We start from the raw sequence: 57671 nt of genomic DNA, 5'->3' as shown, positions 1-57671 counted from the left end.
CGGCCCCGGCGGCCACGGACGCGTCGAGATGGGTGCTGTCGGTGCCGGCGCCCATGGCGACCACATCCACGCGGGGGAGAGGGCCCGGTGTCACGTCCGCATAGGTACCGCCCCGCAGCGGTCGGGCGAGTGCCACGACCTGCTCGCCGTCGATGAGGGCGATGGCTCCGCCGGCACCGCCGGAGAAGGCGTGCGGTGCTGACGTGTGCACCTTGCGCGCCTCGACGGCGGCGATGGCGATGCCGTCCATCACCACGCAGACCGGGATCCGCGCCCTGACCGCGGCGAGCGCATCGCGCAGATTCGCCGGGGCGTCGGACTGCGGGTCGTCCGCAGGTCGCTGGGAGCCGGTCAGGACGACGGGCGCGTCCAGCGGCAGGAGGTGGGCGGCGATGAACGCCATCTCCTCCATCGAGTCGGTGCCGTGGGTGATGATCACGCCCGCGCACCCGTCCTCGATCAGCGAGCGTGCCCGCAGCGCGACGGCGACCATGTCGTCGAGGTGCGTGGCGAAGCTCGGCACCGGCGGCAGGTCGACGTGCTCGAGCTGGATCTGCGGGTCGACCGGGACCGTCGCGAAGAGCTCGGCGGCGCCGTCGACCGGCACCAGATCGCCTCTCGCGTCGCGGCGGGACGCGATCGTCCCACCTGTCGCCACTACCGCCACCCGCACGTGTGCACCTCCTGCGCAATCGTTCGCTCTGTCCGTGAAGTGAACTGCGCGAACGTTTGTTCAGTCAAGGGTTTCCGCCAGATTTCACCTACTGGAAACAGCTCGGCGTTCCGTTCACGCTCATTTCAGTTCCTTTGAGCGGCACGGCGTTACGCTGCCGTCGTGGTAGCCGAGAGCAGAGATCCGGCGGCGAAGGTGCTCGCCGTGCTGACCTTCATGGCCGAGAGCGACCGAGACTGGGGCGTGCGTGAGCTCGCACGCGAACTCGCGCTGAGCCCGAGCACGTGTCTGCGCGCGCTCACGGCGCTGTGCGAGAGCGGCCTGGTCGAGCAGGACGAGGCCACCAAGCGATTCGACCTGTCCGGCGCCTCGTTGCGGCTCGCGCACCACATCACCCGGCGGCACAACATCGCGGACCTGGTGCGGCCCGTCCTGGAGCGCATCACCGAGCGGTCCGGGGAGGCCGCCGTGCTGTCCATCGTCGACTGGCGCACGAGCGCGATGATGTTCGTGGCGGGTACCGAGGCCGACCACCCGCTGCGCTACGTCGTCCCGCTCTACGAGTGGGGTCCGATGTCGACCGGAGCCAGTGGTCTCGCGGCCCTCGCCTACGGTCCGACCGAGCAGGTCGACGACGTCCTCGCCGCACTGACACGCCCACGACGCCGCGAGGTCGAAGAGCAGTTGGAGCACGTGCGTGAGCACGGCTACGTCTGCACGCACGGACAGCGCATCGCCGGGGCCGTCGGCATCGCGGGCCCCGTCCTCGGACCCGATGGGCACGCCCGGGGGACGATCACCATCACCGTTCCCGAGTTCCGCTACGACGAGGATCGCCTGCCGGCGCTGGTACGTGTGTTGGGCAGCGGCGTCGACGAGGCGTCGAGACTTGCCGGAGCCCGGGTCTAGAGGACCAAGGCCCCGGCTCGCGTGTGCGGACCGGGGCCTTGCTCTCGTGTGGGGTGAGTAACGGGACTCGAACCCGCGACATCCGCGACCACAACGCGGCGCTCTACCAGCTGAGCTATACCCACCATGACCCGTCACACGGGCCGGATGAAGTGTAGACGGATCAGTCGCCGGGCGCTGAATCGGTATCGCCGGCAGCGGCGGCGCCGGCCTCGGACAGTCCGGTGAGGGCTCCGCCGTGCCGGGCGGCGTGCGCCCGTGCGGTGTCGGAGTCCGGGCCGGGAGCGGGCACGAAGACGGCGTCGCGGTAGTAGCGCAGCTCCTCGATGCTCTCCTGGATGTCGGCCAGGGCGCGGTGGTTGCCGCGCTTGGCGGGAGCCGCGAAGTAGGCCTTGGGGTACCAGCGCTTCGCCAACTCCTTGATGGAGGAGACGTCGATGATCCGGTAGTGCAGGAACGCGTCGAGGTCGTGCATGTCGCGCGCGAGGAAGTTGCGGTCGGTGCCGACGGTGTTGCCGGCCAGCGGCGGACGGCTGTCGGGCGGGCAGTGGGCTCTGATGTAGTCCAGTACCTGCCGCTCGGCCTCGGCGAGGCTGACGCCGTGCTCGAGCTCCTCGAGCAGCCCCGAGGAGGCGTGCATCGACCGCACGAAATCGATCATCTGGTCGAGCGCTGCGGCGGGAGGCTTGATGATCACGTCGACGCCGTCGCCGAGCACGTTGAGCTCGGAGTCGGTCACCAGGGCCGCGACCTCGATCAGCGCGTCCGCGCCGAGGTCGAGGCCGGTCATCTCGCAGTCGATCCACACCAGACGGTCGCTCACGCCGAGCCACCCTACGGCGTGCGGCGCCGGCCGACGACGCTCAGGTTCGACTCAGGGGACCGATCTAGGTTCGGATCCGTGAAGCAGTGGCTGGCCCTGGTGGCCCGACTCGTGGTCGGTGGGGTGTGGCTCTACGCGGGTCTGGTGAAGCTGCCCGACCCGGCCGCGAGCATCGAGTCGGTGCGAGCCTACGAGCTGCTGCCGGGGGCGTGGGTCGAGCCGGTCGGCTACCTGTTGCCCCCACTCGAGGTCGTGCTCGGGCTCGCACTCGTGCTGGGTGTGATGACGCGCGGGGCAGCGGTCCTCTCCGCGCTGCTGTTGGGCGCCTTCGTGTTCGGCATCTCCTGGGCCTGGTCGCAGGGCCTGGAGATCGACTGCGGGTGCTTCGGCGACGGCGGCCCCAACCCGGACGCAGCCGCGGAGTACCCGTGGGAGATCGCGCGCGACGTAGGCCTGATCGCCATGAGCGTGTTCGTGGTCGCGGTCGGGAGCTCACGTCTCGCGCTGGACGGCGTCCTCTTCCGACACCGCGCGCTTGAGCCGACCGACATCGACGGCAGCGAGCACCTCCCAGAACTCACCCCAGACCAGGACGACCAGCAGGAGATCGAGCGATGAGCGTGAGCAGGTCCAAGGCACAGGAGCGAGCGGAGAGGCATGCTGCCGCGCAGGCGGCAGCCCGACGGCGTGAGCGGCGTCGCAACCTGCTCACCGGTCTCGCGGTGGTGGCGGTGATCGCCGCCCTCGTCGGAGGCGGGTTCCTGATCAACCGCGCCAACGACAGCGCTGGCGCCATCGAGGACGCCGCGGCGAGCGGCACCGCGTCGAGCGACCACAGCCTGGCCGTCGGCTCCGCCGACGCACCGCACAGCATCGTGATCTACGAGGACTTCCTCTGCCCGCTCTGCGGCATCGTCGAGCAGACGGCGGGCGAGCGCCTCACCGCTCTGGCCGAGGCGGGCAAGGTCCGCCTGGAGTACCGGCCGATGGTGGTGCTCGATCGCCTCGGGCCCTACTCGGCGGACGCGCTCAACGCGTTCTTCGTGGTGCAGGACGCCGCAGGCGACGAGGTCGCCAAGGCCTTCCACGACCTCCTCTTCGCCGACCAGCCGTCGGAGAGCCAGACGACCTTCCCTGACGCGGACTGGCTGGTGCAGAAGGCCGTCGAGGCCGGCGCCGACGAGGACGAGGTGCGCGCAGGCATCGAGGACGACGCGCGGGCCGACGACGTCGCTGCCGCGACGAAGGCGGCGGGCGCCGCCGGCGTCACGGGGACTCCCACGATCCTGCTCGACGGCCAGGTCTTCCGCGACGGACGCACCTACGAGGAGGTCGCCGACAACCTGGTCGCCGCCGTCCAGTGACCTGGGTGAGACTGGCAGGGTGACCGTCGTGACTGCTCCGGACCCGCACCCGCTCGCCGCGTTCATCGCCACGATGCCCAAGGCCGAGCTGCATGTGCACCACGTCGGGTCGGCGTCGATGCGGATGGTCGGCGAGCTGGCCGCCCGTCACCCCGGGACGGTGCCGGCCGACCCGGAGGGTCTGCGGTCCTTCTACGAGTTCCGCGACTTCGCGCACTTCATCGAGGTCTACCTGGCCGTGGTGGCGCTGATCCGTACGCCCGACGACGTCCGCTACCTCACCTACGAGATCGCGCGCGACCTCGGCACCGAGCAGCGGGTCCGGTACGCCGAGCTGACCTGCACGCCGTACACCTCGGTGCTGGCCGGTGTGCCGATCGAGGCCTACACCGAGGCGATCGAGGACGCACGTGTCGCGGCTGAGCGGGACTTCGGCGTGGTGCTGCGCTGGATCTACGACATCCCCGGTGAGTCGGGGATCCCCGCCGCCGACGCCACGCTCGGCTACGCCCTGGATCACCGCACGGACGCGCTGATCGGATTCGGACTCGGCGGTCCTGAGATCGGCGTCCCGCGCCCGCAGTTCGCGCCGCACTTCGAGCGCGCCCGGGCAGCCGGGCTCCGCTCGGTGCCCCACGCCGGCGAGACCACCGGCCCCGAGACCATCTGGGACTCCCTCCGCCTGCTCGGCGCCGAGAGGATCGGGCACGGCATCTCCGCGGCATCCGACCCCGCGCTGATGGCCCACCTCGCCGAGCACGACATCCCGCTCGAGGTGTGCCCCTCGTCCAACGTCGCCACCCGCGCGGTGCCGGGCCTGGCCGAGCACCCGCTCGAGACCCTCGTGGCCGCCGGAGTGCCGGTGACGATCAACTCCGACGACCCGCCGATGTTCGGCACCACGTTGAACCGCGAGTACGAGATCGCCGCCGACCTGCTGCGCCTCGACGCCGACGGCGTCAGCGACCTCGCCCGCTCCGCCGTCCGCTACTCCTTCGCGCCCGACGACGTCCGCGCCCGTCTGTCGGCCGAGATCGACGCGCACGCCGAGGCCCGCGCCGGCGGCCCGAACGACGCTCCCGGGGCGCCGAGCCTCTAATCTCTCCGCGTGACCGAGATTCAGATCGGACAGGCCAAGCGCGCGAGGCGCGCCTACTCCTTCGACGACATCGCGATCGTGCCCTCGCGGCGCACGCGCGACCCCGAGGAGGTCAGCACGGCCTGGCAGATCGACGCCTACCGCTTCGAGCTGCCCATCATGGCGGCGCCGATGGACTCGGTGATGTCGCCCGCGACCGCGATCGCGCTCGGCCGCCACGGCGGACTCGGCGTTCTCAATCTCGAGGGCCTCTGGACCCGGTACGCCGACCCGACCGACCTGCTCGCCGAGGTCGCCGAACTGCAGGGCGTCGACGCCACGGCGCGGATGCAGGAGATCTACGCCGAGCCGATCAAGGCCGAGCTGATCGCCGAGCGGCTGCGCGAGATGCGCGAAGCCGGGGTCACCGTCGCCGGTTCGCTCTCGCCCCAGCGCACCAAGGAGTTCGCCAAGGCCGTGGTCGACGCCGGCGTCGACATGTTCGTCATCCGCGGCACCACCGTCTCGGCCGAGCACGTCTCCAGTCAGGCCGAGCCCCTGAACCTCAAGGAGTTCATCTACGAGCTCGACGTGCCCGTCATCGTCGGCGGTTGCGCGACCCACCAGGCCGCCCTGCACCTGATGCGCACCGGCGCGGCCGGTGTCCTCGTCGGCTTCGGTGGCGGCGCCGCCCACACCACCCGCACGGTCCTCGGCGTCGCCGTGCCGATGGCCTCCGCGGTGGCCGACGTCGCCGCCGCGCGCCGCGACTACCTCGACGAGTCCGGCGGCCGCTACGTCCACGTGATCGCCGACGGTTCGATCGGCAAGTCGGGCGACATCTCCAAGGCCATCGCCTGCGGTGCGGACGCCGTCATGGTCGGTTCGCCGTTCGCGCGGGCGACCGACGCCCCGGGCCGCGGCTTCCACTGGGGTGCCGAGGCGCACCATGCCGAGCTGCCCCGTGGCCAGCGGGTGCGGTTCGAGCAGGTCGGCACCCTCGAGGAGGTGCTCTTCGGCCCCTCGCGCGTCGCCGACGGCACCATGAACCTGGTCGGCGCGCTGCGCCGCTCGATGGCCACGACGGGCTACACCGAGGTCAAGGAGTTCCAGCGCGTGGAGGTCGTGCTCCAGGCCTGACCCACCGGCTCAGCCCTCGCGGAGACCGGGAGCTCGGCCGAGACCGTCGACCGCGTCGCGGATCGCGGCGCGCGCGGCCAGCAGACGCGCCCGCATCGCGGCGTCCGGCCAGCCGGCGCGGAGCGCCCGGTTGATGCGCACGATCCGGATCGGGTTCGCACTTCCGCCGTACAGGTTCCACGTCGTCGGGATGTAGGCGGCCCGGGTCACCGCGAAGCCGCCGCCTCGTGAAGGGTCTCGCTCGGTGAACTCGAAGCGCACGCTGATGCCCTGGTAGGTCGCCGGCCGGGAGGGCTCCTGCTGGGCGACCATGTTGCCCATGCCGTAGACCACCCAGGTGCCGTTGACCCGCGTGACGGGTTGGACGACGTGCGCGTGGTCGCCGAGCACGAGATCGACATCGGGCGACCGGGTGAGCCGGCGCACCAGGGAGACCTGGTCGGCGTTCGGCAGGTGCTGGTACTCGTCGCCTCCGTGCAGGTGGACCACGACGATGTCGGCTCCCGCGGCGCGGGCTGCCCGGGCCTGGGTGAGCAGGTTGTCGGCGTCCCACAACGAGACGGCCCAGGGTCGCCCCTCGGGCATCAGGAAGCCGTTGAGGCTGTAGGTGCCGGCGACCACACCGACGCGGACGTCGTCGTCGGTGGCGAGGATGACCGGACGGCGGCGCTCGGCGGCGCTGCGGAAGGTGCCGATCGGCATCACGCCGTGCCGGCGGAGCAGGGTCGCGGTGTAGCGGAGCCCTTCCCAGCCCTGGTCGACCGCGTGGTTGGACGCGGTCGTGCAGGCGTCGAAGCCGAAGTCGGCGAGCCACGGTGCGACCTGTCGGGGTGCGGCGAACACCGGATAGCTCTGCAGCGCCTGCCCCGGGCGCGCGAAGGGCACCTCCTCATGGCACAGCGCGACGTCGGCCCGCGCGACCAGGGACCGCAGCCCCGCGAACATCGGGTCGAAGTCGAACCCCTCGTACCCACGTCCGGTGCGGGTCGCGTCGACCTGCGCCGACTGCCACACGGTGTTGTGCCACAGCAGGTCGCCGCCCATCACCAGCGACATCCGGCGGGGGGCCCTGTCTGCCCCGCCTATCTCGGCACGGCCCGCGGCGGTGCCGTCGGCAGAGTCCGCGCCTGCGTCCCCCGTGGCGGTCGGGGCCGCGATCTCGTCGACCAGCACGGCGACGTCGTGCACGACCTGGTCGGCGGGTCCGCCGACGGTGGCGGCGGCCACCAACGCCGCAGCGACCAGGCCGAGTCCGAGGGGTCCGCGGTTTCTCACGCAGAGGAGACGCGCGAGGGGGCCATGCGGTTGCGAGCGATCTCGAGCGCCTGCGTACAGCCCGCCCACATCTCCCCGATCACCTCGGCGACGGGGCGCACCGAGTCGATCCGGGCCGAGACCTGGCCGGTGTTGGCGACGCTCGCCTCCATGTCGCCACCGAAGTACAGGTCGTGGATCCGGCCGAGCAACGGCTCGCCGCCGACATCTGCGGCGGGGGTCGCGCCGCGGTCGAGTGCACCGGTCGCGAGACCGTTGCGCAGCACGCGCATCGTGGGATTGCCGGGCACCTGCAGGAGCACGGTGCCGTCGTCGCCGGCTTCCACGATGGCGCCCTTGAAGTGCTCGTGCACGCCGGCCTCGGCGGTCGCGAGCATCCGGGTCCCCATCTGCACCCCCTCGGCGCCGAGCACGAACGCGGCCGCCATCGACGTCGCGTCGCAGATGCCGCCCGCGGCGACGAGCGGGAGGTCGACGCGGCTCGCGACCAGAGGGAGCAGCACCATCGTCGAGGCGCCGAGCGCGCTCTTGAAGCCGCCACCCTCGACGCCCTCCACCACCAGGCCGTCCACACCGGCGTCGGCCGCCTTCAACGCGGCCTTGAGCGAGCCGACGACGTGGACCACGGTGATGCCGGCGTCGTGCAACCGCTCGGTGAAGAGGCCGGGGTCGCCTGCGGAGGAGAAGACCACGCGCACGTCGGCCTCGACGTAGGTGTCGACGATCGAGGGATCGTGCTTCCAGCCCTGGATCATCAGGTTCGCCGCGACCGGCCTGGCCGTCATCTCGCGCACTCGGAGCAGGTCGTCGCGGCCCTCGGGGGAGAGGGTCTCGATGACGCCGAGCCCGCCGGCCTCGGCGACCGCCGCGGCCAGCTCGGCACGGGCGATGAAGGTCATCGGCGCCTGCACGATCGGGATCTCGACACCGAGAAGCTGCTGTACGCGGTTCACGGGTCTCACTGTCGCATGCCTCCGATACGCAACCCGGGTGTCACCTGCCCCTGCTTGGATGGGTCGATGGTCGGCACCCCAGGTCATCGCGGTCACCTGCCCAGTCCCAGCGCGCTGGGTCCGGATGCGCGCGAGACCGCGCTCGCCTCGATGACCGGCGCGAGCGGTGAGGCCGAGCTCGACGTCCTGGTGGTCGGCGGCGGGGTCGTCGGGGCGGGCGTCGCGCTGGATGCCGTCACCCGCGGGCTGAACACCGGTCTGCTGGAGCAGCGCGACCTCGGCAGCGGCACCAGCAGTCGCAGCAGCAAGCTGATCCACGGTGGTCTGCGGTACCTGGAGATGCTCGACTTCGCCCTGGTGCGCGAGGCCTTGCAGGAGCGGGGTCTGCTGCTCACCCGGCTGGCTCCGCACCTCGTGCGACCGGTGCCCTTCCTCTACCCGTTGACGCGGCGCGGGTGGGAGCGGCCCTACGTCGGCGCCGGCCTCGCGCTCTACGACGCGATGGCGATGGCGAGCCGCTACGACATGGGCGTGCCCCGGCACCGGCACCTGAGCCGCCGTTCGGTGGCGCGGATCGCTCCGGACTTCAAGGCCGACAAGCTCGCCGGGGCCATCCGCTACTACGACTGCCAGGTCGACGACGCCCGTCTGGTGCTCACCATCGCCCGGACGGCGGCCGCCCACGGCGCGCAGGTCGCGACCCGGGTTCGCGTCACCGGGTTCCTCCGCGAGGGCGAGCGTGTGGTCGGGGTGACCGCGCGCGACCTCGAGCACGATCGTGAGCTCGAGGTGCGGGCACGCGTGGTGATCAACGCCGCCGGGGTCTGGACCGATGACATCCAGGAGATGGTCGGCGGGCGGGGGGCCCTCCACGTGCAGGCGTCCAAGGGCGTGCACCTGGTCGTTCCGCGCGACCGCATCCGCTCCGAGGCCGGCTTCATCGTGCGCACCGAGACCTCGGTGCTGTTCGTGATCCCGTGGGGACGGCACTGGATCATCGGCACCACCGACACCCCGTGGGACCTCGACAAGGCGCATCCGGCGGCCAGCCGACGCGACATCGACTACGTGCTCGACCACGTCAACGCGATTCTGCGCGAGCCGCTGGACCACGCCGACGTCGAGGGCGTCTACGCGGGCCTGCGGCCGTTGCTCTCGGGCGAGTCCGAGCCGACGTCGCGGATCTCTCGCGAGCACACCGTCGTGACGCCGGTGCCGGGGCTGGTGATGATCGCCGGCGGCAAACTCACCACCTATCGCGTCATGGCGGCGGACGCCGTCGACGCGGCGGCGCACTCGCTCAAGACCTCGACCAACCTGACGATCCGGGACTCGATCACCGACCGGGTGCCGTTGCTCGGTGCCGACGGCTACGAGACCCGCTCCAACCAGCGGGTGCTGCTGGCCCGACGCTCGGGCCTTCACGTGGCCCGGATCGACCACCTGCTGAGCCGGTACGGCGGGGCGATCGACGACGTCCTCGCGCTGATCGGCGAGCGTCGCGTGCTCGGTGCCCCGATCGAGGGCGCCGAGGACTACCTCGCGGCGGAGGTCGTCTACGCGGTCACGCACGAGAGCGCGCGGCACCTGGACGACGTCCTGACGCGACGTACCCGCATCTCCATCGAGAGCTTCGACCGCGGTGTCGCGGCCGCGCCCCAGGTGGCGCGTCTGATGGCTGCGGAACTCGGCTGGGACGCAGCCCGTATCGCCGAGGAGGTCGACCACTACCTGCGTCGCGTCGAGGCCGAACGTCAGAGCCAGCTCAAGCTCACCGACCAGGAGGCCGACGAGGCGCGGGTGCAGGTGCCTGACATCGTCTGACCCGCCAGCCTGATCCACCGGTCAACCCGACGGCCCCGCGGCCCCCGCGAGCCTCGCGCTCGCTACGGTCGCGTCCGTGGACGATCGCACGCAGCCAGAACCCGCAGCAGGCCCCACGACGGTTCACGGGGGCGCGGCGGACGAGATCGTGAGCGGTACCGATCCGGGGCCGTTCTCGTCGCTGCTCGGCTTCGAGGTCGTCGGCATCGACGACGCCGGCGTGCGGATGCGGGCCGTGCCCGGGCCCGAGCACTGCAACGGCGGGGGGATCCTGCACGGCGGGTACCTCAGCTCGCTGCTCGACTCGGCCACCGGCTGGGCCGTGCACGCGCGCACGCCCGACGGAGTGCCGGCGCCGCACGTGCAGCTGACGGTGCAGTACGTCCGGGCTGCCCAGCCCGGACGCCCACTGGTCGTCACGGCCCGCTGCGTCAGTGCGGGCCGTCGGATCGCCTCCGCCGACGCCGAGATCCATCAGGACGGCCGCCTGATCGCGCGTGCCGTCTCGAGCCATGCGGTGCTTCCGACCGGATTGTGATTGACACTAGAACACGTTCTAGTGAGACTTCGGGGGTGACCCAGGACACACCCACCGCCCCGCCGTCCGACCTGAAGATGCAGCGCAGCAGCCGGGACGCGAGCACGGTGCCCGGCCTGCTGGAGGCCTGGCTCGCGGAGGTGCTCCCGGCCGGAGCCGAGCCGCAGGTGGTGCTGCACTCGGGCATCGACGCCAATGGGATGAGCTCGGAGACCCTCGTGCTCGATGCCACGTGGACCGAGGACGGCGAGCGCACCACCCGTCCGTTCGTCGCGCGGGTCGCGCCGTCGGAAGCCGACTTCCCGGTGTTCCCGCGCTACGACCTGCAGGCCCAGTACGACGCGATGCGGCTCGTCGGCGAGCTCAGCGACGTGCCCGTTCCGCGGGTCAGTCTGATGGAGCCGACCGGCGACGTTCTCGGCACGCCCTTCTTCCTGATGGACCGCATCGACGGCGTGATCCCGCCCGACGTCCTGCCCTACAACTTCGGCGACAGCTGGCTCTTCGACGCCGCACCCGAGCAGCAGCGCCGACTCCAGGACTCCACGGTCGCCGCCATCGTCGGCCTCCATGCCATCGATGACGCCGCCGCACGGTTCCCGTTCCTCGACCCCGCCGCGCACGGGCTCACCGGCGGCGACCTGCTCCAGCGCAACATCGCCCGCGTGCGCGAGTGGTACGAGTTCGCCGCGGCCGACATCGGCCGGTCGCCGCTCGTGGAGCGCGCCTTCGCCTGGCTCGAGGCGAACGTGCCGACCGCCCACGACGAGGACGCCGTCCTGTGCTGGGGCGACTCCCGGATCGGCAACGTCATCTACCGCGACTTCGAGCCGGTCGCCGTCCTGGACTGGGAGGTGGCGCTGCTCGGCCCCCGAGAACTCGACCTGTCGTGGATGCTGTTCGCCCACCAGGTGTTCGAGACCATCGCCGGAGTGATGGGCCTCCCGGGCATGCCCGACTTCCTGCGCGAGGAGGACGTCGTCGCGACGTACCGCGAGCTCAGCGGCGTCGAACTCGGCGACCTGACCTGGTACCACGTCTTCAACGGCCTGCAGTGGTGCATCGTCTTCATGCGCACGGGCGCTCGCCAGATCCACTTCGGAGAGATCGAGCGTCCCGACGACGTCGAGTCCCTCTTCCACTGCAAGCCGCTCGTCGAGCGGATCCTCGAGCAGGCGGGAGCCTGAGATGACCCACGGTGCCGGCGGCCTCTCCGCCCTCGACGAGTACCCGATCCATCAGACGGCGCAGCCCGTCGCGTGGCCCGCGAGCAGCGACCGCAACTTCTACGACCGGTGCTATCTCAACGCACACGATCGCAGCGGCGAGATCTTCGTCATCACCGGGATGGGCTACTACCCGAACCTCGGCACCAAGGACGCCTTCTTCTTCGTCGCGCGCCCGGGCAAGGACGGCGCGCCCGGCACGCACACCGCCCTGCACCTCTCCGATCTCGCCGACACCGACCGTCTCAACCAGCACGTCGGCCCGTACCGCATCGAGATCATCGAGCCCCTGCAGAAACTGCGGGTGGTGCTGGAGGAGACCGAGGGCATCTCGGCCGACCTGACGTGGGAGGGCTCGTTCCCGGTGCTGCAGGAGATGCCGCACGTGCTCCGCACCGGCGCGCGGGTCACCCTCGACGCGCAGCGCTTCGCCCAGGTGGGCACCTGGAGCGGCCACGTCGTCGTCGACGGCGAGCGCATCGAGGTGACGCCGGACCGCTGGGTCGGCACGCGCGACCGGTCATGGGGCATCCGACCCGTGGGCGAGGCCGAGCCTGCCGGCGCGCCCGCCAACCCGCCGTTCGACGGCATGTGGTGGCTCTACGTGCCGATGCGGTTCGACGACTTCGCCGTCGTGGTGATCATGCAGGAGGATCCCGACGGCTACCGGTCGCTCAACGACTGCCACCGGATCTGGCCCGACGGCCGCATCGAGCAGCTGGGCTGGCCGCAGGTCGCCATCCACTACGAGTCGGGCACACGGATGCCGTCGGGTGCCACTCTGCGGACCACGACGGCCGACGGGCGGACATTGGAGATGGAGGTCTCCTCGCTCCTGGCCGCGCCGCTGAACGTGGGTGCGGGCTACGGCGGCGACCCTGACTGGAGCCACGGTCTCTGGAAGAGCGAGAAGTTCGCCGAGCGGGTGACCTACGACCTCGCCGATCCCGCTGTCGCCGGTCGGGTGATGTTCGCCTGCGTCGACCACGTCGGTCGCGCGGTGCTCACCGAGGACGGCGCGACGCACGAGGGCTGGGGACTCTTCGAGCACTTCTGCCTGGGCCGCCATGACGCGAGCGGCTTCGGCGACTGGTTCGCCACCGCCCCGTGAGCCCCGCTCGGTGGTGACGAGCCGCGAGGAGCGAGCGGCGTCACGACACCACCCCATGCACACCGACCACAGCGATCCACGAGCAAGGAACAGGTACCCATGACCCTCGACCGCGACAGCTTCTATCTCGACGGCGGGTGGGCCGCGCCCGCGTCCGCCCAGATGCTGGAGGTGATCTCGCCCCACACCGAGGAGGTCATCGCGCGCGTGCCCGAGGGCACGCCGGCCGACATCGACGCCGCCGTCGCGGCGGCGCGGCAGGCCTTCGACCAGGGCCCGTGGCCGCGGATGTCGCCGGCGGAGCGGATCGACGTCGTGGCGGCGTTCTCCGGCCTCTATGCGGCGCGGATGGGTGAGATGGCCGACCTCATCTCGGCGGAGATGGGCTCGCCCACCTCGTTCGCGAACCTCGCCCAGGTGCCGGCGCCGTGGATGCAGATCGAGTCGTTCCTCGCGATCGCCCGCGAGTTCCCGTGGGAGGCCGAGCGTCCGGGTGCGCTGGGAGCGCCGGTGCTGGTGCGACACGAGCCCGTCGGCGTGGTCGCCGCGATCCCGCCGTGGAACGTGCCGCAGTTCACGATCATGTCCAAGGTTGTCCCGGCGCTGCTCGCTGGCTGCACGGTCGTGGTCAAGCCTGCCCCGGAGACGCCACTGGACGCCTACCTGATGGCCGAGCTGCTCGACGAGGCCGGTGTTCCGGCAGGCGTGGTGAACTTCGTCGCGGGTGGCCGCGAGACGGGCGAGCACCTGGTCGCGCACCCCGGCATCGACAAGGTCGCCTTCACCGGCTCGACCGCCGCGGGCCGCAAGATCGGCGCCGTGTGCGGCGAGCAGCTCAAGCGCTGCAGCCTGGAGCTGGGCGGGAAGTCCGCCGCGATCGTGCTGGACGACGCCGATCTCGCCGTCACCGCCGAGGGCGTGAAGTTCCTCGGCGTGATGAACTCCGGTCAGGCCTGTGTCGCCCAGACCCGGATCCTCGCCCCGCGCTCGCGCTACGAGGAGGTCGTGGAGGCCATCGGCTCGGCGATCGGCTCGATGGTCGTGGGCGACCCGATGGACCCGGCGAGCGAGATCGGCCCGATGGTCGCGCGACGTCAGCAGGAGCGTGTGCAGGGCTACATCGAGATCGGCCAGGCGGAGGGCGCCCGCGTCGTCACCGGCGGCACCGGCATGCCCGCGGGGCTCGACCGTGGGTGGTACGTCAAGCCGACGGTCTTCGCCGACGTCGACAACCGCATGCGGATCGCGCAGGAGGAGATCTTCGGTCCCGTGCTCTCGATCATCGGCTACGACGGGGTCGAGGACGCCGTCCGGATCGCCAACGACTCCGAGTACGGGCTCGCCGGCACCGTGTGGACCCAGGACAAGGAGGCCGGCCTTGCCGTGGCCCGCCAGATCCGTACCGGCACCTACGGCATCAACACCTACACGATGGACTTCGCCGCTCCCTTCGGCGGCTTCAAGGCATCGGGGCTGGGACGTGAGTTCGGGCCCGAGGGCCTGGCCCAGTACACGGAGGCCAAGTCGATCTACCTGGAGTCGCCCCCGATGTGACCCGTCACCTCCAGTGATCCCGCCCGATCGCTGGAGGAATAGGTGGTCGGGGGTCGCGACGTTGAGACTGACGTCGCCCCTCGACCTGAAAGCTGCACGTGACCGCCACCGCCGCCACTGACTCGTCCTCGGACTCGACCTCCGACGGCTCCGCCCCGACTCGCTCGCAGGCGGCTCGCCCCGCGGGCCACTACCGGCTGGCCGTCCTCGCGCTCGCGATGGGTGGCTTCACGATCGGCACGACCGAGTTCGTCACGATGGGGCTGATCCGCGAGATCGCCGCCGGCGTGGATGCCTCGATCCCCAGCGCCGGGCACCTGATCTCCGCGTACGCACTCGGCGTCGTCGTCGGCGCGCCGGTGCTCGCGTTCTTCGGCGCCAGGTGGCCCCGGCGGGCGCTCCTGGTGGCGCTGATGCTCGCCTACGGGCTCTTCAACGCCCTCAGCGCGGTCGCAGCCGGCTTCGAGATGCTCTTCGTCGCGCGTTTCCTCGACGGTCTGCCGCACGGTGCCTACTTCGGGGTCGCCTCGCTCGTGGCCACCCAGCTCGCGCCGGCCGGTCGGGCAGGACGTGCCGTGGCGAGCGTGATGCTGGGCCTCTCGGTGGCCAACGTGATCGGCGTACCCGCCGCCACCTGGATGGGTCAGCACCTCGGCTGGCGCTCGGCGTACTGGTCGGTCAGCCTGCTCGCCCTGCTCACCGTCGCCCTCGTGCTCGCCGTCGTCCCCTCGGTGCCGGCGCTCGCCGGGGCCAGTGGACGGCGTGAGCTGGCGGCCTTCGGCAAGGCCCAGGTGTGGTTGACGCTGCTGGCGGGGGCGATCGGGTTCGGTGGGCTCTTCGCCGTGTTCTCCTACATCGCGCCGACCGTGACCCGGGTCGGCGACCTCGGCGACGGCGCCGTACCGGTGTTCCTGCTCGTGCTGGGTCTCGGCATGGTCGCGGGCACCTGGCTCGCGGGACCGCTCGCCGACTGGTCGGTCATGCACTCGCTGTTCGTCGGCAGCGTCGGTCTCGGCCTCGCGCTCGTCGCCTTCTGGCTCCTCGCGCCGACCGGATGGGGCGCGCTGCCCGCGGCGTTCGCGATCACCTCGCTCGGCTCGGTCCTGGTGGTCAACCTGCAGCTGCGGCTGATGGACGTCGCCGGGGAGGCGCAGACGCTGGGAGCCGCGATGAACCACGCCTCGCTCAACGTCGCGAACGCGCTCGGCGCCTGGATCGGCGGCATCGTGATCGCGGCGGGCCACGGCTACCGGGCACCGGCGTTGGCCGGCGTCGCACTCTCGATCGCCGGAGTGCTCGTGCTCGTCTGGTCGGCGCTGCTCCAGCGTCGCCAGGACGCGCTCAGCAGGCTGGTTCAGCCGGGCGGACGGACCGCCGAGAACCGATAGGTGTCGGCGACACCGAGGGGCTCGACCTCGACGGACTCGAATCCGAGGGCGACGAGCTCGCGCGCCAGCTCCTCGGGCGCGACCATCCGCACGCGCGATCGGGTCACCCGGTGTACCAGTCGCGCTCGCGGCGAGTCGGGCAGGTCGTAGCCGACCAGTCGTCCGCCCGGTCGAAGCACGCGTGCCGCGTCGGCCACGACGTCCTCCCAGGTGATGGTGTGGTGCAGCATCAGCCAGCTGCAGACGGTGTCGAAGGAGCCGTCGCCGTAGGGCAGACGCGCTCCGTCCACCTCGGCCGCCTCGGCGCGCCCGGCCTGCGACGCCAGCTCGCGTCGCGCCAGCCGCACCATGGCCGGATCGACGTCGGTGGCTACGTAGCGGTCGATCCCCGGTCGCTGAGCGAGGACCTCGGCGGCCATCGCGCCGCTCCCGCACCCGATCTCGAGGACCTGCGGCCCGACCTCGCCGCCGTCCAGCACGCGCGGCACGACGAAGCGTCGGGCGACCGACCGCCACAGCCGGGTGCGGCAGAAGAGCGACTCGAACTCCGACATCTGGACCATGGGCCGAGTCTCGCAGCGCGGCGCCGTCACCGTGGCGGTCGGGCTGACTCCCACTCAGTCCGCAGGACGTCGTAGATCGCGACGTCGGCGGGGCCGGTGCGCAGCACCGTGCCGAGCCGCTCGCCGCCCGTGCTCGTCATCCCGACGCGCTCGAGCACGGCCCGCGAGGCGCCGTTCTCGACGGCGGCGACGCCGCGGACGCGCTCGACCCCCAGTTCCTCGAACGCCCACCCGACGGCGGCCCGCGCCGCGGCGCTGACGACGCCGCGTCCGCGCGCACGGGGGTGGGCCCAGTAGCCGATCTCGCAGTCCCGATCGGTGATGTCGAACAGGTTGACCGCCGCGAGCAGGTCGTCGCCGGCCGGATCGACGACCGCCCAGGTGACCTTGGTGCCAGCGGCCTGCCCCTCGCTGTTCGCCTCGAACCACGCGTAGGCGTTCTCCGCCGTGTACGGCGTCGGCATCGTGCCCAACCAGTGCTGGGTCCGCTCGTCGGAGCATGCCTCGACCACGCGGACGACGTCTGGCTCGCGCAGTGGCCGCAGGCGGACGCCGTCGGTCTCCAGGACCGGTGCGCGGAGCCATCTCTGGCGGGGCTCACGCGTCTCGTGTGACTGCAACGTGCCGATCCAGCCGTCGACGAGCTCGCCGCGGTGAGGGTGGGTGCCGCGCAGAACGCCGTCGAAGGAGAACCCGACACGCCAGGCGAGGTGGCGCGAGGCCCAGTTGCCCGCCGCCGCCTTCCAGGTCACGACGGTGAGGCCCTGGTCGGCGAACCCCCACTCCAGGAGCAGCCGGAGGGCGCGCTCGGCGGCGCCGGTTCCCCGGATCGCCGGATGGGTGCCGTAGCCGATCTCGGCCCGGCCCTGGCCGCGATCGCGCAGGGCGAGGCTGCCGCCGAACAGGCCGTCCACCTCGATGGCGAAGATCCACTCCTCCCCGCTGACCCACATCTGCGGGGCGACGTCGCGGGTGAAGACGATCGCGTCCTCGGGTGCGTACGGCGAGGGCACCTGCGTCCAGCGCACCGAGTCCGGGTCGACGCACTGCTCGTGCACGCGCGGAGCGTCGGTCTCGCGGATCGCTCGCAGCGTCACGACGCCGTCGGTGAGGGTGGGGACCGTCGGGGATGGACTCACCCCTCCACCGTGCCACGCCTGCCGGGCTGACGTCCTCCCGGTTTCGGGCGGCCTCATCGCTGGTCGTTTCCGGGAGGGCGGTGCGCCAGTGAGGGTTGCGCGGGCCGCAGCCGGAGAGCGGTGACCTACTGAGGTTTGCGGGCGGCCGCGGCCGGCGAGCGGTGACCTACTGAGGATTCGCCGACCGGGAAGCCTCAGTAGGTCACCGCCGCCCGGGCCGCAACTCTCAGTAGGTCACCGCCGCCCGGGCTGGACGTCGGCGGACGCCCGCCGACCTGGTCGATGCCGACCCGAGCGAGCGCGGACGGGCGCGCGATCAGTGCACGGCGGAGTCGTGCCAGAGCGGCCAGATGTCGGAGGTCAGCTCGTCGCTGCGGTGCCACAACGCCAGGTAGAGCTGCGACGCCGTGCCGGTGAGGACGGCGTCCGCGGCGGCCGCCTCGTCGGGCGAGACCCGGGTGGTGACCGGCGCCTGCGCGGTGATGTGCACCGTCCAGCCGTGGTCGACGTCGGTCGCGACCATCCCGAGGGTCACCGGCGATGTGGCCCGCAGGCGCGACTTCTCTCGTGGGACGAACCCGCACAGCAGTTCGTCGACGCCGTCGAGTGCGAGGTCGGAACCGATCCAGGTCTCCTCGGCTCGGGGAGGGCGCCCGAGGGTCGCAGCCAGCGCGTCGACGGCGTGGATGGTGGTCTCGTGGCATTGCCGCCGCGTCCAGAATTGCTTGGCAGGAGGCGCCTCGAGCAGGAACACCGGCGCCTCGACGTCGTCCGCTGCCGCGACGAGCGTCGTCACCAGGTCGATCGCGCCGTCGCGCAGCCACTCGATCGGGTCGGCGCTGCTGCGGCCCTGCTTCTCCAGGGGTGCCCACTCCAGGTCCGTGCCGAGCAGCGCGCCGTGGGCCCACCGGTGCACCGCACCCTGGTGGCCGATCAGGCGCCGCACGGTCCACTCCGGGCAGGTCGGCACCTCGACGTCGAGACCCGCGCGCGCCGCGTCACGCGCGAAGTGGGTCATGGCCTCGTGCAGGCCGGTGAGATGCCGGGCGGGCGGCAGCGGGGTAACCACGTCGAGATCATCCCAGCCGGTGCGGAAGAATGCCGACCATGCCTGCCACCACCGAGCCCGAGGTCGTGGTCCCGCCCGCCTCGACGGGTGCCCGCCCCCGGGTCCTCTCCGGCATCCAGCCGACCGCCGACAGCTTCCACTTCGGCAACTACCTCGGTGCACTGCGGCAGTGGGTGGACCTCCAGCGCGACTACCAGCCGTTCTTCTTCATCGCCGACCAGCACGCGATCACCGTCGAGCACGACCCGAAGGTGCTGCGGGAGCGCACCCTGCGCGCCGCGGCGCAGCTGATCGCGATGGGCATCGATCCGGCGCGCTCGGCGATCTTCGTGCAGAGTCACGTGCCCGAGCACAGCCAGCTCTCCTGGGTCCTGCAGTGCCTGACCGGGTTCGGTGAGGCGCGTCGGATGACCCAGTTCAAGGACAAGTCCGCCAAGCAGGGCGAGGGCGCCGCGTCGGTCGGCCTCTTCACCTATCCGATCCTCCAGGCGGCCGACATCCTGCTCTACCGCCCGCACTACGTGCCGGTCGGCGAGGACCAGCGTCAGCACCTGGAGCTGACGCGCGACCTCGCCCAGCGGTTCAACCACCGGTTCAAGAAGACGTTCCGGCTGCCCGAGCCCTACATCCTCAAGGCCACGGGCCGGATCGCTGACCTGCAGGACCCGACGTCGAAGATGTCGAAGTCGAACTCCTCGCCCGGCGGCATCATCGAGATGCTGGACGATCCGAAGGTCTCGGCGAAGAAGGTCCGCTCGGCCGTCACCGACTCCGAGTCCGACATCCGCTTCGACCCCGACGCCAAGCCGGGCGTCTCCAACCTGCTCACGATCTACTCCGCGCTGACAGGCGTCGCACCGACGACGATCGCCGACGACTATGCGGGCAAGGGTTACGGCGACCTCAAGAAGGATCTCGCCGACGTCGTGGTCGACTTCGTGACGCCGTTCCGCGACCGCACCCTGGAGCTCCTCGACGATCAGGAGCAGCTGCTCTCCGTACTGGCCGACGGCGCCGCCCAGGCCCGCGAGGTCGCCACGGCGACGCTGCGCGACGTCTACCAGCGCGTCGGGTTCGTCGCGCCGCCGGCGCTCTGACCTCGGCCGGCTCCGTCACGGCCCCCGGCCCCTGATGATTTCCCGCCTGCACCACTAGGCTCGGCCGCATGCTCACCATCGGGGTCGCCGTCGCCATCCCCGAACCCTGGGCCACCCAGCTGCAGGACTACCGCACCGCGTTGGGCGACGCGACCGCGACGATGATCCCCACCCACATCACGCTGGTGCCGCCCACCGAGGTGCGTGACGACCTCGCCGAGATCGAGGCGCACCTGGCCGCCGCCGCCGCGATGCACCCGCCGTTCTCGGTGCACCTGCGCGGCACCGGTACGTTCCGCCCAGTCTCGCCGGTGGTGTTCGTCGGCCTGGCTCGAGGTATCAGCGAGTGCGAGCAGCTGGCCGACGTCGTGCGCACCGGCCCGCTCGCCGTCGAGCTGGACTTCCCCTACCACCCGCACGTGACGATCGCCCACCACCTGGACGACGACGCGCTCGACCGGGCCTTCGGCGAGCTGGCCGGGTTCGAGTGCGCCTTCGACGTGAACACCTTCCATCTCTACGTCCACGACGAGCACAAGGGATGGCGTCCCACCCGAGAGTTCGGTTTGGGGCCGACCGCCGGGGGCAACTGAGGCGCCATGGCAGGTCTTCGCTCTCGACTCCAGTCCCTGCGCGAGCGCCACCCCGCGCTCGACCATGTATTCAGCATGAACGAGCGCTTCGGCACGGCGCAGGGCAGTCAGCAGGCCGGTGCGGTCACCTACTTCGCCTTCTTGTCGTTCTTCCCGATCCTGGCGCTGGCGTTCTTCGTCGTCGGCTACATCTCGACGATCTGGCCCGACGCGAACGACTCCCTGGTCTCGGCGATCGACTCCGTGCTGCCGGGTGTGGTGGGGGAGCGGGAGACCCAGCTCTCCCTCGACGACGTCCGCTCGTTCTCCGGATTCGCGGGCCTGATCGGTCTGATCGGCGTCCTCTACTCCGGCCTGGGGTGGGTCTCGGCGCTTCGTGAGGCGCTCACGGTGATGTTCGACCTGCCGCCGACCGAGCAGCCGTCGTGGATCGTCGGCAAGCTCCGCGATCTCGCCGCCCTCGCCCTGATCGGCGTAGTCCTCCTGGTCACGGTGGCCGTGGCCGGGTTCGTCGGAGGATTCTCCGCAGACATCGTCGACTGGCTCGGCTTCGGCTCCGAGCTGGGCTGGGTCGTGAAGGTGCTGGTGCTGCTGGTCGGGCTCGCCGCGAACGTCGTGCTCTTCTTCGCGGTCTTCAAGCTGCTCACCGAGCCGGATCTACCGCGTCGGTCGCTGTGGCAGGGCGCCGTCCTCGGTGCGATCGGGTTCGAGGTCCTCAAGCAGTTCTCGGGTCTGCTGCTCTCCTCGACCAAGGGACAGCCCGCCTTCCAGGCTTTCGGGATCGCGCTGATCCTGCTGGTCTGGATCAACTACTTCTCCCGCCTCGTGCTCTATGCCGCCGCCTGGGCCTACACCACGCCGGAGGCGCGGGCCCATCGCCAGGAGCATCCCCGCGAGCCCGTGCACGGGCCGTCGCTCCCACCGGCGGGGAACGGGGCGGGGCCGACGGCGCCGATCGAGGACGCGCTCGACCAGCCCGGCGCCGGGCCGCGATGGATCCGACCGTTCGCGGCCGGCGCGGGCGCGATGCTCGCGCTGGTCGGCGTCGTGCGCCGGGTCCCTCGGCGTCGGTGACCCCGCGGAGCCATCGAGCCGCGACCCACCGGCGACAATGACCGCGTGAGGTTCGAGAGGAAGCACGCCGTCCTGTTGTTGGCCGTCGCCGTGTGGAACGTGGTGTCGTTCGGCAACTTCGCCGCGAATCTGTTCAGCGCCTACGAGGCCGGCGAGGACCGCGCCACCGGGTACTGGGTCGCGCACGCGGTCCTGATCGTGGTCAACATGGCGATCGCAGCGGCACTGGGCTCCGTGGGTTGGAAGGCGCTTCGCGCCTCCCGCGCTGGGGAGCCCGCACAGGACTGACACGCGCCGCGGCTGTGCCGATCCCGGCGTGGGGAGGGTGCTGGACGTCGGTGCGGCGAGGCAGGATGGTCCGGTGACCAACCACGACTCCTCCGAGTCCCCCGGGGGCGAGCGGCCCGAGCCGAGCCTCCACCCGCGTCCTGGTGACGGCACCGCAGAGGGTCACGTGGAGGTCGACGTCTCCGAGCCCGAGCGTCGACGACGGCTCCTCGACCGGCTCCGCGAGGAACGGCACCGTGAGGAGCGCGAGCGCGAGGAGCGTCTGACGGCGCGTGTCGCGGCGCAGTGGGCCCTGCTGCGCGAGGAGCGCGAGCGGCGCGGAGAGGTCCGACCGGTCGAGGGCGGGCGCTCGAACTTCAGCCGCGCCCAGGTGCCGTGGGGGCTCGACCTCGCCGCGGCCTGGGCATGGCGGTTCATCGTGATCGCCGTCGCCGGCCTCGCGATCTTCTGGGTCGTGGGCTACCTCTCGGTCATCACCTTCCCGATCGCGATCGCGCTGCTGCTCGCCGCCTTGGCCAGCCCGCTGGTGCGGCTCCTCGGTGTGGTCGGCATCCCGCGCGGCCTCGGGGCGATCGTCGTCGTGCTGGGCATGCTGGGCAGCGTCGGGCTCCTGCTCACGTTCGCCGGCCAGCAGGTGGCCAGCGGCGCCGACGACCTGGCCGATTCCACCGTCCAGGGCCTGGGGCAGATCCGCCAATGGCTCAAGGACGGGCCGCTCAACGCCAGCGACTCCCAGATCCAGGGCTACATCGAGGACGCCCAGCAGGCCATCCGCGACCGCACCAGCGACACCGACTGGTTCACCCAGGCCACCGCCCTCGGCGGCACGCTCGGTCACGTCTTCGCCGGCTTCTTCATCGTGCTCTTCTCGCTCTACTTCTTCCTCGCCGACGGCGAGCGCATCTGGGCGTGGCTGGTGCGCCTGGCCCCACGGGCGGCACGCGAACGGGTCGACAGCTCGGGTCGGGTGGCCTGGATCAGCCTGACCCAGTTCGTCCGGGCGACGGTGATCGTCGCCGCGGTCGACGCGATCGGGATCATGATCGGCGCCGCGATCCTCCAGGTCCCGTTCGTCCTGGCGATCGGCGTGCTCGTCTTCCTCGGCGCGTTCGTGCCGATGGTCGGTGCCACCGTGGCCGGCGCCGTCGCCGTGCTGGTGGCGCTCGTGGATCAGGGTCCGGTCACAGCCCTGATCATGTTCGCGGTGGTGATCGGTGTGCAGCAGTTGGAGGGCCACGTGCTCCAGCCCTTCCTGATGGGGCGCTGGGTCTCGGTTCACCCGCTCGGCGTGATCCTGGCGATCGCGGGCGGCATCCTGGTCGGCGGCATCGCTGGCGCTCTCGTCGCCGTGCCGCTCGCCGCCGCCGCCAACGCCGTGGTCCAGCACCTGGCCTCCTTCACCGACGTCGGCGACGATCCGGTCGACGAGTTGGACGAGGACTATCGCGAGACCGGGGCGGTTCCTCCGTCGTCGGACTCGCTCCGCGAGTCGGAGGCGGGCACCCAGCCCGAGCTCTGAGCCCATGGCCGACCCGCAGTTCGACGCACCAGGCTCCGCCTCCACCGAGGAGGTCACGGCGCACGAGATCGCCTCCGCCCGGGAGCTGCTGCGCGGACTCGCCGTCGTGACGCCGATGGAGGAGTCGCGGTGGCTCTCCACGGTCGTCGGCGCCCCGGTCCACCTCAAGTGCGAGAACCTGCAACGCACAGGCTCGTTCAAGGCGCGCGGCGCCTTCGTGCGGATGTCTCGACTCAGTGGTGAGGAGCGCGACTGGGGAGTCGTGGCCGCCTCGGCAGGCAACCACGCCCAGGGGGTCGCGCTGGCAGCCCAGCAACTCGGCGTCCGGGCCACCGTCTTCATGCCGGAAGGTGCTCCGATCCCGAAGGAGAAGGCGACGCGCGGCTACGGCGCCGACGTCGTGTTCGCCGGCACCACCCTGGAGGGAGCGCTGGGGGCCGCACGTGCCTTCGCCGAGGAGACGGGAGCGGTCTTCATCCACCCCTTCGACCACGTCGACATCGTCGCGGGGCAGGGCACGCTCGGGCTCGAGGTGCTCGACGAGGTGCCCGACGTCGCGACGGTCGTCGTGCCGACCGGGGGAGGCGGCCTGCTCGCCGGCGTCGCGATCGCGGTGAAGGCGCTACGCCCCGACGTCCGCGTGGTGGGGGTGCAGGCCGCCGGTGCCGCAGCGTTCCCCGACTCCCTCGCGCAAGGTCGACCGGTGCCGCTGCAGACCATGCGCACGATGGCCGACGGCATCGCCGTCGGTCTGCCCGGGGACCTGACCTTCGCCGCCGTCCGCGACCACGTCGACGACGTCCTCACGGTCTCGGAGGAGTCGCTCTCTCGTGCGCTCCTCGCCCTGCTGGAACGCGCGAAGGTCGTCGTGGAGCCGGCCGGTGCGGCCGCCGTCGCCGCGCTGCTCGACGCCCCCGGCGACTTCACCGGTCCGGTCGTGGCGGTGCTCTCGGGCGGCAACATCGACCCGGTGCTGCTCGGCAAGGTCATCCAGCACGGCATGGCCGCGGCCGGCCGGTTCCTCGACGTCCGGGTGACCATCCCCGACCTGCCGGGTGGGTTGGCGCGCCTGCTCGGGGAGGTCGGCGAGTGCGGTGCGAACGTGCTCGAGGTGACCCACGAACGCATCTCCCCGACGCTCAACCTCGCGGAGGTCGACGTGCATCTGCAGCTGGAGACCCGAGGCGAGGACCACGCCGCCTCGGTGATCGCCCGGCTGCACCGGGCGGGCTATCGGGTCGAGTCGCGGTAGCGAGCCGTGGCCGCCCACCCGGGGTCGGCGGTCGAGGAGGTCGCTCTGCGACCGTCACGAGACCCGGTGGGTCGAGCGCCTTCCTCAGCCGGTGAAGGGCTTGGCGTCGAGGATGACCACGCGGAGGGTCTTGCCGTTGGGCGCCTCGTAGCTCACAGTCTCCCCGCGCGGCTTGCCGTTGATCGCGGAGCCGAGCGGAGACTGGGGGGAGAAGACCTGGAGCCCCTCGGGCTCGATCTCGCGCGCGCCGAGCAGGAAGGTCTCGGCCTCGTCATCGTCGTCGCCCTCGAACTTGTACGTGACGACCATGCCCGGCTCGACGACACCGTCGTCCGGCGGCGTCTCGCCGACCTCGGCACGCTCCAGCATGTCCTCCAGTTGGCGGATCTTGCCCTCGAGCTTGCCTTGCTCCTCGCGCGCCGCGTGGTAGCCGCCGTTCTCCTTCAGGTCACCCTCGTCGCGCGCCGCGCTGATCCGGGCGATGATCTCCTGACGGACCGGACCCTTGAGCTCCTCGAGCTCGCTGCGGAGCTTGTCGTGGGCCTCCTGGGTCAGCCAGACGGTGCCCTGCTCGGTCGACTGCGACATGGCGGTCTCCTGATCTTTCTCGCTGCTGGTTCTCGATGTCACGGTGTCGCGGATGCGACGGGGTGGGGGTGTGCGTACGGCGATCCCGGCGTGGACGGGTGGTCCAGCGTCGTGCTCGACGTCGGCCGCGCGGTTCCGCACCTCATCGGCTGAGGTTCGGCACCCGGCTGGGCCCGGTAGGGGCGCAGACGCGGGTGGAGCCTGAAGATCTGCGGTCGGCCGAATGCACCACCTTAGCAACCGACCGCACGGTGCCGCAGTTCCTCGGCTGGCACGCGGCGGTGACCGGGTCAGCGGGGCCGCTGCTGCCCCTCGGTCGTGCACCCGATCAGGTCGACGGCGGTCGCGCGTTGCACGGTGGTGACCGACTGGGTGACCTGGTTGCGGGCGTCGGGCTGGGGCGCGAACACGAGCCGGCCCACCAGTGACTTGTCGACGGCCTGGGCGCGCAGCTCGCAGGTGGTGTCGGCCGGGTCGACGCCGTCGGCGAGGTCGACGGTGAAGGTCGCGACGATCTCGCGGTCGCTGACGATCTCGAAGCGCAGCTCGCCCGAGGCGATCTGGGGCCGCGCCTGCTCCCAGATGGTCCAGCCCAGCCACCCGCCGAACGCGACGACCACCGTGACTGCGGCGGTCAGGAGCGCGACGCGGCGCCATCGGGATGGGACGCCGTAGCGATCGGCCAGATCCGTGGGCGCGCCGGCGCCCGACGGCTCGTGCGGGGCGGTCGGGTCGGGGGGAGGCACCACGCAATTCTAGGATCGTCGTATGTCCGTTGAGTCTCCGGCTCCGTCGGCCTCCGCCACGACCGCAGCTTCCCGTGTCGGCCTCCGGCTGATGCACGTCCATGCCCACCCCGACGACGAGTCGAGCAAGGGTGCCGCGTCGACGGCGATGTACGTCGCCGAAGGCGTGGACGTCCACGTCGTCACCTGCACCGGCGGTGAGCGTGGATCGGTTCTCAACCCCAAGATGGACCGCCCCGACGTCTGGGAGAACATCACCGAGATCCGGCGCCAGGAGATGGAGCGGGCACGCGACATCCTCGGCGTACGCCAGCACTGGCTCGGCTTCGTCGACTCCGGCTGGCCGGAGGGTGACCCCAAGCCGCCGCTGCCCGAGGGTTGCTTCGCGCTCGCCCCGCTCGAGGAGTCGACGGCCGCGTTGGTGCGCCTGATCCGCGAGCACCGGCCGCACGTACTGACCACCTACGACGAGCGGGGCGGGTATCCCCATCCCGACCACATCCGCTGCCACGAGGTGTCGGTGGCCGCGTTCGAGGCCGCGTCCGATCCGGCGCTGTACCCCGACGCCGGACCGGCGTGGCAGGTCAGCAAGCTCTACTACCACCACTCGTTCAACCGGGAGCGGATGCAGCGGCTGCACGACGCGATGGTCGCGCACGGGCTGGAATCGCCCTGGGAGGAGCGGCTCAAGGACTGGAAGCCCGAGCCGGAGTGGGATGCCCGGGTCACGACCAAGGTGCCCTGCTCGGACTACTTCGGCGTCCGAGACCAGGCTCTGTTGGCCCACGCCACCCAGATCGACCCGGACGGGTTCTGGTTCGCGGTGCCGCGGGAGATCCAGACCGAGGTCTGGCCCACCGAGGACTACGAGCTGGTGCGCAGCGTCGTCGATTCACCCATGCCGGAGAGTGACCTGTTCGCCGGCGTCGTGCCCGAGGCGGCCTCGTGATGGCGCCGTCTGCGACCATGGCAGGCATGTTGTGGCTGCTTGCGACCGATCCGTTGCCCGACGACGAGGACGTCGTCGCAGGATGGACCGCCTTCGGGCTGTTCGGACTCGGCGTGCTCGCGATCGTCATCCTGGGCTTCAGCCTGGTCACGCGGCTGCGCAATGTCGACCGTGCTGCGGAGGCCGGGCTCTACGACCCGAGCACCAAGCGCCCTGCCCGGCGCATGTCGGTGCCTGAGGAGCCAGAGGCACCGGGTGCCTCCGGTCCCGCCGGTAGCGCCTCGGCGGCTGACACGGAGTAGACACCGGGCCGCCGCTCGTTGAAGTAAGGCTAACCTCACTTCAGTGAGCGAACGTCCCGTCACCGTCGCCGGTCTCTATCGTCGCTCGATCCGCGCTCAGCGCGGCCGGCTTCTGCTGAGCCTCGGCCTGATCTCGCTGTGGAACGTCTGCGAGGCGCTGGTGCCGATGGCGATCGGCTGGGTGATCGACGACGCGGTCGCCACCGGAGATCTGACGGCGATGGCGTGGTGGTCGCTGGGCCTCTGCGGGCTCTTCGCGGTGTTGTCCTTCTCCTACCGCTTCGGCTCGCGCGTCGGTTACGCGGCGATGCAGTACGAGGCGCATCGCCTGCGAGGTGACGTCGTCCGGCGCGTGTCCGACCCCGGCGGCCAGGCCACGCCCAGGCTTCCTGGGGAGCTGGTGTCGCTCGCCACCTCCGATGCCGACGAGGCGGCCTCGGCGTTGCGCCTGGTTCCGTTCGTCGTCGCGGGGCTGGCGTCGGCCGCGCTGAGCGTCGTGTACCTGCTCACGCTGGACGTGCTGTTGGCGCTCGTCATCGTGGTGGGAGTGCCTGCCGTCCTGGCGGTCACGCGACTCCTCGCGCCGCGACTGGCGCGGCGTGCCGAGGAGCGTCAGGAGCGGATCGCCCGGGCCTCGGGCGTCGCTGCCGACCTCGTCACCGGTCTGCGCGTGCTCAAGGGCGTCGGCGGCGAGCGCGCCGCTCTGCGGCACTACACGGCGGCGAACCGCGCCGCGGCGGACGCTGGCGTGCAGGCCGCTCGCTCGGCCGCTCAGCTGTCGGGCTGCACCACCTTCGCGAGCGGGCTGCTGCTCGCCCTGGTGGCCGTGCTCGCCGGTCAGCGGGCGCTCGACGGCGAGCTGTCGATCGGTGAGTTCATCGCCGTCGTCGGGCTGACGCAGTTCCTGGCCGAACCGCTGCGGATGATCGGCGCCGTCGCCGTCGAGGTGGCCTCCTCCGTCGGTTCCGCGCGCCGGCTGGTGGCATGCTTCGGCGACGCCCCCGCCGTCCGGGGCGGGCGGATCGAGGAGTTCCCCCCGGGGCCCCTGGTCGTGCGCGACCTGCTGGAGGTGCACCCCGGAGAGCTCGTGGCCCTGGTTGTCGACGACCCCGCCGTCGGTGACGAGCTGGTCGACCGGCTCGCCGTCGCCCGTCCAGTCGAGGGCCGGATCAGCCTGGGAGGCGTCGACCTCGACGAGGCCACCCTCGACGCCGTTCGCGAGGCGGTCGTGGTGAGTCGACACCGGGTCGACGTCGCCGAGGGCACCCTGCGCTCGAACGTGGTGACCCATGCCGAGCCGGGGGAGGACGAGTGGGAGGCGGTGCTGGCCGCCTCGGCTCTGGAGGACGTCGTGGGGCTGGACGCTCGGGGCATCGATCGCCCGGTCGCGGCCGGGGGCACGACGCTCTCCGGTGGCCAGCGGCAGCGGCTGGCCCTCGCCCGCGCCGTGGCCGCCCGGCCCCGCGTGCTCGTGCTCCACGACCCGACCACGGCCGTGGACGCCGTCACCGAGCAGCGCATCGCCGCCGGCCTGCGCGCCGCGCTCCCGACGTCGGGTGCGGTGCTGGTGCTCACCTCGAGCCCGGCGCTGCTCGCGGCCGCGGATCGCGTCGTCCACCTGCGGGCCGACGGCGAGCGGCGTACCGGTTCGCACGTCGACCTCCTCCGCGAGGACGGCTATCAGCAGGCGGTGCTGCGATGAGTGCGATGACACCCGAGCACCGGCTCCCGATCGCTACCGCGCGTGCCTCCGCACGGCACGTCGCCGGGCTCCTGCGCCGGCGCCGCGCTGCCGTGGCGGGTGTGGTCGCGCTGTACCTCGCGGCTTCTGCAGCCGGGCTCGTCGCGCCGTGGATGCTGGGCCGGATGGTCGACGCGATCATCGCCGGCGAGGACGACCTCTGGCGCTCCTTCGCGATCCTCGCGGGAGCCGCAGCGCTGGGCGCGGTGCTGGCCGTCGTCGCCGTCGACCGGCTGGCGCGGTTGACCGAGCCGACCCTGGCCGAACTGCGCGAGCAGGTGGTCGGACGGGCCCTCTCGCTGGAGTACCGGCGGCTCGAGGCCAGCGGTACCGGCGACCTACTCAGCCGCGTCGGGGACGACGCTCGGCTCGTCGCCACGAACACCTCCACGATCGTGCCGGAGGTGCTCACGTCGGTGACCACCGTGCTGCTCACCCTGGTCGGGCTGCTGGCGCTGGACTGGCGCCTCGCGCTCGCCGGCCTGCTCGCCGTCCCCTCCTACCTGCTCGGCCTGCGGTGGTACCTCCCGCGTTCTGGACCGATCTATGCCGCCGAGCGTGCCGCGATGGGGAATCGGGCGCAGGCACTGCTGGGCGTGGTGCAGGGGCTCCCGACGTTGCGGGCCTTCCGCACCGAGGCTCCGGCCGTGGCCGAGGTGGAGCGTCGCTCCCAGCAGACCGTGGACCTCTCCATCAGTGTCTTCCGGCTCTTCGGGCGCTTCGCCTCCCGTGCCAACCGCTCCGAGTTGATCGGGCTCCTCGCGCTGTTGGCGGTCGGCTTCTGGCTGGTGGACGGGGGCGCCGTCACCGTCGGTGCCGTGACCACGGCGGCCCTGTTCTTCCACCGGCTCTTCAACCCGCTCGGTGCCCTCATGTTCCTCTTCGACGAGCTCCAGTCGACGTTCGCCTCCCTCACCAGGATGGTCGGCGTCGCGGGCATGCCCGTCGCCGTGGCTGGCACCGGTCGGCCCCAGGGCGACGCCGTACGTGTACGCGGCCTGCGGCACGCCTACGTCGAGGGTCACGACGCCGTGGACGGCCTCGATCTCGACGTCCACCCAGGACACCGGGTGGCCCTGGTCGGTGCCAGCGGTGCCGGCAAGTCGACCGTCGCCGCCGTGATCGCCGGGACCCTGCCGCCGTCGGGCGGGGACGTGGAACTCGGCGGCGTCGCGCTCTACGACGTCGCCGAGGAGGAGCTGCGTCGCCGGGTGTGCCTGGTCAGCCAGGAGGTACACGTCTTCGCCGGCACCGTGCGGGAGAACCTGCTCCTCGTGTCCGAGTCACCCGAGCACGCCCACCCCGAGACCGCGGTGCGCGTGGACGAGGCACTGACGGCGGTCGGCGCGGGCTGGGTCGCGGACCTGCCGGACGGTCTGGACACCGTGGTCGGCGACGGCGCTCTCCACCTGACGACCGCCCAGGCGCAGCATCTCGCGCTCGCCCGGGTGCTGCTCGCGGATCCGGCACTCGTCGTCCTGGACGAGGCGACGGCGGAGGCCGGATCGGCCGGCGCACGCGACCTCGACCGCGCTGCGGCGGAGGTCGTCGGCGGGCGTGGTGCCGTCATCGTGGCGCACCGGCTCACCCAGGCGCGTGGCGCGGACGAGATCATCGTGCTCGACCAGGGTCGCGCCGTGGAGCGCGGCACCCATGACGAGCTGGTCGCGGCCGGTGGCACCTACGCCACGCTGTGGCGCGCCTGGTCGGGCGAGTAGACCGCCACCGACCGGCTGAGGGGTCGGCTGACGTCGGTGTGGACGTCGTCAGCGCACCGGTGTGGCGAAGAAGTCGGCATAGCGACCGGAGAAGCCGCCGGTGATCGCCGGATCGAGGTGGAGGTCGTCCAGGTAGGCCGGATGACCCTGGAACGTCGCGCTGCATGTGTCGTCGTCGCAGAGGAAGTCGGTGGTGTCGATCAACCCCGAGCGAGGGATCCGCGCGAGTTGGCGGCTCACCCACGCGCGGGTGGCCGCCTCGTCGTGGATCGCCGTCGAGCGCGGGAGGTCGCAGGCGTAGGGCGCGTCGCCGTCGGTGCACGCCGGCGCGTCGTCGGGCACCCACGGCATCTGCGCCAGCGCCGCCGTCGGCACGTTCCACCGTGCCAAGGTGCCGAACGCGTTCGCCGTGCCGGCCTCGTAGAGGCGCGAGCGCTCCAGGAGGAACGACTCGTTCTGGGTCTCCGGCTCCCACCCGTTCGCCGCGCGGTCGAGCAGGTCGCGGTAGAAGCCCCAGAAGGCGCCGATCAGCACCTTCACGCGTTGCTTCCGCTTGCGCTTGTCGGCGATGAACTTCAGCGCGAGCGCGGAGTTGCGGGCACACGGTCCGTCGACGGAGCCGTCGAGGATGCGCGCGGGCGGACACGCGCCCATCACGAACGCGACCAGGTTGGTGCGCGTGCGCTCGGCCTGCGCCTTCATCGCGGGCAGCTGCTGCCAGGCGTGGGAGTCGCCCCACACCACGACCGTCGGGCGACCCTTGCCGAAGCCGGTGACCCGGCACGTCGTCGGCGCGGTGGGCATCCCGCCGTCGGTGGCGCATTCGGGCGGGAGCACCTCCACCCGCGCCACCGGCATCTGGGGGTCGACCTCCTGCCACACCGCTCGGGCAGGGAGGAACTGGAGCATCGTCGCGACGAGTGCGGCCGAGACCGCAGCGACGAGGAGTGATCCGAGACTCGCACGCATACCCACGAAGGTAGGGGGCCCGAGTACCTGACGTCATATCCATCGGGTGAACAACGGGAAGACGGGTGCCACACACCGCTGACCGAGCGATCGGCATGATGGAGCCATGAGCGCTGACCACGGCACCGACCCCGGCACCGACCTCACCGCGGACGCCGCACCGACGTCGGCGACCCCTCAGTCGAACGCGGCCCGGGTGCGGGAGATCAACGAGTCGATCCGGTACACGATGTGGTCGGTCTTCCGTCTCGACCGGCCACTCGGCGGGTCTGTCGAGGGTGTCGGTGCCGCGGACCGAGCTGCGGAGGCTGCCGAGGTCGAGGCGCTCTTCGCCGAGCTCGCGGCGGCGGACGTCGTCGTCCGAGGGTGTTACGACGTCAGCGGTCTGCGCGCTGACGCCGATCTGATGATCTGGGTCCACGCCGAGACCTCCGAAGAGCTCCAGGCCGCCTACCACCGATTCCGTCGGACGGCGTTCGGTCGCCGGTTCGCCCCGGTGTGGTCGCAGATGGCACTGCACCGCCCGGCCGAGTTCAACAAGAGCCACGTGCCGGCGTTCCTCAACGACGAGGAGCCGAAGAAGCACGTCTGCGTCTATCCGTTCGTGCGCTCCTACGAGTGGTACCTCCTCGAGGACGGCGAGCGCCGTCGGATGCTCGCCGAGCACGGCAGGATGGCCCGCGACTACGTCGACGTCCGCGCCAACACGGTGGCGTCCTTCGCGCTGGGCGACTACGAGTGGATGCTGGCCTTCGAGGCCGACGAGCTCTACCGCATCGTCGACCTGATGCGTCATCTGCGCGCCTCCGACGCTCGCCGCCACGTGCGCGAGGAGGTGCCCTTCTACACCGGCGCCCTGGTCTCCGTCGCCGACCTCGTCGACCGTCTGCCGTAGCGCCGGCCCTCCTGCCCCGCCTTCCCGCCCGCCGGGGGAGCGGTGAGTTACTGAGGAAATCCCCGGCCGGGGCCGGGGTGGCGGTGAGTTGCTGAGGAAAAGGTCCGGGTGAAGTCTCTGCAGCTCACCGCCACACCGGCGGCCGTCGAGGAAAGCCTCCGTAGGTCACCGCCCACCGCGGCGGAACCCGACGGCGAGCCGGTGCGTCCTAGGGACATGAACCTGACGCGCCCGCACCGCCGTATCGCGACCGCGCTGCTTCTCGGCTGTCTCGCAATGACCGCGACGGCGTGCAGCGGCGAAGACGTCGACACCGTTGCCCTCGACCCTGCGGGTTCGGCGAACGCGGACCCCCAGCCGCCCGACGGCGTGCCCGCCGCGCCGGGCACCGTGCGCTCGCGCAACCTGGCCACGGTGATGGACACCGGCACGCCGGAGCTCTGCCTGGGCGCGATCGCGGAGTCGTATCCGCCCCAGTGCGGCGGGCCCGAGATCACGAACTGGGACTGGAAGCGTGATGGTCAGCAGATGTTCGACCGTCAGGGCGAGATCCGCTGGGGCACCTACGCCGTCACCGGCACGTGGGACGGCGAGGCGTTCACCGTCACCGAGACGATCCCCGGCCCGTTGTACGACCCGATGATGGTCGACCCGCCGTCTCTGCCGGAGCCCACGGTCGACTACAGCCGCGCCGAGCTCCGGGCCATGGCCGACGACCTCGGATCGACACTCCCGGGTGCGCAGGGCGGTTACGCCGACGAGGAGGGCCACGTGCTGGTCGACGTCGTCTACGACGACGGCAGCATCCAGGCCTATGTCGATGAGAAGTACGGCGACGGCGTCGTCGTGGTGACCGGGGCGCTGGTCGACGCATGAGTCGCCGGGCGCGCCGCGCGCCGCTCGCGATGGCCACCGGGGCGGTGCTGGTCTTGGTCGTCGTCGGGTGCGGTGAGGAGACCGAGGTGCCGCGTGACGGGTCGCGTCCAGACGCCGGCCGTGTCGACGGCGACGCAACGGTCACCACGCGGGGGCCCGTGACCGTGATCGACGGCGGCGATGGGGCTCAGCTCTGCCTGGGAGGCGTCGCGACCTCGTTGCCTCCGCAGTGCGGTGGCCCGCGCCTGATCGGCTGGGACTGGGCCGAGCACGCCGGCGACTTCGAGGAGGCCGCGGCGACGCGGTGGGGCGTGTTCGTGGTGACCGGCCGCTACGACGGGGCCGCCGCCACCTTCACGCCGTCGGAGGTGGTGTCGGCCGCCGACTGGACGGAGCCGAACCCCGTGGACGACGACCCCGTGTGGTCGACGCCTTGTGCCGAGCCCGACGGCGGGTGGGCGCCGCTCGACGTCGCGACGACGACCGATGCCACGCAGGACCGAGCCGGCGCGATCGCACGGAAGCTGCCGGGCTTCGCGGGCCTCTGGGTCGACCAGTCCATCAACCCGGCTGCGGCCGAGATCGAGGCGGGCGGCAGCGGCGAGGACGTCGAGATGGCGATGAACGACCCGCGGCTCCTCGTGCTGAACGTCGCCGTCACCCAGGACGTGGACGGTGCCGAACGGGCGTTGCGCGAGGTATGGGGCGGGGCGCTCTGCGTCAGCCAGGCGCGTCATACCGAGAGCGACCTGCGACGCATCCAGGACGCCGTCATGGAGACCGACGGCTTCCTGTCGTCGAGCAGCGGCCGGGACAGAGTCGAGTTGGGCGTCGTCTTCGACGACGGCACCCTTCAGGCCGCGATGGACGAGCGCTACGGCGACGGCGTGGTCGTCGTCGAGCCGGCCCTTCAGCCTGTCTCCGGTTGAGCAGCTCGCTCGAAGGACGTCGGGCGGTAGCGGCCGTCAGTCCTGCTGGGACGGCTCGAGGGTCAGGCTGATCGAGTTGATGCAGTACCGGTCACCGGTCGGGGTGCCGTAGCCGTCGGGGAAGACGTGCCCCAGATGCGAGCCGCAGTTGGCGCACCGCACCTCCACCCGCTTCATGCCGTGGGTGTTGTCCTCGAGGTACTCGATGGTGTCGGTGATGGGCTGGTAGAAGCTCGGCCACCCGCAGCCCGAGTGGAACTTGGTGTCGGACTCGAACAGCTTCGCCTGGCATGCCTTGCACCGGTAGACGCCCGTCGTCTCGGTGTCGGTGTACTCGCCGGTGAACGCGCGCTCGGTGCCCGCCTGGCGTAGCACCTGGTACTCCGCCGGCGTGAGCTCCTCACGCCACTCGGCGTCGCTCTTCTCCACCTGGTAACCCATGTGTCCAGCCTACGCAGCCGCGCCAGCGCGAGCCGACGGTGCGCATCACCCCCCGTCGGAGCCGTCAGCGACGCACGCGCAGGTTGACCTGGTCGCCGGTGTAGCCGGCCTTGCGCGCGGTGGCGGTGATGACCCGTGGACGCGGTGCCGACAGCCGCATCGAGCAGGTGCCGGCCGCGGACGTCGTGCAGTTCCGGCCGCCGGCGCTCACGCGGGCTCCCGCCAGGGCCGCACCCGCGTCGGTCACGGTGAACGTGACGCGCTGGCGCCCCGACCCGCGCCACGACGTGGGGGTCGCCCGGAGCGAGAGCCCGGCCAGCACCTCCTGGTGCAGCAGCTGGCGGCCGTTCGTCGCAATGACGTCCGCGTTGGGGCGGTTGCCGGTGCCGTCGATGAGGACGCCCCACGTGGAGTCGGCTCCGGCGACCTTGAGGGTGCCGAGCCCGCGCGCGGGGCCGAAGGCGGTCACGCCCGGGTTGCTGCGGGCGGCGCGCACGGTGTGGCGCGAGACCCACGCGACCCACAACCGACCGGCACGGTCGACGGAGAGGTCGGCGTAGCGGGCTTCCTCGCTGGCAGGCACCCGGACGACGCGGCTGCTGCCCACCTTCCAGATCCCCACGTAGCGGCGCGTCGGGTAGCCGACCGGGTAGGCCAGGTAGACGCTGCCGTCGGCCTTCGCGACGAGCGGCGGACTTCCACTGAGCGGGCTGTTGGCCAGGCCGCTGTCGGAGTTCACCGAGGACTGCGGTGCCTTGAGGATCGGCCCGAGGGTCGGGGAGATCTGGCGGACGAAGTTGCCGATGCTGTCGGCCGTGCGGCCGTTCGCCATCCAGGACATCCACACCTGGTCGGTACCGGGCACACGGGCGAGTTCGGTGTCGTAGGCACAGCACGTGGCGGTGTCGAACGACGGCGAGGCCACCGGCGCCTCGGGGTCGTAGGAGCCGTTGCGGTAGAGGACCCTGGCGTTGAGCGCGCCGGAGACGTAGGTCGATCCGTCGGGCATGTCGGTCGCACCCATCCCGTAGCCGGTGCCGATCGACGCCTCGCCGATGGTGCCCGGCAGCAGCGACCAGGTCGCGCCGCCGTCGGTGGAGTCGATCTGGAACGCCTGGCCGCCGCCGTAGGGGTCCGTGCGATCGGTCGTGCGCTGACCGCCGAAGGCGATCCGCAGGCCCGTCGTCGTGGGCACGATCCGCGGATCCTTAGCGATCGTGTCCCAGTCGGACAGCACGACGTTGTTGCGCAGCACGCGTCCGTCGTCACCGACGGCGGAGTGCCACAGCGAGTAGGAGCTGGCCCCGTCCTTGCGGACGTAGACCACGTGCAGCACGTCGTCGGCGGTGCGATATGCCGAGGGCCGCATGATGATGCCGAGGTCGGCCGCGGCGCCGCTGACCGACGTCCAGCGTCCGGCGGGCCCGGCGTCGGCCGGGGTGGCGGTCAGCGTGATCGGCAGGAGGGCAGCCAGGCAGGCCGCAGACACCAGGAGACGTCGCATGGGCTCAGGCTAGGGACGGCCGGACTCCCGCGCGTCAGGGTCGGCACCCTGATGTTTGGCGCGCCGTTCGCCGATCGCCGACGTGTCCCGGTCGGGCGGAGCCTCGCGGCGTTAGCGTGGACGACATGGCGAAGGCGGCGGCAGCGATGGTGACCGTGGGCGACCGCGAGGTGCGGGTCTCGAGTCCCGACCGGGTGATCTACGAGGCCACCGACCGCACTCCGGAGGTCAGCAAGCTGATGGTCTGCGAGTACGTCGCCGCCGTCGGGGAGACCATGATGCGCTCGATCGGCGAACGCCCGACGGCGATGGAGCGCTGGCCCGACGGCTACCGCGAGGGGATGCGGCTCTCAACCGGCTACGGGGACGACGGCGACGGGTTTTATCAGAAGCGGTTGCCCAAGGGGGCGCCCGACTTCATCGAGACCGTGGCCATCACCTTCCCCAGCGGCCGGACGGCGTCCGAGCTCTGCCCGCACGAGCCGGCCGCCCTGGTCTGGGCCGCGCAGATGGGCACCCTGACCTTCCACCCCTGGCCGGTGCGCCGGCCCGACGTCGACCACCCCGACGAGCTGCGCATCGACCTCGACCCGCAGCCGGGCACCGACTTCTCCGACGTCCTGCGGGTCGCCGACGTCGCGCGTCAGACTCTCGCCGATCTGGGGCTGCGCGGCTTCCCGAAGACCAGCGGCAACCGGGGCGTGCACATCTACGTGCGGATCGAGCCCCGGTGGTCGTTCGAAGACGTGCGGCACGCGGCGATCGGCTTCGGCCGCGAACTGGAGCGCCGCGACGACGGCGTCACGACCGCCTGGTGGAAGGAGGAGCGCGGAGCCCGCGTCTTCGTCGACTACAACCAGAACAACCGCGACCGCACGATCGCCTCGGCCTACTCGCTGCGGGCCAAGAAGGGGGCGCCGGTCTCCACTCCGCTGACCTGGGAGCGGCTGAGCCAGGTGGAGGACCCGGCCGAGTTCAATCTCGTCACCGTTCCCGAGTTCCTGGCCGCCGACGGCGACCCGTGGGCAGAGATGGACGACGTCTCCTTCTCGCTCGAGCCGCTGCTGGAACTGTGGGAGACGCTTCCCGGTGGGGAGCTCAACTTCCCGCCGGACTATCCGAAGATGCCGGGCGAGCCGCCGCGGGTGCAGCCGAGCAAGAAGGTCGCCGAGCACTGGGACGAGGACGGCAACCGCGTCGAGTCCTGAGTCCGCGGCGAACCGATCGCGCGAGTCGGTGGGTTCGGTCGGAGCGAGGCACGGACGCCGAGGGGGAGCGGGGTCGGCTAGCCTCACACGCGTGACGAAGGTGCTGATCGTGACCGGCTCCGGACGCAGCGGCACCAGCAGCGTGGGTGGCACGCTGAAGCGGCTCGGCTTCCGCATCCCGCAGCCCGAGGTCGCCACGGACGAGAACAACCCGCGCGGCTACTACGAGCCGCTCTGGATCGCCGAGTTCCACAAGGAGTGGCTCAACTCGCTGCCGGTCCGCACCATCGACGCCCGCCCGCACGCCGGCGAGGTCGCGATGGCATCCCTGACCCCCGAGCGTCGCGCCGTCCTGCGCGAGTGGCTGGCCGAGGACGTCAAGAGTCACCCCGACAGCGACGTCGTCGTCATCAAGGAGACCCGGGCGTACTGGGTCTATCCGATGTGGCGCGACGTCGCCGACGACATCGGCGCCGAACTGATCAGCCTCACCATGCTGCGTCACCCGACCCAGGTGGTGCGATCGCGCGACACCGCCTACCTCTCGGCCGAGGACGACGCCCTGCGCCTCCAGCGCGAGACCGCCAACGTGGGCGCGTGGATGAACTCGGTCTTCGTCACCGAGCGCGCGACCCGCCACAACCCCCGCGCCTTCGTGCCCTACTACGACCTCCTCGGCGACTGGCGCGGCGCGATGACCCGCGCGTGCGGTCAGCTCGGTCTGCCGCTCGGCGATCTCACCGCCCCGCACCCCGTCGACGACTTCCTCACCAGCTCGCTCAACCGCTCCGCCGACGTCTGGGACGGGCTGGAGGTGCCGGCGGCGCTCCGGGACCTCGCCGATCAGACCTGGGCGGCCTCGCAGGCCCTGGTGACCACACCCGACGACCGCGCCGCGATGGCCGAGCTCGATCGACTCAGCGCCGCCTACGGCGACCTCTACCGCTGGTCGGCCGCTCTGGCCGGCGACGAGGCCACCTACCAGGTCTATGAGGAGCGTCGTCGTCTGCGCGCCCGGCTCGCGGTGAAGAACGAGCGGATCGAGAAGCTGCGCACCGATCTGGAGACGCGGATGACGCGCAAGAACGCCCGGCTCGCCCAGCTGCGAGCCGAGCTGCGGGAACTGCGCGCGCGGGACCGCTCGTGACGCGGCGGGTCCTGATCGTCGCCGGCGCAGGACGCAGCGGCACGAGCACGGCAGCCGGCTCTCTCGCGATGCTCGGGCTGCACGTGCCTCAGCCGGAGGTGCCGGCCGACGAAACCAACCCGCGGGGTTTCTACGAGTCGCAGTGGGTCGTGGACTTCCACAAGGAGCTGCTCAACCGCGATCCCGTGGTGCGCACCCTGGACGCCCGGCCGGAGGCGATCGAGCTCGCCGGACGACGTCTGGGCGCGGCTGATTCGACAGCGATCGAGACCTGGCTCGGCGACCAGCTCGCCGAGCATCCCCAGGTCGTGGTGAAGGACCCACGCGTGCTGTGGTTCCACGACCTGTGGCGGCAGGCCGCTCTCGCGGGCGGGGCCGAGGTGGTCTTCCTGACGATGCTGCGGCACCCGGTGGAGGTCGCCAAGTCGCGCGACACCCACTACACCCCGACCGATCGTGGCGAGAGCTTCCGACGTCAGCGGTGGACGACGAACATCGCCGGGTGGTGCAACGCGGCGTTCGTCACCGAGGAGGTGACGCGCCAGGACCGGCGGGCCTTCCTGCGCTACCCCGACCTGCTCGCCGACTGGCGCTCCGCGCTCGCCCCCGTGGTCGGTCATCTCGGGCTGGAGATAGGCGCCGATCTGACAGATGCGAGCGCCCACCATGCCGTGGACGACTTCATCGAGCCCACCTTGCGGCGCTCGGAGACCAGCTGGGACGACGTCGACGTGCCGGACACCCTGCGCGCGGTCGCCGAAGGGGTCTGGGAGCAGGTCAACGCCCTCGCGGACGATCCCGAGGACCGCGCCGCTGTCGCCGCCCTGGCCACGCTGCGCACCGATTACGGGCGCCTCCACGACCACGGCGTGGCGGTGGCACTCGACCACACCCAGACTCGCGAGGTACATGTGAGGCGTCGTACTCGTGAGAGGACCGCGGAGCAGTACCAGCAGCGGATCGCCGAGCTGGAGGCCGAGTTGGCGGCCGCATCGTCGCGCCGTGGGTGGTGGCGCCGCTGAGCTGCCTCGCTCCGACGAGGTGGCGGTCCGCGAGGCGTGTGCTCAGCGCTCCCAGGGGGCGGCGATCGGGAAGTACTCCTCGAGCAGCTCGACCACCAGCGCATCGACCTGAGCCGGGTCGCGCGCGAAGGAGTGCGCGTCGGCCAGGCAGAAGCCCTCGCGGTCGCGTGCCAGCAGCGCCTTGAGGCGCCGTCGCACGATCGCCTCGGAGAGGTCCACGAACGCGAAGTCGGACTCGCGGGCCACGGCCGTCCCGTCGAGCAGCCCGTAGTGCTGACCCAGCGACGACAGCATCGAGACGTCGGACGCCGAGCGGAACGGCGAGTGCATCGTCGCCTCCACCGCGTCGGTGAAGCGCTCGGCGACGGCCCGCAACGTGGAGACGCGATGGGCGTAGGGTGCGTGCGCCAATGTGGTGGTGATGACGTGACCGAACGCCTCCTGCAGCAGGCGGCGGTTGTTGTCGGCTGCCTGGGCCCACGGGAGCGCGAGCTGGCCCGGCAGCCCGATCAGGGTCGAGGAGGGGAACACCGTCGCCCGGCCGGCGGTGTCGAAGAACCGTTCCGGCCAGGTCGGTCGGCCGAGGAAGAAGTCGTCGTTGAGGTAGACGAAGTGCTCCGCCAGCCCCTCGATGCGATGCACGGCCGCTTCGATCGCGTGCGAGTTGAACGTCGGCAGCGCCGCGGCCGGGAGGATCTCGCGATGGTCGACGAGGTGGATGGCCGGATGCGAGGCGTCGAGCCAGGCAGGCACCTGCCCGGCGGTCACGACGTGGATCGTGCGCACCCATGGTGCGAACAGGTGCAGGCCGCGCATCGAGTAGCGCAGCTCGCCGCGGTCGGCGTACCGCGCGCGACCGCTGCTGCGTTCGGAGCGGTGCGCCCGGTCGGACGACGCACCGAGCCGCCGGGCGCGGGCGGTCTCCCAGACCGGGTCGGCGCCGTCGACCCAGGTGAAGACCGCGTCCACCGGGAACCTCACCTCGCCTAGGCGCGGGGCGGCGAGGAGCGGCAGCGTGCGCACTACGACGCCGTCGATCTCGGCCTTGACGGTCTCGAGCTCTCGCGGCAGGGCCGCGGTGAGTACGGACGAGCCGGTCGCGTGGAGCGTGTCGTCGGTGCCCTCCTCCCAGAAGTCCACGGTGACGCCGCTGGAGTGCGCGAGCAGGGTGCGGGCCGGCGCCGTGCCCGGCCAGGGCTCGACGCGCAGCCGACCGGTGCGCCCGCGCGACAGCGGGCCCTCGCCGTCGCCGGCGGTGGTGCGGCGGGCCGGCCAGCCGCGCCGGTCGGGGTCCAGGAGTCCGGCGTAGCGGGGAAGACGTCCCTCGGCGTCGGCGCGGGACAGCTCGGCCAGGAACGCCCGTCGCGTCGCCATCGGGAGCACCAGCGTGGCCGACGTGGACGATCCGGCGGGGGTCGCCTGGGGCGGCACCACGTACCACCATTCGGGGCTGACGCGCTCGGCGATGGCGGCCAGCGCGCGCAGGATCTCCGCGCGTGACCGCGCGGGTGCGACGCCGGTGGCCTCGCGACCCGGGGGCGGCGCGTCCTGGTCGGGCAGAGCCTGCACCGGCCGGTCGAGCAGAGGCTCGACGCGGCTGGTGGCGCCGCGGCGCAGTGCGACGGCGTCGGTGAAGATCTCGACCCACCGGTCGGCGATCGTGCTGCCCCGCCAGCCCTGGGCTGTGGCGTAGGCGGCATCACCGAGTCGACGGCGCTCGGCGGCGTCGTCGGCCAGGCGCAGCAGGGCCGCCGCGAGGCCGACCTGGGAGCCTTGGGCGACGAGCAGACCGTCCACGCCGTCGGTGATCTCGTCGCGAGGGCCCGAGGGCATGTCGTAGGCGACGACGGGCACTCCGGCTGCCATCGCCTCCTGGATCACCAGCGGGAACCCCTCGCCGGGCTGGGAGGAGAGCGCGGCGATGCTGGCGCGTGCCCACTCCGCGGCGAGGTCGCCGGTCGAGCCCGGCAGCTCGACGCGGTCCCACAGGCCGAGCTTGCGGACCTGGCCCATCACGTCGAACCGGGTCTGACCCTCGCCGAAGATACGCAGCCGCCAACCCGGAATGCGGTCGGCGATCTGCCCGAACGCCGCGACCAGATGCGGCCACTGCTTCTCCGACGCGAGCCTCCCCGCACTCAGGATCACCGGTTCGGTGAGCATCGAGCGCGGCCGGATCAGCGGCGGCAGTGCGTTGGGGACGACGGGGACCAGCGGGCACTCCTCGCCGAGCTCGCGGCGCAACCAGGCGGCCATCGGCTCGGTCAGCATCGCGACGACGTCGGCGCGGCGCGCGCGGTCGAGCAGCAGATCACGACCGAGCGGGCGCTGGCTGGAGGAGCGGTGCTCCTGGTGGACGATCGCCGTCCGCGCGGGCGCGAGCTCGGTGGCGAACGCCAGCATCGCCGGTGTGACCGTGACGAGCACGTCCGCGTCGAGGGCGGGGAGACGTGCGGCCAGTGCGACGTCCGCCCGCGCGTCGAGCCCCGGGTCGCTGCCGCGGGGGATGAGTCGCGAGGGCACCGAGGCCAACGGCGTCCGGCCCGTGTCCGGTGCCGTGAGATCGACCAGGTCGAGGACCGTGACGCGCGGGTCGATCGGGAAGTGATGGGCTGCGTCGGGCGGCGTGGAGTAGATCGACCAGATCTCGACGGAGTCGATCTCGGCGCGACCGACCAGAGCGTTGGCCTGGGTGACGACCGCGCCGGCGGTGCCGCCGACGTCGTGCACGGTGGCGATCAGGAAGGCGACCTTCACTGCGGCACCTCGATGCTCGGCTCGACGTCGCGACGGTGCACGGCGAGGCGGCCGTCCTTGAGCCACCGCAGGTCGCACCCCGCGCCCGGCAGGGGCGGGAGCCCGACCGAGGCGTGCGGGCGTTCGAGCACGTTGCGGTGGCGGACCAGCGGGGCGCCCTGGTGCAGGACGGCGCGGGTGGTTCCGGGTTCCGGGGGCGTCAGTTCGGACGCGAGCAGGCGCGCGCCGCCGGCCAGGGTGATGACGACGTCGTCGCCGTCGGTCGCGATGGAGACGATGGTGTGGACCGGCGCCAGCCGCGTCCGCCGGACGACGACGCTGCCGGCGTCGTCCTCGACGGTGAGCTGCCACGCGCCGTCGGAGGTGGTCGGGGTGAGCAGGGCGGGGCCGGTGTCGACGCGCGGCACCGCCCAGGCGACGGGTGTCGCGCGAGGGCCTGCCAGCAGCCGGAGAGTGACGACGTCGACGGTCGCCAGCTCGGCCAGGGCGGGGGCCACCGGCACGACCGCGACGAGCAGTTCGCCGTCGGGTTGGACGTCGGCGGTGGCGTCGACCGCGATCTCGACCCCGTCGCCGCGCAGTACGAGCGGCCCCTCGCCGCGCATCGCGAGCCAGACGTGCTCGCCGTCGATGGCGCGCGCGTAGACCGCCTGCGGTGTCGCTTCTACGGAGCTGCGGGCCGGGCGGGAGAACAGGCCCATCAGGTGCGCTCCCAGGGAGCCGCCACCGGGAAGTAGGTGGTGAAGAAGTCGTGGAGCACCTGGTCGAGCTTCTCGGTGCGCAGCGCGTGATCGTGGTGGTCGCCCAGGCAGATGAAGTCCTGCTCGCGTGCGAGGAGCCGGTTGAGCTGCCACTCGACATCGGCGTTGCTGATGTTGACGTAGCCCAGGCCGCTTGCCGTCAGGTCGCCGACGACGGCTGTGCCGGTGAGCAGCCCGAAGTGCTGGGCGAGCGAGCTCAGCGTGGAGACGTCGGTATCGCTGCGGAACGCCGCGCGTGCAGTGGCCGCGAGTGCGTCGGGGAAGTGTGCGTCGAGCTTCTCGAGTACCGACCGGCGGTGGGCGTAGGGCGCGTGCGCCAAGTTGCTGGTGATGACCGCGCCGAATGCCTCCTGGAGAAGCCGCCGGTTGTTCCATGCGGCCTTGAGGAAGGGGGCCGCCTCGGGGTCGTCGGCGAGGCCGATGTTCTGAGGCGAGAGGAAGACCGAGGTGAGGCCAGCCGGCGTGAAGAACGACTCAGGGCGAACGGGGCGCCCGAACAGGAAGTCGTCGTTGAGGTAGACGAAGTGCTCGGCGAGGCCCTCGATGCGGTGCAGTGCGGTCTCGATCGCGTGCGAGTTGAAGGTCGGCAGCGCGTCGGCGGGCAGGATGTCGCGGTGGTCGACGAGGTTGATCATCGGATGGTCGACGTCGAGCCAGGCGGGCCGCTGGCCCGCGGTGACCAGGTGGATCCGCCGTACCCAGGGGGCGAACAGGTGGAGGCTGCGCATGGAGTACCGCAGCTCGCCGCGATCCAGGAACCTGGCGCGCCCGCTCGACTCACGCCGTTGCGCGGTGCCGGTGATGGCGGCAAGCCGTGCTCGGCGCGCCTCGTCCCAGGTCTCGTCGCTGCCGTCGACCCAGGTGTAGACGACGTCGACCGGGAATCGGCACTCGGTGACGGTCGGGGCGAGGAAGAGCGGCAGCGACGGCACGGTCACGCCGTCCAGCTCGGCCTCGACGACGTCGCGTGCGAGCAGGTCGGGGTCGATCCGGTCGGTGTAGGGGTTGCGTCGCGGCGCGATGAGAGTGCCGTCGGGAGCGGTCTCCCAGAACTGCACCTCGACGCCGCACCGCTCGCCGACCGGGCTCGGTCGACCGCCGATCCGCGGCCACGGCTCGAGGTGGAGCACCGAGGTCATGCCGCGCCGCAGGGCCGCGGCCAGCTCGGCGACCGGGGCACGTCGCTCGTGCCAGCCGTTCTCGGCAGGATCGCGCAGCGAGAGGTAGGGCGAAAGGTCGCCGGCATCTGCCAGCGTGGCCAGGGCGTCGAGGAAGCCCGCCCGGGCCGTCATCGGCAGCACGACCGTCGGGGCGTCGTGCTCGTGGGCCGGCATCACGACCCAGGGTGCCGACGTCGCCTGCGCCGCGCGAGCGGCCGCGCTCAGCGCCCGGTGCCGGGCCTGAGCCGGGGTGACGTCGGAGACGTCGAGAGCGGCGGCCGGGTCGGGCGCGGGGCGACGCGGCGGCGTCTGGGCACGCGCCGTGAGGCGGTCGAGACCGCCGCGACGAGCTCGGGCGTCGGCGAAGATCTGCGTCCAGCGCTCGGCGAGCGCGTGGGCGTCGAAGCCGCGAGCGGTGTGCAGGGCGCCGCGTCCGAGGCGGTGCCGCAGTTCGTCGTCGGTGGTGATCCGCAGCAGGGCCGCGGCCATGCCCGTGACCGACTGCGGACCCACGAGCAGGCCGTTCGCCTCGTGGTCGATGATCTCGCGCGGGCCGGAGGGGCAGTCGAAGCTGACGACGGGCACGCCGGCCGCCATCGCCTCCTGGACGACGAGGGGGAAGCCCTCGGCGCGCGACGTCAGCGCCACCACCGACGCCTGCGGCCACATCGCGGTCATGTCCGGCACGGCCCCGGGGAGCTCGACGCGGTCCCACAGGTCCCACTTGCGGATCTGGCGTACCAGCTCGAGGCGCTGCGGCCCCTCGCCGCAGATCCGCAGCCGCCACTGCGGGATCGAATGCGCGATCTGGCCGAAGGCGTCGACGAGCTTGGGGAACTGCTTCTCCGGCACGAGGCGCCCGGCGCTCATGATGATCGGATCGTCCAGGGTCGCGCGCGGCGCGAAGCCGAGCGGGAGCGGGTTGGGCACCACGACGGTCTGGGGCGCCAGAGCGCCGAGCTGGTCGTGCAGCCAGCTCTCGATCACCGGCGTCAGCAGGGCGACGACGTCGGCCCGCGGAGCGTAGGCGAGCAGGGGTTCCAGGCCCGAGGTCCGATCGTTGCTCGAGCGGTGCTCCTGGTGCACCACGACGACGGGGTCCGGCGTCAGTTGCACCGCGCACGCGAGCAGCCCCGGGGTGACCGTGACGAGCACGTCGAGATCGAGCGTCGGCAGCACGGCTTCGAGCCCGACGTCGCACAGCGCGGTGAACTGCCTGTCCCACCGGGCCGGCACCAGTGCCGACTCGCGGGCGTGCAGCGCCTTGGCCTGAGCGGGCTGGAGGGCAGCGTCCTCGGCGCCGACGAGGAGCGCCGGGTGTGCGTCGTCGCGAACGTCGAGCAGGTATCGCACCGAGATCGCCGGGTCGATGGCGTAGTGCGGGGCATCCGCGCTGCGGGTGACGCTCAGCATCGTGACGTCGTGGTGCTCGGCGAGGGCATTGGCCTGGGTGATGGCCGAGCGGCTGGTGCCGCCCATGCCGTCGAGGTTGAAGACGAGGAACCCGATCCGCATCAGACGGCGCTCCTCGGGGTCGGTTCCGTCCGCGCATCGGCTGGCTCCGCGTCGCCGCGGGCGAAGACGCGCAGCAGCAGCGTCGCCTGGCCCGACCAGCGCAACCGGAGGCGCGGGTCGTCGCCGGCATGATGATCAGGGTCCTGCTCGCCGTAGAGCTCCGGCATCGGGGCACCGCGTCCGGGCTCGGTGAGGTCGTTGGCGCGGCGTCGGATCGGCACCCACTGGCCAGGCGACCCGGTCACCAGGCGCGCCATCTGCGCGGCGATGCCGTCGACGGCATCGGCGGTGATGGCGACCTGGGCGCCGACCTCGTCGTCGCAGGTGACGCCCCAGGTCGCGAGCACGGTGTCCTCGTCGGCGGCCAGGAGCGCCACGACCTCGGAGGCGCCGTGGAGGCGCAGCCGCAGGCCCGCCCGATCGGCGTGCACCGCCTCCAGGACGGCGCCGGGCGGGGGCGTGGTGCTGCGCACGCGCAGGGTGCCGTCGTCGCCACGCGCGAGTGCGTGGACGGCCCCGAGGGAGCCGTCGATGCGGGGGCGAGCGGGCGGGAGAGGGGGAGTCCACAGGGCGCGCTGCTTGCCCCCGGGCTGCACCAGCACGACGTCGTGCTGGCCGGGAGCGATCGCGTCCAGTGCGATCCGCGCCGCCAGGTATCCGGGTTGGTCGGTGAAGGCCTCCGCTGACGCCTCGGCGAGCTCGCCGGACGGCGTCGCCAACGCGATCGCGCCGGGTCGCGACTCGATGGCCACGGTGAGGGAGACCCCGTCCAGGATGCCGGCGAACGCGACCGGGATCCGGCCGGCCGGTGCGGTAGCGGCCGGCGGCGTGGCGACCTCGCCCGGCGAGGAGAGATCCGCGACGACAGGGTCACGACGACGGGCGAACTTCACCCGCCCGACTCTAGTGCGATGCCGACTCAGAACAGGTTGCGGACACGGTCGATCAGCGCCTCGCGCACGGCACCGGTGACGGCGTCCTCGAGCTGGCGGTTCAGCGCGGAGGTGTCGTCGAGATTGCCCAGCAACGCGCGGAGATCGAGGTCGGCGATGGCGCGGCGCAACACGTCGTCGGTCTTCAGCGCGGCATCGATCACGCCGTCGGGGATGGCGCGCAGGGCAGCGAGGAGGAACCGGTTGAGATCGGCCTGGTCGAGGGCCTCCTCGGCCAGCGCGGAGACGGGCGGGAGGTCGCCGTCCTCGGCGAGGGTGTCGACGGCCGCGAGGAGGCCCTCGCGCAGCGCCTGCTCCTGGTCGACGCCGAGTTCGCGGTCGCGTCCGATCTCCAGCACGAACGCCTCGCGCGTGACGCCCAGGATGCAGGCGGCGCCGTCGAGACCGCGGAGCACCAGCAGCTCGGCGAGACCGTCGATGCCCTCGGCCTGCGACGTCACCGGGCGCTCACCGCACGGGTCCGCGCGGAGCGTGGGTGTGAAGTCGCCGCCTCCGGCCGCGGCTTGGACGCCGACGACCCCGCCGGAGAGGGCCAGGGCGAGCGCGGCCGCGAGGAGGGCCCGGCGCCGCAGCGGCACGAGCACCAGCAGCGCGAGGATCGCCAGCCCCGCGCCGACCAGGTAGGAGTCGCGGAAGGCACGCGAGACCGCCCGGTCGAGCTGGGAGTTGAGAGCGACCTCGAGGTCGGGCTGGTCGGGCAGACGGAGCTCGGGCACCTGGCCCCGTACCTCGACGAGCTGCGCGCCGAGCCGGCGTGCGACCTCGACCTTCTCCTCCGGCGGCAGGGGCGCGTCGATCACCAGGCTGGCGATCGCCTCCTGCGCAGGTCGCTCGGCGTCGAGCAGGTCGGCGGTGAAGATCGGGGTGAGGATCGCGAGTCCGACGACCACGCCGAGGTGGCGCGAGCCGATCGCCCACGCGGCGTGCCGCGGGCGCGGCAGTCGGTCGCGGATCGCGCGATCGGTGAGCCGGTCCACGGTCAGACCGAGTCCGAGGCCGATGAGTGCCTGCGGGGCGATCGTCCAGCCGAGGGCGGCCGACGGCGGCAGCGCGAGGCCGACGAGGCCGCCGGCGATCAGGACGCAGCCGGCGGCGACCTCGGCGTCGTCGCTGAGTCGGAGTGCGCGAGCGAGAGGTCGGGCACCGAGGGCGGCCACGGGCACCACCGAGACGGTGAGTGCCGCCGTCGCGGGGGAGTGCCGCCACCCCTCGACGAGCAGGAGCACCAGCAGGAAGAGCGCCGCCGTCAGTGCGGCGGAGAGCAGCGCCAGCGTCAGGTGCGGTCGGACGGCGGGTCGGTGCCGGTCGGTGAGCTGCCCGGACGTCGTCCGCGACGCGCCCGCGTGCGTCGTCGCGGGTTCGGCGCGGATCCACAGGGCGGCGGGGACGGCGAGCGCGGCGAACGGAACCTGGGCGATGAAGATCGCCTCCCAGGAGATCGCCTGGGTGAGCAGACCGCCGACGAAGGGGCCGGCCGCCGTCCCGATCACGCCAGCGGTGATCCACGTGCCGACGCCGCGACGCTCGCCGCCGTCAGCCACCAACAGCTCGAGGCAGCCGACGAGCGCCAGCGCGCCGCCCAGCGCCTGGACGCACCGCGCGACGATCAGCTCGTCGATCGACCCGGCCACGGCGCACCACGCCGACGCACCGGCGAACACCGCGATGCCGAGTGCCCCGATGTGCCGCGGTGAGGTCCACCGCAGGGTGGCCGCTGCCGGCACGGCCGCGATCCCGAGCACCAGGTTGTAGGCGATGAGCACCCACGCGACCTGGGTCACCGAGGCGTCGAGGTGCTCGACGATGTCCGGCAGCGCCAGGGTGACGACCGCCGAGTCGGCGAGCACCAGGGCGACGGTGACCGCCAGCAGCCACCTCACGGGAGCGGCGCTCAGAGGCCCTCGGCCTGCTCGTCGAGGTTCTGGTGCTCGATGAGGTGCAGCACGGGCACGCCGAGCTTGCGGCGCGCCTGGGAGCTCCAGTCGACGTGGAAGAACTCCGCGACCACGTGCGGTCGCGTCAGCACGATCGCCTCGCGGCCGTCGACGTCGTGCACCTTGGCGGCCAGGGCATCGGTGGGGGAGGCGGTCACCACGGCGCTGCTCGCGACGGTCGCCCCGACCCGCTCGAGCGCCGCGACGCTCGCCGTCAGGGCCTGGTGGGAGCGCTCCTCGCACTCCTCCTCGAGGTCCTGCAGCTCGCCGACGTCGATCGGCATGCCGGGCGACCCGAGCAGGTCGGCACCGCCGAGGGTGCCGAGCGAGGCCTCGACACGCGCGGCGGCGTCGTCGAGGGGCAGCAGCACGTGGTAGGTCACCGGATCGTCGATGCCCTCGTGCAACGCGCGCACCTGCTGCGCGTCGAGGTCGTTGAGTTGCTCTTCCACCAGCAGGACGACGTCGTAGTCAGCCATCAGGACCCCTCGGGCTCGTTCGAAGCACTGCTCAACACACTAGCCAGGTCGTAGCTCACCGGCTGCTCCAACTGGTCGTAGCCGCACGAGCCGGGGTCGCGGTCGGGCCGCCACCGCTTGACGTGGGCGGTGTGTCGGAAGCGCCGTCCCTCCATGGCGTCGTACTTCACCTCCAGCACCCGCTCCGGACGCAGCGGGGTGAAGCTGAGGTCCTTGCCCTGGCTCCAGCGGCTCTGCGTGCCGGGCACGCGGTCGGGGTTGGCGATGATTTCCGGCCCTCGGGTCGAGGAGCCGAGGGACGAGGCGTCTCGAGACCAGGCGCCCCACGGATGCTCGTCGATCGGGCAGACCAACGGCTGCAGCTCCTCGATGAGCTCGGCGCGTCGCTTCGCGGTGAAGCTCGCGCTCACGCCGACGTGCTGCAGGGTCTCGCCGTCGTAGAGACCGAGCAGGAGGGAGCCGAGCAGCGGCTGCTCCGGGGTGCTCGTCTTGTGCTCGCGATACCCGCAGACGACGACGTCGGCGGTGCGCTCGTGCTTGACCTTCAGCATCGTGCGGCCGTTGGGCGTGTAGACGGCGCCGAGCGGCTTGGCGATCAGTCCGTCGAGCCCGGCGCCCTCGAAGACGTGGAACCACTCGCGCGCCGTCTCGACGTCGTCGGTGGTGCGCGTGAGGTGACACGGACCGGGCAGGCCGGACAGGTGCTCCTCCATCACGGCGCGTCGCTCGCGAAACGGCCGGTCGACGTAGGAGACGTCGTCGAACGCCAGCAGGTCGAACGCGACGAAGCTCGCCGGCGTCTGCTCGGCCAACAGGTTGATCCGGGAGGCGGCCGGGTGGATGCGCTCCTGCAGCACCTCGAACTGGAGACGGTCCACGCCGTTCTCGCCACGCAGCGCCACGAACACCTCGCCGTCCAGCACGCACCGAGCCGGCAGCTGCTCGCGCATCGCCGTCACCAGCTCGGGGAAGTAGCGCGTCAACGGCTTGGTGTTGCGGCTGGTGAGCTCGACCTCGTCGCCGTCCTTGAACACCAGGCAGCGGAAGCCGTCCCACTTGGGCTCGAAGCTCAGCCCCGTCACGCCGTCGGCGGTGATCGACGTCGGATCGGGCACGCCCGACACCGCCTTGGCGAGCATGGGCTGGACGGGCGGCATCACCGGAAGGTCCACTCCGACACCGTAGTGTCGGCGGCTCGCTCCGCGACGCGACTCGGAGGGTGGGACTGCGGTCGCTGATCACCAGCCCGCCCCGACGCGGCTCAGTCGGGGAACTTCACGCCCGTGTTCGCGTGGCACCGGTAACCGAAGGGATTCTTGGCCAGGTACTGCTGGTGGGCCTCTTCGGCGTAGTAGTAGGGCACCTCGCTGGCCGGGCGCAGCTCGGTGGTGATGGTGCCGAGACGACGCCGCTCAAGCTCCGCGCCGTAGGCGGCGGTGAGCTCGCGGGCGGTCTGCTCCTGCGCCGGCGTCGTCCAGTAGATGGCCGAGCGGTACTGCGTGCCGACGTCGTTGCCCTGCCGGAATCCCTGGGTGGGGTCGTGCACCTCGAAGAACGCCTTGACCAGATCGGCGTAGGAGACGACCGCGGGGTCGAAGACGATCCGGATCGCCTCGGTGTGACCGGTTCGACCGGTGCACACCTCCTCATAGGACGGGTGCGGCGTGTGGCCACCCGCGTAGCCCACGGACGTCGACCACACGCCGTCCTTCTGCCAGTAGATCTCCTCCGCGCCCCAGAAGCAGCCCAGCCCGAAGATCGCGACCTCGAGGCCGTCGGGAACGTCGTCGGTCACGACCGGGGTGCCGAGCACGACGTGCTTGTCGCTCCGCGCGAAGGGGTCGGCGTCGCGGCCCGGCAGCGCCTGGTCGGCCTCGACGAGTGCGGTCTTGAAGCGGGAGAACATGCCTCCATCCTCCCGCGCCGCGCAAGACCCGCAGGTGCGGTCTAACCTCGTGAGAATGAGCGAGCACACCCGCGTCGGCAAGTCCGGATTCGAGACCCGCGCCATCCACGCCGGCTACGACCCCGACCCGACGACGGGGGCCGTGATCCCGCCGATCTTCGCGACCTCGACCTACAAGCAGGACGGCGTGGGCGGGCTGCGCGGCGGCTACGAGTACAGCCGCTCGGCGAACCCCACCCGGACGGCGCTCGAGGGCGCGTTGGCCGCCGTCGAGGAGGGCGAGCGCGGCTTCGTGTTCGCCTCCGGCCTGGCCGCCGAGGACACCCTGGTCCGCTCGACCTGCGCGCCCGGCGACCACGTCGTGCTGCCCGACGACGCCTACGGCGGCACCTTCCGGCTGTTCGACAAGGTCGAGCGGGCCTGGGGTGTGGAGCACACCAGCGCGGCCGTCTCCGACGTCGACGCCGTGCGCGCCGCGATCCGGCCGGGCAGGACCCGTCTGGTGTGGATCGAGACCCCGACCAACCCGCTGCTCAACATCGGGGACATCGAGGCGCTTGCGGCGGTCACCCACGAGGCGGGCGCGCTGCTCGTCGTCGACAACACCTTCGCCTCGCCCTACCTGCAGCAGCCGCTCACCCTCGGCGCCGACGTCGTGGTGCATTCGACGACGAAGTACGTCGGCGGCCACTCCGACGTCGTCGGCGGGGCGCTCGTGGTGCGGGACCTCGATCTCGCCGATCGGATCGCGTTCCACCAGAACGCGATCGGCGCGGTGGCGGGCCCCTTCGACTGCTTCCTGACCCATCGCGGGCTCAAGACGCTCGCGGTGCGGATGGAGCGGCACTGCGACAACGCCGAGCGGGTGGCGGCCTTCCTGCTCGACCATCCGGCCGTCACCCAGGTCATCTACCCCGGCCTTCCCGACCACCCGGGCCATGACGTGGCCGCCTGCCAGATGCGACGTTTCGGCGGCATGGTCTCGTTCCGCGTCGCCGGTGGCGAGGAGCAGGCGCTCGCCGTCTGCGAGCGGGCGCAGGTCTTCACGCTCGGGGAGTCGCTCGGCGGCGTGGAGTCGCTGATCGAGCACCCCGGACGGATGACGCACGCCAGTGTCGCGGGCACCGACCTGGAGGTGCCGGCCGACCTGGTGCGGCTCTCGGTCGGCATCGAGACCGCCGAGGACCTCATCGCCGACCTCGACCAGGCGTTGCGCGCGGTCTGAGGGTTCGCGCTGTCACGCCCGATCGGCCGCCGTGCTCGGGGGAGCGGTGAGTTGCGAAGGTTGTGGCGCCGAGGGCGGTGACCTGATGAGGGTTCGCCGCCGCGGTTTCCTCTGTAAGTCACCGCGCCGCGCCCGGCGATCGCGCCTGTTCCTCTGTAAGTCACCGCCGCCCCGGCGTGCCGGACCACGACGAGGAAGGGCCGCGCCCGCCGATGGCGGACGCGGCCCTCGCCGGCGTCAGGTGCGTCGAGCTCAGATGAGGCCGAGCTCGGTGACGGCCTTGCGCTCGTCGTCCAGCTCCGCGACGGAGGCGTCGATGCGGGCACGGGAGAAGTCGTTGACCTCCAGGCCCTGCACGATCGACCAGTCGCCGTTCGACGTGGTGACCGGGAACGAGGAGACCAGGCCCTCGGGCACGCCGTAGGAGCCGTCGGAGGCCACGGCCATGGAGACCCAGTCGCCGTCGGCGGAGCCGAAGAGCCAGTCGCGGGCGGCGTCGATCGTCGCCGAGGCGGCCGACGCGGCCGAGGACGAGCCGCGGGCGTCGATGATCGCCGCGCCGCGCTTGGCCACGGTCGGGATGAAGTCGTTCTCCAGCCACGCCTGGTCGCCGACGACCTCGGCGGCGTTCTTGCCGCCGACCTGGGCGTTGAACAGGTCGGGGTACTGGGTGGCGGAGTGGTTGCCCCAGATCGTCATCTTGGTGATGTCGGTGACGGGGGCGCCCGTCTTGGCCGCGAGTTGGCTGATCGCGCGGTTGTGGTCCAGGCGGGTCAGCGCGGAGAAGCGGTCGCTCGGGATGTCGGGAGCGTTCTTCATCGCGATGAGCGCGTTGGTGTTGGCCGGGTTCCCGGTGACGCCGATGCGGACGTCGTCCGCGGCGACCTTGTTGAGCGCCTGGCCCTGGGCGGTGAAGATCGCGCCGTTGGCCGAGAGCAGGTCGCCGCGCTCCATGCCCGGGCCGCGCGGGCGCGCGCCGACGAGCAGGGCGAGGTTGACGCCGTCGAAGATCTTCTCCGGGTCGTCACCGATCTGGACGCCGGCCAGGTTCGGGAAGGCGCAGTCGTCGAGCTCCATCACGACACCCTCGAGCGCCTTGAGGGCGGGGGTGATCTCGAGCAGCCGCAGCTCGATCGGTCGGTCGCCCGCGAGCGCGCCGCTCGCGAGACGGAAGAGCAGGCTGTAGCCGATCTGACCGGCGGCGCCGGTGACGGCGACCTTGAGCGGGGTAGCGCTCACGACGAACTCCCTTGGGATCGTGGATGGCCTGATTCGCAGGCCCATGAGTGGACCCGCTGACGCTAGCAGCGGGCGAGGTGGTGCCTTGGGGGAGGATGCAGCCGTGGGATGTGTGCGCAGGATCGGTGGAGTAGTCGGTGTCGCCACGGCGACGTCGCTCGCGGTGGCGTTGCTGAGCGGATGCTCGACGGCCTCGGAGCCGAGCCCGCCGACGGGCATCGACGAGCTGACGATCCCCACGCCCGACCCGGCGCCGTCCGACTTCGTGCCCCAGGTCGACAACCCGTGGCTGGCGTTGGACACCGCCCCGGGGCCCGAGGTCGTCGGCGTGCCGACGACGCTCTTCTCCCACGATGGCGTCGTCGACTTCGTCGCCCAGGACCGCGCCGGCAACGTGTGGTGGTTCGGGCGCGAGGGGGAGTGGCAGGTCGGTCAGGTGGGTCAGGTCGGCGCCGAGCCGATCGAGGCCGGTTTGCTGATCGCGGCGCATCCCCGGCAGGGCGACGGCTATCTGACCGTCGGCAACCTCGGGGTGCTCGAACCGCGGGCCACCGTGGTGGACGTCGACGAGGAGCGCGTGGAGCTGGCGGTCGTCACCCCGGACGGCTCGACCTTGACGCAGGTCTATCTCCGCGACGAGGGCCTGCAGCCGTAGTGACCCCCGACCGACCGACGGCGGCCCGACGACCCGCACCGCGGACCGCCGACCCGGCGCCGAGGTAGATCAGACGCTGCGGCTCAGGTTCCGTCGGTGGGACGGATCTGGGTGCGCTCGGCGTTCGGGTCGACCCACTCGCCCGGGTGTGTCGGCGCGGGGGCGGGCACCCACTGCTGCGCGGCGGCATCCCACATCCAGCCGTCTTGGATGATCGGCTGCGCCGCAGACGGCGTGGGTGCGGGCGCCGGTGCCGGGGCGGGGGTCGGGTGGCTCTGCTGCGGTGCCGGCTGTGCCACCTGGTGCGGCATCTGCTGCGCGGGGTAGCCGGGCTGGGCGGGCTGGCCGAACTGACCGACGTGCGGCTGGTTCCACTGCTGCTGGAACTGGTCCGGCGCCCCGTAGCCGGGGACGGCGCCGGGACGCGCGCCCGATCCGAAGGACAGGCCCGAGCCGGGTACCGGGTCGCTGTGGCGGCCGAAGATCGCGGGGTAGAGGAGACCGGCGATCGCGGCACCGAGCAGCGGGGCCACGATGAAGACCCACAGCTGCACGATGGCGTCGGTGCCGGAGAAGAACGCGACGCCGATCGATCGTGCGGGGTTCACCGAGGTGCCGGTCGCGCCGATGGAGGCGAAGTGGATCGCGGCCAGCGTCAGACCGATCGCGAGCGGCGCGAGTGCGGGGTGCTCGTTGCGCTCGTCGGTGACCGCGAGGATCACGGTCAGGAACACGAATGTGAGCACGACCTCGATCAGCAGGGCGCCGAGAAGTGCGGCGCCGCCGAAGTCGCCGAAGCCGTTGGCACCGATCGGGTCGCCGAGCTCGTAGCCGATGTCGCTGGACACCGCGATCAGGGCGATCACGAGACCGCCGACCAGACCGCCGCCGATCTGTGCGAGGGAGTAGAGGCCCGCCTCGCGCCAGGAGATCCGGCCGCTCAGAGCAGCGCCCACCGAGACGGCCGGGTTGAAGTGGCCGCCGGAGACCCGGCCGAACGCGTAGACCATCGCCACGATCGCGATGCCGAACGCGAGGCCGATCGAGGCGACGTCGCCGCCCCCGATCGTGGCCGCGCCGACGCCGACGACGACGAGGACGAAGGTGCCGATGGCCTCGGCACCGAGCTTCTGGGCTGTGGTGGGTGCCGGAGCCGGGCTCGCGGCGTTCGACGTCGAGTTCATGAGCGCGGTCTACCCCGCGCCCTCCCTCGGCGAAACCCCCCGGGTGGCGGTGGGCTGGACCGGGTGTCAGGCTGAGCGACGGCGGACGACGTCCGTCAGGTATCTTGACGTCAAGACAGTCCCCGAGCTCGCGAGCGCAGGAGTTGAACACGGCCCATGGCTGAGAAGTCGACGATCATCTACACCCACACCGACGAGGCGCCGCTGCTGGCGACGTACTCGTTCTTGCCGATCGTCTCGGCCTTCGCCGCCAAGGCCGGCGTCGACGTCGAGACCCGCGACATCTCGCTGGCCGGGCGCATCCTGAGCCAGTTCCCCGAGCAGCTCACCCCCGAGCAGCGCATCGGCGACCACCTCGCCGAGCTGGGCGAGCTGGCCACCACGCCCGCCGCCAACATCATCAAGCTCCCGAACGTCTCCGCCTCGATCCCGCAGCTGCAGGCCGCGGTCGCCGAGCTGCAGAGCCAGGGCTACGCGATTCCGGACTACCCGGAGAACCCGAGCACCGACGAGGAGCGCGAGACGCGCGCGAAGTACGACAAGGTCAAGGGCTCGGCAGTCAACCCGGTGCTTCGCGAGGGCAACTCCGACCGCCGCGCGCCCCTCTCGGTCAAGAACTACGCCAAGGCCCACCCGCACCGCATGGGCTCCTGGTCCTCTGACTCCAAGACGAACGTCGCGACCATGGGCGAGCACGACTTCCGCTCCAACGAGAAGTCCGTGGTGATCCCCGCCGACGACTCGCTCACCATCAAGCTGACCGCCGCCGACGGCACCGAGACCGTGCTCAAGGACGGCCTGAAGGTGCTCGCCGGCGAGGTCGTCGACGCGACCTACATGGACGTCGCCGCGCTGCGCCGCTTCCTCGGCGAGCAGATCGCCCGGGCCAAGGCCGAGGACGTGCTGTTCTCGGCTCACCTGAAGGCCACGATGATGAAGGTCTCCGACCCGATCATCTTCGGCCACGTCGTCCAGGCGTTCTTCCCGACGTTGTTCGAGCAGTACGGCGAGCAGCTCGCCGCCGCAGGCATCTCGCCGAACGACGGCCTGGGCACCCTGCTCGCCAAGGTCGAGGCGTTGCCCGAGGCCGATGCGATCAAGGCCGCCATCCAGCAGGGCCTGGCCGACGGTCCGGCGCTGGCCATGGTCGACTCCGACAAGGGCATCACGAACCTCCACGTGCCGAGCGACGTCATCATCGATGCGTCCATGCCTGCCATGGTCCGTATCGGCGGCAAGATGTGGGGCCCCGACGGCGAAGAGGCCGACACCCTCGCGGTGATCCCGGACTCCTCCTACGCCGGCGTCTACCAGGCCGTCATCGACGACTGCCGTGCTCATGGCGCCCTCGACCCGGCCACGATGGGCTCGGTCCCCAACGTCGGTCTGATGGCCAAGGCCGCCGAGGAGTACGGCTCGCACGACAAGACCTTCGAGATCCCGGTCGCCGGCACGGTGGAGGTGCTCGACGGCGCAGGCAAGGTTCTGATGAGCCACGACGTCCAGCCGGGTGACATCTGGCGGGCCTGCCAGACCAAGGACGCCTCGATCCGCGACTGGGTGAAGCTGGCCGTGAGCCGCGCCCGCGCCACCGGCTCGCCGGCCGTGTTCTGGCTCGACGAGACGCGCGCTCACGACGCGAACCTGATCGCCAAGGTGAACGAGTACCTCGCCGACCACGACACCGACGGCCTGACCCTCGAGATCATGGCTCCGGCTGCCGCCACCACGTTCTCGCTGGAGCGGATCCGCAAGGGCGAGGACACCATCTCGGTCACCGGCAACGTGCTGCGCGACTACAACACCGACCTCTTCCCGATCCTTGAGCTCGGCACCTCGGCGAAGATGCTCTCGGTGGTGCCGCTGATGAACGGTGGCGGCCTCTTCGAGACCGGTGCCGGCGGCTCGGCGCCCAAGCACGTGCAGCAGCTGGTGAAGGAGAACTACCTGCGGTGGGACAGCCTCGGTGAGTTCTTCGCCCTGGTGCCCTCGCTGGAGCTCTACGCGACCCAGGCCGGCAAGCCGGGCGCCCAGGTGCTCGCCGACACCCTCGACCGCGCGACCGGCACGTTCCTCAACGAGGACAAGTCGCCGACGCGTCGCGTCGGCGGCATCGACAACCGTGGCTCGCACTTCTACCTGGCGCTCTACTGGGCCCAGGAGCTCGCCGGTCAGACCGAGGACGCCGACCTCGCGGCCGCCTTCGCTCCGCTGGCCGAGACCCTGGCCGCACAGGAGGAGAAGATCGTCGCCGAGCTGAACGCCGTCCAGGGCAGCCCGGCCGACATCGGCGGCTACTACCGCCCCGACCCGGCCAAGGCCGATGCGGTGGTGCGCCCCTCCGCGACGTTCAACGAGGCGCTCGCCTCGCTCTGATCCGTCCGCGCGTGGCGGGGCGCCCCCGCCAGGAGGGGCGGC

Annotated in this window: 52 protein-coding genes and 1 tRNA gene (1 of these 53 running past the window's edge); 30 read left to right on the top strand and 23 right to left on the bottom strand. The window is 71.7% G+C overall.

The features are described 5' to 3' along the window. Positions 1–658, bottom strand: the 5' portion of a protein-coding gene (locus tag KSO97_RS18315; protein WP_232679108.1) for an asparaginase. The gene continues 299 nt to the left of window position 1, outside the view; 658 of the gene's 957 nt are visible here — the first part of the coding sequence; it begins with the start codon at positions 656–658; its stop codon lies beyond the left edge, outside the window. A 177-nt stretch (positions 659–835) separates the two neighbouring features. On the opposite strand from KSO97_RS18315, the gene KSO97_RS18310 reads away from it, so the two are divergent. Continuing rightward, positions 836–1582: an IclR family transcriptional regulator gene (locus KSO97_RS18310; protein ID WP_232678982.1), complete on the top strand. Its 747-nt coding sequence runs from the start codon at positions 836–838 to the stop codon at positions 1580–1582. A 49-nt stretch (positions 1583–1631) separates the two neighbouring features. On the opposite strand, the gene KSO97_RS11480 is transcribed toward KSO97_RS18310, so the two are convergent. Beyond that, a tRNA-His gene (locus tag KSO97_RS11480) sits at positions 1632–1707 on the bottom strand. 38 nt (positions 1708–1745) lie between these two features. After that, a complete protein-coding gene (gene orn / locus KSO97_RS11475) occupies positions 1746–2405 on the bottom strand; it encodes an oligoribonuclease (protein ID WP_232678980.1) in 660 nt (219 codons plus the stop codon). 78 nt (positions 2406–2483) lie between these two features. Between orn and KSO97_RS11470 the strand changes: the two genes are divergently transcribed. From KSO97_RS11470 to KSO97_RS11455, 4 genes are read left to right on the top strand one after another with little or no spacing between them, the layout of a single operon-like run. Then, on the top strand, positions 2484–3023 hold the full coding sequence (locus KSO97_RS11470; RefSeq protein ID WP_232678978.1) for a DoxX family protein: 540 nt from the start codon (positions 2484–2486) through the stop codon (positions 3021–3023). After that, positions 3020–3769: a thioredoxin domain-containing protein gene (locus KSO97_RS11465; RefSeq protein WP_232678976.1), complete on the top strand. Its 750-nt coding sequence runs from the start codon at positions 3020–3022 to the stop codon at positions 3767–3769. The genes KSO97_RS11470 and KSO97_RS11465 overlap by 4 nt, the downstream gene beginning before the upstream one ends. Before the next feature lie 28 nt (positions 3770–3797). Continuing rightward, the gene (locus KSO97_RS11460; RefSeq protein WP_232678975.1) at positions 3798–4868 is read left to right on the top strand and encodes an adenosine deaminase; all 1071 of its coding nucleotides are present in this window, start codon (positions 3798–3800) and stop codon (positions 4866–4868) included. 9 nt (positions 4869–4877) lie between these two features. After that, positions 4878–5987, top strand: a complete 1110-nt coding sequence (locus KSO97_RS11455) for a GuaB3 family IMP dehydrogenase-related protein (protein WP_232678974.1) — start codon at positions 4878–4880, stop codon at positions 5985–5987. A gap of 9 nt (positions 5988–5996) precedes the next feature. Here KSO97_RS11455 and KSO97_RS11450 read toward each other — a convergent pair whose 3' ends face one another. Together KSO97_RS11450 and KSO97_RS11445 are read right to left on the bottom strand one after the other, a co-directional pair. After that, on the bottom strand, positions 5997–7262 hold the full coding sequence (locus tag KSO97_RS11450; protein ID WP_232678973.1) for a CapA family protein: 1266 nt from the start codon (positions 7260–7262) through the stop codon (positions 5997–5999). Then, entirely contained in the window at positions 7259–8215 is a 957-nt protein-coding gene (locus KSO97_RS11445; RefSeq protein WP_232678971.1) for a nitronate monooxygenase family protein, read from the bottom strand. Before KSO97_RS11445 ends, KSO97_RS11450 begins: the two co-directional genes overlap by 4 nt. Positions 8216–8281: 66 nt before the next feature. On the opposite strand from KSO97_RS11445, the gene KSO97_RS11440 reads away from it, so the two are divergent. The 6 genes from KSO97_RS11440 to KSO97_RS11415 all read left to right on the top strand — a co-directional run bounded on the left by KSO97_RS11440 (position 8282) and on the right by KSO97_RS11415 (position 15856). Further along, complete coding sequence (locus tag KSO97_RS11440) at positions 8282–10039, top strand: glycerol-3-phosphate dehydrogenase/oxidase (protein ID WP_232678969.1); 1758 nt, start codon at positions 8282–8284, stop codon at positions 10037–10039. Positions 10040–10115: 76 nt separating this feature from the next. Further along, positions 10116–10577 (top strand): PaaI family thioesterase, encoded by a 462-nt coding sequence (locus tag KSO97_RS11435; protein ID WP_232678967.1) that lies wholly within the window; start codon positions 10116–10118, stop codon positions 10575–10577. Positions 10578–10612: 35 nt separating this feature from the next. Continuing rightward, entirely contained in the window at positions 10613–11764 is a 1152-nt protein-coding gene (locus KSO97_RS11430; protein WP_232678965.1) for a phosphotransferase family protein, read from the top strand. Between the two features lies 1 nt (position 11765). Continuing rightward, complete coding sequence (locus KSO97_RS11425) at positions 11766–12914, top strand: hypothetical protein (RefSeq protein WP_232678964.1); 1149 nt, start codon at positions 11766–11768, stop codon at positions 12912–12914. A 99-nt stretch (positions 12915–13013) separates the two neighbouring features. Continuing rightward, positions 13014–14468 carry an aldehyde dehydrogenase gene (locus KSO97_RS11420; protein WP_232678962.1) on the top strand — a complete coding sequence of 485 codons (1455 nt, stop codon included), beginning with the start codon at positions 13014–13016 and terminating at the stop codon, positions 14466–14468. A gap of 98 nt (positions 14469–14566) precedes the next feature. Next, on the top strand, positions 14567–15856 hold the full coding sequence (locus KSO97_RS11415; protein ID WP_232678960.1) for an MFS transporter: 1290 nt from the start codon (positions 14567–14569) through the stop codon (positions 15854–15856). Here KSO97_RS11415 and KSO97_RS11410 read toward each other — a convergent pair. The 3 genes from KSO97_RS11410 to KSO97_RS11400 all read right to left on the bottom strand — a co-directional run bounded on the left by KSO97_RS11410 (position 15823) and on the right by KSO97_RS11400 (position 18627). Beyond that, positions 15823–16419, bottom strand: coding sequence for a class I SAM-dependent methyltransferase (locus tag KSO97_RS11410; protein WP_232678959.1), 597 nt, complete (start codon positions 16417–16419; stop codon positions 15823–15825). The two genes, KSO97_RS11415 and KSO97_RS11410, sit on opposite strands and share 34 nt — an antisense overlap. Before the next feature lie 26 nt (positions 16420–16445). Continuing rightward, positions 16446–17558, bottom strand: a complete 1113-nt coding sequence (locus tag KSO97_RS11405) for a GNAT family N-acetyltransferase (RefSeq protein WP_232678957.1) — start codon at positions 17556–17558, stop codon at positions 16446–16448. Between the two features lie 316 nt (positions 17559–17874). Next, positions 17875–18627, bottom strand: coding sequence for a maleylpyruvate isomerase family mycothiol-dependent enzyme (locus KSO97_RS11400; protein ID WP_232678955.1), 753 nt, complete (start codon positions 18625–18627; stop codon positions 17875–17877). A 38-nt stretch (positions 18628–18665) separates the two neighbouring features. On the opposite strand from KSO97_RS11400, the gene trpS reads away from it, so the two are divergent. The 6 genes from trpS (at position 18666) to ilvA (ending at position 24450) form a co-directional block, all read left to right on the top strand. Continuing rightward, positions 18666–19724 (top strand): tryptophan--tRNA ligase, encoded by a 1059-nt coding sequence (trpS, locus tag KSO97_RS11395; RefSeq protein WP_232678953.1) that lies wholly within the window; start codon positions 18666–18668, stop codon positions 19722–19724. Between the two features lie 68 nt (positions 19725–19792). Beyond that, on the top strand, positions 19793–20317 hold the full coding sequence (locus KSO97_RS11390) for a 2'-5' RNA ligase family protein (protein ID WP_232678950.1): 525 nt from the start codon (positions 19793–19795) through the stop codon (positions 20315–20317). Between the two features lie 6 nt (positions 20318–20323). Next, positions 20324–21391 carry a YihY/virulence factor BrkB family protein gene (locus KSO97_RS11385; protein ID WP_232678948.1) on the top strand — a complete coding sequence of 356 codons (1068 nt, stop codon included), beginning with the start codon at positions 20324–20326 and terminating at the stop codon, positions 21389–21391. 45 nt (positions 21392–21436) lie between these two features. Continuing rightward, on the top strand, positions 21437–21679 hold the full coding sequence (locus tag KSO97_RS11380; RefSeq protein WP_232678946.1) for an SCO4848 family membrane protein: 243 nt from the start codon (positions 21437–21439) through the stop codon (positions 21677–21679). Between the two features lie 73 nt (positions 21680–21752). Beyond that, entirely contained in the window at positions 21753–23198 is a 1446-nt protein-coding gene (locus KSO97_RS11375; RefSeq protein WP_232678945.1) for an AI-2E family transporter, read from the top strand. A 4-nt stretch (positions 23199–23202) separates the two neighbouring features. Next, positions 23203–24450, top strand: coding sequence for a threonine ammonia-lyase (gene ilvA / locus KSO97_RS11370; RefSeq protein ID WP_232678943.1), 1248 nt, complete (start codon positions 23203–23205; stop codon positions 24448–24450). Between the two features lie 84 nt (positions 24451–24534). Here ilvA and greA read toward each other — a convergent pair whose 3' ends face one another. Next, on the bottom strand, positions 24535–25038 hold the full coding sequence (gene greA, locus KSO97_RS11365; RefSeq protein ID WP_232678941.1) for a transcription elongation factor GreA: 504 nt from the start codon (positions 25036–25038) through the stop codon (positions 24535–24537). A 290-nt stretch (positions 25039–25328) separates the two neighbouring features. Continuing rightward, positions 25329–25784, bottom strand: coding sequence for a DUF4307 domain-containing protein (locus KSO97_RS11360; protein ID WP_232678939.1), 456 nt, complete (start codon positions 25782–25784; stop codon positions 25329–25331). A gap of 22 nt (positions 25785–25806) precedes the next feature. On the opposite strand from KSO97_RS11360, the gene mca reads away from it, so the two are divergent. The 4 genes from mca to KSO97_RS11340 are packed head-to-tail and all read left to right on the top strand — an operon-like array spanning position 25807 to position 30494. Continuing rightward, positions 25807–26733, top strand: a complete 927-nt coding sequence (gene mca / locus KSO97_RS11355) for a mycothiol conjugate amidase Mca (protein WP_232678937.1) — start codon at positions 25807–25809, stop codon at positions 26731–26733. Positions 26734–26759: 26 nt separating this feature from the next. Next, positions 26760–27035 carry a hypothetical protein gene (locus KSO97_RS11350; protein ID WP_232678936.1) on the top strand — a complete coding sequence of 92 codons (276 nt, stop codon included), beginning with the start codon at positions 26760–26762 and terminating at the stop codon, positions 27033–27035. A 43-nt stretch (positions 27036–27078) separates the two neighbouring features. Further along, complete coding sequence (locus KSO97_RS11345) at positions 27079–28737, top strand: ABC transporter ATP-binding protein (protein ID WP_232678934.1); 1659 nt, start codon at positions 27079–27081, stop codon at positions 28735–28737. Continuing rightward, positions 28734–30494 (top strand): ABC transporter ATP-binding protein, encoded by a 1761-nt coding sequence (locus tag KSO97_RS11340; protein WP_232678931.1) that lies wholly within the window; start codon positions 28734–28736, stop codon positions 30492–30494. The genes KSO97_RS11345 and KSO97_RS11340 overlap by 4 nt, the downstream gene beginning before the upstream one ends. A gap of 48 nt (positions 30495–30542) precedes the next feature. On the opposite strand, the gene KSO97_RS11335 is transcribed toward KSO97_RS11340, so the two are convergent. After that, positions 30543–31463 (bottom strand): SGNH hydrolase domain-containing protein, encoded by a 921-nt coding sequence (locus tag KSO97_RS11335; protein ID WP_232678929.1) that lies wholly within the window; start codon positions 31461–31463, stop codon positions 30543–30545. Positions 31464–31569: 106 nt separating this feature from the next. Here KSO97_RS11335 and hemQ point away from each other — a divergent pair, with 106 nt between their 5' ends. From hemQ to KSO97_RS11320, 3 genes are all read left to right on the top strand, one after another. Continuing rightward, positions 31570–32358: a hydrogen peroxide-dependent heme synthase gene (gene hemQ / locus KSO97_RS11330; protein ID WP_374198505.1), complete on the top strand. Its 789-nt coding sequence runs from the start codon at positions 31570–31572 to the stop codon at positions 32356–32358. A gap of 216 nt (positions 32359–32574) precedes the next feature. Then, complete coding sequence (locus KSO97_RS11325; RefSeq protein ID WP_232678927.1) at positions 32575–33234, top strand: hypothetical protein; 660 nt, start codon at positions 32575–32577, stop codon at positions 33232–33234. Then, a complete protein-coding gene (locus KSO97_RS11320; protein WP_232678926.1) occupies positions 33231–34163 on the top strand; it encodes a hypothetical protein in 933 nt (310 codons plus the stop codon). The genes KSO97_RS11325 and KSO97_RS11320 overlap by 4 nt, the downstream gene beginning before the upstream one ends. 36 nt (positions 34164–34199) lie before the next feature. Here KSO97_RS11320 and msrB read toward each other — a convergent pair whose 3' ends face one another. Beyond that, a complete protein-coding gene (gene msrB, locus KSO97_RS11315) occupies positions 34200–34604 on the bottom strand; it encodes a peptide-methionine (R)-S-oxide reductase MsrB (RefSeq protein WP_232678924.1) in 405 nt (134 codons plus the stop codon). 64 nt (positions 34605–34668) lie between these two features. Continuing rightward, positions 34669–36108, bottom strand: coding sequence for a hypothetical protein (locus KSO97_RS11310; RefSeq protein WP_232678922.1), 1440 nt, complete (start codon positions 36106–36108; stop codon positions 34669–34671). Positions 36109–36233: 125 nt separating this feature from the next. Between KSO97_RS11310 and KSO97_RS11305 the strand changes: the two genes are divergently transcribed. The 3 genes from KSO97_RS11305 to KSO97_RS11295 all read left to right on the top strand — a co-directional run bounded on the left by KSO97_RS11305 (position 36234) and on the right by KSO97_RS11295 (position 39485). Then, the gene (locus KSO97_RS11305; RefSeq protein ID WP_232678920.1) at positions 36234–37316 is read left to right on the top strand and encodes a DNA polymerase domain-containing protein; all 1083 of its coding nucleotides are present in this window, start codon (positions 36234–36236) and stop codon (positions 37314–37316) included. 91 nt (positions 37317–37407) lie between these two features. After that, positions 37408–38463, top strand: a complete 1056-nt coding sequence (locus KSO97_RS11300; protein WP_232678918.1) for a sulfotransferase family protein — start codon at positions 37408–37410, stop codon at positions 38461–38463. Beyond that, positions 38460–39485 (top strand): sulfotransferase family protein, encoded by a 1026-nt coding sequence (locus KSO97_RS11295; protein ID WP_232678916.1) that lies wholly within the window; start codon positions 38460–38462, stop codon positions 39483–39485. Before KSO97_RS11300 ends, KSO97_RS11295 begins: the two co-directional genes overlap by 4 nt. Before the next feature lie 42 nt (positions 39486–39527). Here KSO97_RS11295 and KSO97_RS11290 read toward each other — a convergent pair whose 3' ends face one another. The 8 genes from KSO97_RS11290 to msrA form a co-directional block, all read right to left on the bottom strand. Continuing rightward, positions 39528–42242, bottom strand: a complete 2715-nt coding sequence (locus tag KSO97_RS11290; RefSeq protein WP_232678914.1) for a stealth conserved region 3 domain-containing protein — start codon at positions 42240–42242, stop codon at positions 39528–39530. After that, positions 42239–42943, bottom strand: a complete 705-nt coding sequence (locus KSO97_RS11285; RefSeq protein ID WP_232678912.1) for a hypothetical protein — start codon at positions 42941–42943, stop codon at positions 42239–42241. The genes KSO97_RS11290 and KSO97_RS11285 overlap by 4 nt, the downstream gene beginning before the upstream one ends. Further along, positions 42943–45678, bottom strand: a complete 2736-nt coding sequence (locus KSO97_RS11280; RefSeq protein ID WP_232678910.1) for a stealth conserved region 3 domain-containing protein — start codon at positions 45676–45678, stop codon at positions 42943–42945. The genes KSO97_RS11285 and KSO97_RS11280 overlap by 1 nt, the downstream gene beginning before the upstream one ends. Then, positions 45678–46571, bottom strand: coding sequence for a hypothetical protein (locus tag KSO97_RS11275; protein WP_232678908.1), 894 nt, complete (start codon positions 46569–46571; stop codon positions 45678–45680). The genes KSO97_RS11280 and KSO97_RS11275 overlap by 1 nt, the downstream gene beginning before the upstream one ends. Positions 46572–46597: 26 nt before the next feature. Continuing rightward, complete coding sequence (locus KSO97_RS11270) at positions 46598–48511, bottom strand: MFS transporter (RefSeq protein ID WP_232678906.1); 1914 nt, start codon at positions 48509–48511, stop codon at positions 46598–46600. An 11-nt stretch (positions 48512–48522) separates the two neighbouring features. After that, complete coding sequence (locus KSO97_RS11265) at positions 48523–49044, bottom strand: hypothetical protein (protein WP_232678904.1); 522 nt, start codon at positions 49042–49044, stop codon at positions 48523–48525. Continuing rightward, a complete protein-coding gene (locus tag KSO97_RS11260) occupies positions 49044–50216 on the bottom strand; it encodes an ATP-dependent DNA ligase (protein ID WP_232678902.1) in 1173 nt (390 codons plus the stop codon). Before KSO97_RS11260 ends, KSO97_RS11265 begins: the two co-directional genes overlap by 1 nt. Before the next feature lie 89 nt (positions 50217–50305). Beyond that, positions 50306–50950, bottom strand: a complete 645-nt coding sequence (gene msrA, locus KSO97_RS11255) for a peptide-methionine (S)-S-oxide reductase MsrA (RefSeq protein WP_232678901.1) — start codon at positions 50948–50950, stop codon at positions 50306–50308. Between the two features lie 55 nt (positions 50951–51005). On the opposite strand from msrA, the gene KSO97_RS11250 reads away from it, so the two are divergent. Continuing rightward, positions 51006–52175 (top strand): cystathionine gamma-synthase, encoded by a 1170-nt coding sequence (locus KSO97_RS11250; RefSeq protein ID WP_232678899.1) that lies wholly within the window; start codon positions 51006–51008, stop codon positions 52173–52175. A gap of 252 nt (positions 52176–52427) precedes the next feature. Here the strand turns inward: KSO97_RS11250 and KSO97_RS11245 are convergent, their stop codons facing one another. Further along, on the bottom strand, positions 52428–53414 hold the full coding sequence (locus KSO97_RS11245) for a malate dehydrogenase (protein WP_232678897.1): 987 nt from the start codon (positions 53412–53414) through the stop codon (positions 52428–52430). A 103-nt stretch (positions 53415–53517) separates the two neighbouring features. Here KSO97_RS11245 and KSO97_RS11240 point away from each other — a divergent pair, with 103 nt between their 5' ends. Further along, positions 53518–54069 (top strand): hypothetical protein, encoded by a 552-nt coding sequence (locus KSO97_RS11240; RefSeq protein WP_232678895.1) that lies wholly within the window; start codon positions 53518–53520, stop codon positions 54067–54069. Positions 54070–54152: 83 nt separating this feature from the next. Here KSO97_RS11240 and KSO97_RS11235 read toward each other — a convergent pair whose 3' ends face one another. Continuing rightward, positions 54153–55253 carry an MIP/aquaporin family protein gene (locus KSO97_RS11235; protein ID WP_232678892.1) on the bottom strand — a complete coding sequence of 367 codons (1101 nt, stop codon included), beginning with the start codon at positions 55251–55253 and terminating at the stop codon, positions 54153–54155. Between the two features lie 156 nt (positions 55254–55409). Here KSO97_RS11235 and KSO97_RS11230 point away from each other — a divergent pair, with 156 nt between their 5' ends. Further along, positions 55410–57629, top strand: coding sequence for an NADP-dependent isocitrate dehydrogenase (locus tag KSO97_RS11230; RefSeq protein WP_232678890.1), 2220 nt, complete (start codon positions 55410–55412; stop codon positions 57627–57629). Positions 57630–57671 lie beyond the last annotated feature (42 nt).

The sequence above is a fragment of the Nocardioides sp. R-C-SC26 genome, assembly GCF_021246465.1.
In the GTDB taxonomy this organism is placed as follows: Bacteria; Actinomycetota; Actinomycetes; order Propionibacteriales; family Nocardioidaceae; genus Nocardioides.
This window is presented reverse-complemented; position numbering and strand designations above follow the sequence as displayed.

Coding starts and splice junctions, on each gene's coding strand:
- KSO97_RS11465 (WP_232678976.1), top strand. CDS start 3,020: ATGAGCGTGAGCAGGTCCAAGGCACAGGAGCGAGCGGAGAGGCATGCT.
- KSO97_RS11440 (WP_232678969.1), top strand. CDS start 8,282: ATGGTCGGCACCCCAGGTCATCGCGGTCACCTGCCCAGTCCCAGCGCG.
- KSO97_RS11425 (WP_232678964.1), top strand. CDS start 11,766: ATGACCCACGGTGCCGGCGGCCTCTCCGCCCTCGACGAGTACCCGATC.
- KSO97_RS11420 (WP_232678962.1), top strand. CDS start 13,014: ATGACCCTCGACCGCGACAGCTTCTATCTCGACGGCGGGTGGGCCGCG.
- KSO97_RS11410 (WP_232678959.1), bottom strand. CDS start 16,419: ATGGTCCAGATGTCGGAGTTCGAGTCGCTCTTCTGCCGCACCCGGCTG.
- trpS (WP_232678953.1), top strand. CDS start 18,666: ATGCCTGCCACCACCGAGCCCGAGGTCGTGGTCCCGCCCGCCTCGACG.
- KSO97_RS11390 (WP_232678950.1), top strand. CDS start 19,793: ATGCTCACCATCGGGGTCGCCGTCGCCATCCCCGAACCCTGGGCCACC.
- KSO97_RS11385 (WP_232678948.1), top strand. CDS start 20,324: ATGGCAGGTCTTCGCTCTCGACTCCAGTCCCTGCGCGAGCGCCACCCC.
- ilvA (WP_232678943.1), top strand. CDS start 23,203: ATGGCCGACCCGCAGTTCGACGCACCAGGCTCCGCCTCCACCGAGGAG.
- greA (WP_232678941.1), bottom strand. CDS start 25,038: ATGTCGCAGTCGACCGAGCAGGGCACCGTCTGGCTGACCCAGGAGGCC.
- mca (WP_232678937.1), top strand. CDS start 25,807: ATGTCCGTTGAGTCTCCGGCTCCGTCGGCCTCCGCCACGACCGCAGCT.
- KSO97_RS11350 (WP_232678936.1), top strand. CDS start 26,760: ATGTTGTGGCTGCTTGCGACCGATCCGTTGCCCGACGACGAGGACGTC.
- KSO97_RS11340 (WP_232678931.1), top strand. CDS start 28,734: ATGAGTGCGATGACACCCGAGCACCGGCTCCCGATCGCTACCGCGCGT.
- KSO97_RS11335 (WP_232678929.1), bottom strand. CDS start 31,463: ATGCGTGCGAGTCTCGGATCACTCCTCGTCGCTGCGGTCTCGGCCGCA.
- hemQ (WP_374198505.1), top strand. CDS start 31,570: ATGAGCGCTGACCACGGCACCGACCCCGGCACCGACCTCACCGCGGAC.
- KSO97_RS11325 (WP_232678927.1), top strand. CDS start 32,575: ATGAACCTGACGCGCCCGCACCGCCGTATCGCGACCGCGCTGCTTCTC.
- KSO97_RS11320 (WP_232678926.1), top strand. CDS start 33,231: ATGAGTCGCCGGGCGCGCCGCGCGCCGCTCGCGATGGCCACCGGGGCG.
- msrB (WP_232678924.1), bottom strand. CDS start 34,604: ATGGGTTACCAGGTGGAGAAGAGCGACGCCGAGTGGCGTGAGGAGCTC.
- KSO97_RS11310 (WP_232678922.1), bottom strand. CDS start 36,108: ATGCGACGTCTCCTGGTGTCTGCGGCCTGCCTGGCTGCCCTCCTGCCG.
- KSO97_RS11305 (WP_232678920.1), top strand. CDS start 36,234: ATGGCGAAGGCGGCGGCAGCGATGGTGACCGTGGGCGACCGCGAGGTG.
- KSO97_RS11285 (WP_232678912.1), bottom strand. CDS start 42,943: ATGGGCCTGTTCTCCCGCCCGGCCCGCAGCTCCGTAGAAGCGACACCG.
- KSO97_RS11280 (WP_232678910.1), bottom strand. CDS start 45,678: ATGCGGATCGGGTTCCTCGTCTTCAACCTCGACGGCATGGGCGGCACC.
- KSO97_RS11265 (WP_232678904.1), bottom strand. CDS start 49,044: ATGGCTGACTACGACGTCGTCCTGCTGGTGGAAGAGCAACTCAACGAC.
- msrA (WP_232678901.1), bottom strand. CDS start 50,950: ATGTTCTCCCGCTTCAAGACCGCACTCGTCGAGGCCGACCAGGCGCTG.
- KSO97_RS11250 (WP_232678899.1), top strand. CDS start 51,006: ATGAGCGAGCACACCCGCGTCGGCAAGTCCGGATTCGAGACCCGCGCC.
- KSO97_RS11235 (WP_232678892.1), bottom strand. CDS start 55,253: ATGAACTCGACGTCGAACGCCGCGAGCCCGGCTCCGGCACCCACCACA.
- KSO97_RS11230 (WP_232678890.1), top strand. CDS start 55,410: ATGGCTGAGAAGTCGACGATCATCTACACCCACACCGACGAGGCGCCG.